The organism is Tahibacter amnicola, assembly GCF_025398735.1.
GTDB lineage: Bacteria > Pseudomonadota > Gammaproteobacteria > Xanthomonadales > Rhodanobacteraceae > Tahibacter > Tahibacter amnicola.
In genome coordinates, this window is the sequence record NZ_CP104694.1 from 1212985 (window position 1) to 1260000 (window position 47016).

Sequence of the window (47016 nt, forward strand, 5' to 3'; positions counted from 1 at the left end):
CATCACGGCGAGCCCGATATCCATACCAAAGTGAGCAAGATCAACGCGTATTCCACCGGCCTGGTGGCGCACAAGCGGCAGCGCCGCCAGCGCTTCCTGGCGCTGCGCCTGACGCTGTATCCGGCGTTCTTCTTCCTGCGCCAGTACATCGGCAAGCGCTGGTTCCTGGACGGCTGGGCCGGGTTCATCAACGCGGTCAGCAGCGCGTATTACGTGTTCCTCAAATACGCGAAGCTGTACGAGGCCACGCGGCAGCCGCCGACGCCGTAATGCTGCCGATGGCGTAGCTTCATTCGCCGGGCGGAGGTTCCGGTTTACGCAGCAGCTGCAGCGCCAGGCCGACCACGACCAGCGTGCCGCCCGCCAGAAGCGCCCAGAGCAGCCAGGATTTCCAGTCGACCGGCCTGGGTGGAGGCGCCGGCGTCACCAGGGCCTGCGAGCCGGCCAGCTGGCGCGCCGTCGCTGGGTACGCGGCCGAGGGCTGCCACTGGCCACCGCGGCGTGCGCGCAGTTCGTTCACCAGGGCCACGATGGGCGCATCCGCGCGGTGCGACTTCACGCTGCCGGCTGCAATGCTGAACGGGCCCGGGCCCTGTGCGAGGAACACGATGACCTCGGGGCGATACCCCAGGCGCAGCTGCGGCTGTCCGCCGCCGGGAACGGCGGCATCGACCCGCCAGTAGCGGTCGCGCGCTGCCGGATCGATAGCGCGTTGTGCCGAGCGCTCCACTGCACCGCCGGCGCTCACTTCGTAGCTCATCCATGGGCCGCCGCGGAAAGTCCAGGTGCCTTCCGTGCGATCCCGGCTGGACAGGCGCCACTCGAACACACTGTTGCCGGTGCCCGGCAGCAGGTCCACCCGCGCCGCCGGAATGCGGCCGGGAAGTTCGTACTCGAAATGCACTCCCTGGGCGTCTTCGACGCGGCGTCCGTCCACCGGCAACCAGCTCCATGTGGGCTCGACGGGCGTCGATTCGAAATCAGCGCTGATCCGGGTGAAGGTCACGGCCTCGTTGTCATTCAGCGGTGTCAGGCGCAGGTACGGGCCGTAGCGTCCGTGCAGCGGGATGAAGTCACGGACGACTTCGGCGCCATTGTTACTGATGCGCACCAGGCTTCCGCGCAGCGGGGTGGCGCGCCAGTGGTTCAGGTCAGCACTTTCCTCGATGACATAGGTGGCGGTCACCGGCACCTTCCGGCTGTCCCACTCGAAGCGCAGCGTGCCGATGGTGTCGTGTATCTGGCTGACATCCAGCAGCACGGCTCGGCTGGGCGGCTTGGGCGCGGTCGGGTCGAGAATCCGGACGTCCACGCGGCTCACGCGGCCGCTGTCGTCCCGCTCGGCATGCAGTTCCCAGGCACCGCCGCGGTTGTCCGCGCTGTCGGCGGCGGGCAGTGGAAACCAGCGCAGGTCCATCGACTGCGGGCCACTGTGCCGGGCCAGCGGCGCCTCGGGACCGAACAGCGCCGCTGGCACGGATTCGCCGTTGGCATTGAAGACTTCGATATCCGTCAGCGCGGGGTTCTGCACCGACGCATAGATGGCCTCGGTCAGCGTGACCCGGTATGCGCCGCCGTCATCGCGGCTCAAGGTCAACGGCCATTCGCGCGCATAGTCGGTGCGCTGGCCGGCATCGGCGGTGCTGCAGAAAACCAGCGCGGCAGCGAGTCCGGCGCGCAAGGTCCACGGTAAGGCGTTCATTGCTCGCCCCCTTCAGGCGTCATACGCGGCGGGTTGGGTGCAAACCAGCCCACGATCATCAACAGGCTGCCCACGGCCAGGACGCCAACGATGGCGGACAGGTCCGACAGGTGGCTGCGGTCGATCACCAGCAGCTTGGCGATGACCAGGCCCACCAGGCCGGCACCGCCCATCCACAGGGGCCGCGACCGCCGCCGCGCGCCGGTGACCATCGCCGTAAAGCCGGCCAGGCACCAGACCACCGACAGGCTGGCCTGCGCCAGCGCTGAACGCGCCATTTCTGCCGTCCAGGGCACGCCGCCGATGAAGTGCACGCAGCGCAGGGTGATGCTGGTGAGCAGGATGAAACCCAGGACGGCCGCGATCTGGGCGCGCGACTGCGGATCAAAAGCCGGTACATCGTCCGCGTGGCGGCGCGACCAGACCAGCAGGAAGAGCACCAGCGCGATCTGCGACAGCTCCAGCGGATTGACCACGGGGATGTAGGTGAGCGGCGTCGGCGCGCCCTCGGCAAGCAGGCCCGCCAGCCAGGCCATGGCCAGGACAACCAGGAGCGAGCCTGCCAGCGGCAGGCGGACGTCTTCCGCCGCTTCTCCGAACGGATAGCGTACCGGTGTGAACCGTGTCAGCACCGCAATAAAGGCAACTGCGACCGGCAGCAATGCGGCGAGCACCTGCCAGAGCGGCTGCAGCTGGAACCGCGTGTGGGTCAGGTAGGCCGCCTCCACGGCCAGCAGCACCACCCAGGTTGCGGTGTGCACGAAGTGGATCAGCGGACGCGCCGGCGCCCGGATCGTCTCGAAGTTCACCTGGGCGCGCAGGCTGACGACGAACCAGCCCAGCCAGGCGGCCAGTCCGACGCCGCCCAGGGGGCCATGATTGACGTGGTGTGTGGGCGCGATGAGCAGCGGTGCCACCAGCACACCGGCAATGGCGGGCCAGGTGCATTCCTGCCAAGCCAGGCGCCGGCGCAGCTCCGCCGCCAGCGTGACCGACAGGCCCAGGAACGCCAGCACCCAGTTGGGCCGCATGTCCGGTATGGCAAACCGGCCGATTTCGTTGGCACCCAGCACGACCCACCACAGGCCAGCCCAGGCGAAGAACAGGCGCGCACCGGCCTGTTCCCCCTCCACCGCGGCGAGCAGGCGGTAGGTGGTCAAGGCGGCGGCAAAGATCAGTGCAAGCGCGAGAAACTCGCCGTTGAAAATCGCCAGTTCCCCTTCGGCAACGCTGCCGCCCAGGCCGGAAACGATGACCGACACCGCTGCGGCCAGCTGCAGGCCGTAGCCGATGAAGCGCGGCAGGCGCCGGTCCTGGCGCAAACCGAGCCACACCAGGGCAACGCCTTCCACGGCCCAGGCGCAGGCCGTGGAGCGCGCGGACAAGGCCAGTGGCACCGCCAGCGTGGCGAAGCCCAGGGCCAGCAGGGCGTGGGTCTGGCCCAGCAAGGTCAGGCGCAGGCGCCGGTACGAGAACAGCGCCACGCCGATATGCACGAAGCCCAGCACCAGCGCCGACAGCGCCAGCAGCTGGCGGTCGCCGTCGAGCAATGCCACCTGCAGCGGAAAGCCCAGCAACGGCGTTCCGATCACCAGGCTGCCGTCGACGAAGCCACGGCGTTCCTCTGGCTGGCGCAGGGCGTAGAGCACCGGGATGATCAGGTAGAACGCGTAGAACAGGATCAGGAACGGCTCGGTACTGCCCAGCATTTCCGGACGGTATTTCAGCGTTCCCCAGGCCGTGCCGATGGCAAAGGTGAAGGCAAAACCCAGGAGATTCAGGACACGCCAGGGCTTGAACCAGGCGATGCCGAAGATCGCTGCGTTCAGCACGGCGTAGTAGGTGAACAGGGCGACGTGGTTGCCGCTGTCGCTGGAGGTCAGGATGGGCGCCAGGAAGCCGCCGACCAGGCCCAGGACGGCCAGCGCGATCGCATCCTGCAGGACCGCCAGCACACCGGCCGAGGCGACGAGCAATACCAGCAGCACAAAGGCGGCAGTCGGGGGTATCAGGCCATAGAGCTTGTAGGCGCCGAACACCACCAGCACCAGCATGCCGATCGCGCCGCCCTGCACGCTGAGCGCGAAGGCACGATGGCTCTCGCGCTTCTTCCACCCGAACAGCAGGCCCGCAATGGCCACGGCGGCGATGCCGGCCAGGCGGACCTCGATCGGCACCGTCAGCCAGCCCTGGTCCGCGGCGTATTTCATCAACGCGCCGACGCCGAGGAACAGCACCAGTACGCCGATCTTCACCGGCACATTGCCTTCGGTGAACCAGCGTTTTACCGCGTTGACCGTGCGCTCGATCGGATCCGGTCCGCGGTTTTCCACGACCACGCGCCGGGCGGCCCCGGCGGCGACCGAGGGACGCGCGGCTGGCCTCGGTGGCGCGGCGGGAGGAATGTCGGCACCGAGGTCGAACACGGCCCGTCCTGGTGGTGTCACCGGCGGTGGCTCGGCGATCTGTTCCAGACCAAAGGCTTCGATATCGATCGGTGCCTGGGCCGGTGGCGGCGGCACGGTGACGGCCGGTGTGGGCGCCGGTTCCGGAACAGCCGCCGCAGGCGGTGGCGCAGGTTCTGCAACGGGGCGCGCCGGGGACGCCTCGGGGCTCCGGCGGGCCACGGCGGCCGGTACCCCCTCCCTTTCGCGCTGGAGCGCCTGGGCGGTGGCGTGCTCCTGGTAAAGATCGTCCACCGACTTTTCCAGGGTGGTCAGGCGCTGCTGGAGGCTGACGAGGCGGCCAAAGAGCGTGCCGATCAGCGCACCGATCAGGGCCGCCAGCCAACCCAGGTCGTGGCGGAAAACCACCCCGCCCAGGAACGCACCGGCAAAAAAGCCGATCAAGCCGAGCAGCCAGCCCATGGTGTCTCCTTCCCCCGCGGCGTATGGATGCACTTTATCCTGACCGGGGACGGCCAGGGTTCGTTCCGGCCTCACGGAAGGTGAGAACACGCCGACAGAATGACTGACGGTCACTGCCGACACGCACCGCAACCCGGCCAGGCGCCGGCGTTGCCCCTGTCTGGCTGCCCCGTCGCGCGAGGGGCTCGCGGCCTAGTAGACCGCCGGCTCGCCGGGAGGTCGTGTCTTGAATCGCTTGTGCAGCCAGAAATACTGGTCGGGCGCCTCGCGCACCATGGCCTCGACGGCCTCGTTCACACGCGCCGTGTCGGCGATGACATCGCCACTCGGGAAGTCGGCGAGCGGCGCTTCCAGGCGCAGGAAATACTGCCCGTGGGTGTCGCGCCGGTGGAAAAAGGGGATCACCAGCGCGCCCGAAAGCCGCGCCAGGTGGTGGGTCGCCGTGATCGTCGCGGCCGGTATGCCGAAGAAGGGCACGAATACCGCGTCCTTGCCGCGCATGTCCTGGTCCGGTGCGTACCAGACCGTGCCGCCGGCCTTGAGATATTTCACCGTCGCGCGCAGTTCGTCCTTGGTGAACATCGCATCGGCATAGCGCAGGCGTGCGGCCAGCACCGCCTGGTCGAAAACCGGGTCGTCCATGGTGCGGTACATGCCGGCGATGCGGATTTGCCGCGACACCAGCCGCGCACACAGTTCCAGATGCGAGAAATGGCCGCCGACCAGCAGCACGCCGCGCCCCTGCGCGCGGGCCCGTTCGAGGTGTTCCAGCCCATCGATCTGGCAGGGGATGCGCGCGATGGCGTCGTCCGATCCGAACCAGGCCAGCGCGAACTCGACCAGCATGCGCCCGGCATCACGCAGGTTGGCGGCGAGCAGCGCACGGCGGTCGGCTTCGCTCCACCCGGGCAGGCACAGCGCCAGGTTCCGTTCTGCCACCCGGCGCCGCATCGACAGCAATGCCTTGGCAAGCGCGCCGAGCACGCGACCAAGCCGGTCCAATGCCGGCAGCGGCAGCCGGGCAACGCCGCGGACCAGCGCCAGCGCCAGGCGTGATGGCCAGTAGCGGGGCGATCGCAGGGAGGGGGATGTATCGGAAGGCGCGGGCATTGGACGCGGGAGTGTAGCGGCGCCGACGCCGTCTGGGCATGCTGGCGAACGCGTCGCGCGACGGTGCCAGGCTCTATACTGCGCCGCCCCCGCTGCCGCGTACGACGTGTTCCCGCGCTCTCTCTACACCCTGGTGATGTACCTGCTGACGCCGGTCATTCTGATGCGGCTGGCACGTCGTGGCCTGCATTACCGCAGCTATCTGGGCCGCTGGCGCGAGCGCTTCGGCTTTTTCCCGCGCCGCGTTTCCGGGAAAGCGTCTGGATCCACGCGGTATCCGTCGGCGAGGCCAACGCCGCGGTCCCCCTGATTGAAGCACTGATGCGGCGCCATCCGGATTGCCCCTTCGTGATCACCACGATCACGCCGACGGGGTCGGAACGGGTGCAGCACCTGTTCGGCGACCGGGTCTTTCATGTCTACCTGCCGTACGACCTGCCGGCCTCGGTGCGGCGGTTCCTGGACCGGGTAAAGCCTAAGCTCGGCGTGATCATGGAGACGGAGATCTGGCCCAATCTCTACCACGAATGTGCGCGACGGCGGATTCCGCTGGTTGTCGCCAACGCGCGGCTGTCGCAGAAGAGTCTGCGCGGATACGGCCCGGTGCGACCGCTCGCGCGGCTGGCGATCCGGTCCGCACGCCACGTGGCGGCGCAGTCGTCCGCCGACGCACAGCGCCTGCTGGAGCTGGGGGCTGATCCGCAGCGATTGTCCGTCCTCGGCAACATCAAGTTTGATATGGCGGTGCCGGAAGACCTGCCCGAGCGCGGTCGTGCCCTGCGTGCCGAGTGGGGTCTGCATCGACCTGTCTGGATCGCCGCGAGCACCCACGAAGGCGAAGAGGTCGCTGTGCTCAAAGCGCACGCGGGCGTGCTGCGGCGTTTTCCCGATGCGCTTCTGCTGATTGCCCCGCGTCACCCCGAGCGTTTCCGTCCGGTTGCCCAGGCATGCAAGAGCTTCGGGTTCGCCACGCGTTGCCGCACGGAAGATGCGAATGCGGATGCCTCGACCCAGTGCTTTGTGGTCGATACCCTGGGCGAATTGCTGCAGTTCTACGCCACCGCCGACGTCGCCTTTGTCGGCGGCAGTCTGGTGGAGATCGGTGGCCACAATGTGCTGGAGCCTGCCGCGCTGTCGGTGCCGGTGATCGTCGGGCCCAATACGTTCAATTTCGCCGAGATCACGGAAAACCTGCTCGAACAGGGCGGCGCGCGCCAGCTGCGCGATGCGGATGCGCTGGGTGCCGAGATCGTGCGCCTGCTGGCGGATGAGCGTTCGCGCCTGGCGATGGGGGATAACGCCCGCCAGGTGTTTGATCGCGAGCGCGGTGCGGTGGAGCGCAACCTGGCGGTGATCGAGCACGTGCTGGCCGAAGCCGGCTGAGGCGGCCGGTTTCAATAGCTCCATAAACAAAAAGCGGACAATGTCCGCTTTTTGTTTTTCTGCGTTGTCGTTGCACGCCTACTGGAGTAGTGCGTTCACTTCCTGCAGGTCCTTCGGCGAGATGCTGCCGGCCGACTGGCGCAGGCGCAGCTGGTTGAGCACGAAGTTGTGGCGGGCCTGCGAGTAGTCACGCTGCGCCTGGTAGAGCTGGCGCTGCGACAGCAGCACGTCGACGATGGTGCGCGTGCCGACCTCGAAGCCGGCCTGGGTGGCTTCCAGCGCGCTGTTGGCCGACACGACAGCCTGCTTGCGCGCTTCCACTTCGCTGATACCGGCAACCACGGCGCGGAAGTTCAGGCGCGTGTTGCGGATCAGTGCGCGCTTCTGCTGTTCGAGGGTGTCTTCGGCGAAATCCCGTTCGTACACAGACTGGCGCACGCGCGACTGCGTATAGCCGCCGGTGAAGATCGGCACGCTCAAGGTCAATGTGACAGCGCGGTCGGTATCCCTCGAATTGGCATGGAGGCTGCCAGATGCACCCGTGGCCGAGGAATCGGACCAATTGGGCGAACGCGAATAGGCGATGCTGCCCGACAGCGTCGGCAAATGGCCCGAGCGTGCGGTATTGATATTTGCCTTGGCGGCAGAAACGGCGTGTTCCTGGGCTTTGAGGGAAGGATTGTCCGCCAGCGCTCGGTCAACCCAGGCCTGCATGTCATTGGGCACCGGTTCCTGCAGCGGAAGATCTTCGCGCAGGCGCGACAGGTTGGCGGGCTCTTTGGCGGTCAGCTCGCGCAGGGCTTCGCGGGCATCATCGAGCGCATTCTGGGCATTGATTGTCGCGGCGCGGGCGGAGTCGTGCTGGGCCTTCGCTTCGTTGACGTCCGTAATTGCCGACAAACCCACTTCGAAGCGCTGCTGTGCCTGGTCGAGCTGGCGGCTGAGCGCTTTCTCCTCGGCCTGAGAGAACGCCAGCGAGTCTTCGGCAGTCAGCACATTGAAGTAGGCCGTGGCCACGCGGATCGACAATTCCTGCTCCGCCTGGGTATAGAGGGCGTCGCCGCGGTTGGCCTGTTCCTGCGCGGCCTTGCGGGCGGTCCACTTGCTCAGGTCGATGATGGACTGCTTCAGCTCTCCGCCGAGGGTGGTGCCCTTGGAATCGACATAGTCCGTGCCGAACTTGAACTCAGGCGGGTTTTCCCGCGGGTCGATGCCCGCCGAATACTTGTCGTGCGACCGGTCCGTGTAGGACAGGCTCGCGCCGATCTGCGGCAGCAACTGGGAGGTTGCCTGGGTCACGCCTTCGTGGGTGGCGAGACGCTGGGCTTCCGCGCCGGCCAGGACGGCGTCGTTCTGGCGCGCCTGGTCGTAGATCTGGATGAGGTCTTCGGCCGATGCGAGCGCGGGCACCAGCGCCAGGGCCAGTGACAGGGGCAACAGCTTGAATGGGTTTTGCTTGGTCATCGTCGCTTCCTGAGAAGAGCCGTCCTGCTTAAAGGCTCGAATTTCGTCAGCGGCGCCCGGCCGAAGTCGTCTTACAGCGTGAAGCGCTTCGGAGGTGCCGCGTTCGCCAGATACGCTAAATCGGTTTCAAAAATGCTTTCTTCTTTGTAGCTGTCGCCCTCGCGCGTCACCAGCACGGCGCGCTGGACAGGTGATTCGCCCACCACGGCGAACATCCGTCCGCCCGGCTTGAGCCAGCGTTTGAAGCGCTCGGGTAGGGTATGCACCGCGCCGGTCACGACGATGACGTCGAACTGAGTGTTCGCCGGCTGATAGCCATTCACCGCCTCGGCGACATCAATGCGCACATTGCCGATTCCCGCCTTCTGCAGGCGTTCGCGGGCGGTCTTGGCCAGGTCTTCATGCAGCTCGACGCTGACGACGTCCTTGGCCAGCTTGCCCAGGCACGCGGCCAGGAAACCCGAGCCGGTACCGATCTGCAGCACCTGTTCGTGGGGCTGGACCAGGATGGCCTGGAGGATGCGGCCTTCGATCACCGGCTTCATCGTGAACTGGCCGTGCCCGAGCGGCAGTTCCAGGTCCGCGAACGCGAGCTGGCGGTGCTCCGGCGCGACGAATTCCTCGCGCGGTACGCGGGTCAGCACGTCGAGAACACGTGCGTCGAGGACCTCCCACGGTCGCACCTGTTGCTCGACCATGTTGAACCTGGCCTTCTCAATGTTCAGGGACATGGTTTGCTCCGACGGAAAAAGGGGCGAAAGCATAGGCGCTGACGCCCCTGGCGGCAATTGAGCATCGCTTTTCCCCGGTTCCGCCCGTAGTGCCGGAAGTCATCGCAAGTATCTGACATTCCTCATCTTAAGCTGTCCGGCGGGGATTTCCGGACAGCACCGGACGTCCGCTGGCCGGCAGCCTGGCGCGGGCGTGCAGGACCCCGGCTGCGAGGCGAAGATCAACCCGTTCGATGCGTCCAAGGGCCTGCGGGTTGCGGGCGTGCGACTGCCAGGCCAGCCAGCGGGTCAGTCGCGCCTGTTCGATCCGGTCTATCGCGGCCAGCGTTCCGCGGGCGGCCAGGGCGAGGGACGGGTCGAACTGGCGCGCGTCCAGCAGTGCGGCGAATGCCCGCTGGGCCAGTTTGAAGGATTGGCTCAGTTGAAGTTCGGGAAACAGGTGCATGGATGGCTTCCTATGCGCTCACTGGTGGCAAGGCCACGGCAGGCCGACGGACCCGGAACCAGGCCGCATACAGTGCAGGCAAAAAGAGCAAGGTCAAGGCGGTTGCGACGAAAAGACCGCCCATGATCGCCACCGCCATCGGGCCGAAGAACGCGCTGCGCGAGAGCGGGATCATGGCAAGGATGGCAGCCAGCGCCGTCAGGACGATCGGCCGGAAGCGCCGCACCGTCGCATCGACGATGGCTTCCCAGGCTTCGTGGCCCTTGGCGATGTCCTGCTCGATCTGGTCGATCAGGATGACCGAGTTGCGCATGATCATGCCGGCCAGGGCGATCGTGCCCAGCATGGCCACGAAGCCGAACGGCACGTTGAACACCAGCAGGAAGAGCGTGACGCCGATCAATCCCAGCGGCGCGGTCAGGAACACCATGATCGTGCGGCTGAAGCTCTTGAGCTGCAGCATCAGCAGGGTAAGCACGACAAAGATGAAGAGCGGCACGCCGGCGTTGACGGACGCCTGGCCCTTGGCCGAGTCCTCCACCGTGCCGCCGGTCTCCAGCAGATAGCCCGCCGGCAATTTCGCGCGCAGGGTCTCCAGCTGGGGAAGGATCTGGCTGGTGATGGTCGGCGGCTGCAGGACCCCGTCGGTATCACCGCGGACGATGATGGTCGGCAGGCGGTTGCGGCGCCAGATGATGCCTTCTTCCATCGCATATTCCAGTTTTGCGATCTGGCTCAGGGGCACCGTTTTCCCGCTGGTCGTGGGAACGGCGAGGTTCTCCAGGAGCGACAGGCGTGCACGCTCTTCGGCCGGGCCACGCAGCGAGATCTGGATGAGCTCGTCCTTCTCGCGGTAATGCGAGATCGGCACGCCCGAGAGGGAGCTCTGCAGGAAGTTGGACAGGTCCTGCGATGACACGCCGAGCACGCGAGCGCGATCCTGGTCGATCTGCAGGCGGATCACCTTGCTGGGTTCGTCCCAGTCGAGGTTCACGTTACGCATGTGCGGATGCTTGCGTACGACCTCGGCGACCTGCCGTGCGTACTGGCGGACGGTGGCGATGTCTTCGCCGGAGACGCGGAACTGCACCGGGAAGCCCACGGGCGGGCCGTTTTCCAGGCGCAACACGCGGCCGCGCAATTCGGGGAAATCCGTTTCGAACAGGCGCAGCAGGGCAGTGCGCAGCTGTTCGCGCTCCTTCGGCCCCTTGGTCAGCAGCACGAACTGGGCGAAGCTGGCCTGGGGCAGCTGCTGGTCCAGCGGCAGGTAGAAGCGCGGCGAGCCGGTGCCGACATAGCTGACGTAGTTCTCCAGCTCCGGTCGCTTGGACAGCCAGTTTTCCAGTTTCTCCACTTGTTCGGCGGTGGCCTGGAGCGACGAGCCTTCGGTCAGCTTCATGTCGACCATCAGTTCCGGCCGGGTTGAATCGGGGAAGAACTGCTGCTGCACGAAGCCGAAGCCGACGATGGAGGCGACAAAGAGGCCGACCGTCGCGCCGATCACCAGCCAGCGACGGTGCACGCACCAGTCGACCAGCTCGCGGAAGCGGCGATAGAACACGCTCGCATAGGGATCGTCGTGATGGCCTGCGGGCTCGGCCTCCAGGCGCTGGCGCAGGCGGCGCGGCAGCAGCTTCACCAGGCCCAGGCGCCACGCGGCGATGCGGGCGGCGAAGGTGCCGGGCTCCGGATCCTTGCGGGCGCCGGCGTGCATGTCCGGCAGCAGCTTGTAACCCAGGTAGGGAATGAAGATGACCGCGGCGATCCAGGAAATCACCAGCGCGATCGTGACGACCTGGAAGATCGAGCGGGTGTACTCGCCGGTGCCGGACTGGGCCGTCGCGATGGGCAGGAACCCGGCAGCAGTGACCAGCGTGCCGGTCAGCATCGGAAAGGCCGTCGAGGTATAGGCGAAGGCGGCGGCCTTCACCCTGTCGTAGCCTTGTTCCATTTTTACGGCCATCATCTCCACGGCGATGATCGCGTCGTCGACGAGCAGGCCCAGTGCCAGTACCAGGGCGCCGAGCGAGATCTTGTGCAGGTCGATGCCGAAGTAGCTCATGGCGGCGAAGGTCATCGCCAGCACGAGCGGGATCGACAGAGCCACGACCAGTCCTGTACGGAAGCCCAGCGAGAAGAAGCTCACCAGCAGCACGATGATCACGGCTTCGCCGAGCGTGCGGACGAATTCGTCGACCGAGCGCTCCACGGCATGCGGCTGGTCCGCCACCCGCGCCAGGTCGAGGCCAACCGGCAGTGTTTCCTGAAGCTTGCGGGTGGTTTTGTCGAGGTCGCGCCCGAGGGCGATGATGTCGCCGCCCTTCTTCATCGACACCGCAATGCCGATCGCATCCTTGCCCATGAAACGCATGCGCGGCTGCGGCGGATCGCTGTAACCGCGGCGCACTTCGGCGACGTCGCCCAGGCGGAACAGCCGGTCGTTGGCGCGGATGGCGATCTCGCGGATCGCCTCGACCGAGTCGAAGGCGCCGGTGGTGCGCAGGTAGATGCGATCCGAACCGGTTTCGAAGCTGCCGGACGGCGTGATCGCGTTCTGTTGCTCCAGGGTGCGCTGGACCTGGTCGAAACCCACGCCCAGCGTCGCGAGCTTGGAGTTGGAGACTTCGATGAAGATCTTTTCGTCCTGCAGACCGATCAGATCCACCTTGGCGACGTTGTTGACGCGCAGCAGCGCCAGTTTCAGCCGGTCGGCGTAGTCCTTGAGCTGGGCGTAGGAATAGCCATCGCCGGTCAGCGCGTAGATGTTGCCGAAGGTGTCGCCGAACTCGTCATTGAAGAACGGTCCCATCGCGCCCGGCGGCAAGGTGTGGCGGATATCGCCGACCTTCTTGCGCACCTGGTACCACAGTTCCGGAATGTACCGGGAATCGAGTGAATCCTTGGCCACGACGATGATCTGTGATTCGCCGGGGCGCGCGTAGCTGCGCAGGAACTCCAGGTCGGGAAGCTCCTGCAGTTTCTTCTCGATTTTCTCGGTGATCTGTTCGTTGATCTCGGTGGCCGTTGCCCCGGGCCACTGGGTGTTGATCACCATTGCCTTGAAGGTGAATGGCGGATCTTCGGACTGGCCCAGCGAGCTGTAGGCGAAGACGCCGATGATCGCCAGCATCACGATGAAATAGCGCACCACGGATTGGTTGCGCAGCGCCCATTCGGAAAGATTGAATCGCGTCATTGTGGATTATGCTGAGAATGCCGACCGGGCGGCATTCTCCCTGATCTGGCCCGGGAAGGAAGACGCCAGGCCTTGCGCCGGGCGTCCGTACGAATCAAAGGAGCCCTGTCCGCTGCCAGGCTGCCGGAGGGAGGGGAGGGAGCAGCGGGCAGCGGACGGGCTTTGGAAAACGCTGGCGTCAGAGCGTTAGGGGCTTGTTCGCCTGGTCGACCGGATTGACCGCCTGGCCTTCGCGCAGCTTGTGCACGCCGGCGATGACGATCCAGTCCTTGGCCTCGACACCTGCCTGCAGCACCACGCCCTGTTCGCGGTAGGCCGCGACGGTGACCGGATTCAGATGCACCTGGCGGGTCGCCGGATCGAGCTTCCATACAGCCGGCTTGCCGTCCTTCTCGTACAGCGCGGAAAGCGGCACGGTATGCGCGTCGCCACCGGTGCTGTCGGCGAAATAGACCCGCGCCGTCTGGCCCAGCTTGACCGAGGCGGAGTCGCCGCCCAGGGCCACGCGGACGCGATAGGTGCGGGTCGTGGCGTCGGCGTCCGGGGCAATCTCGCGCAGGGTGCCGGTGAGGTACTTGCCGCTCTCGGCCCACAGCTCGATCGTGGCGGGTTGGTCCTTCTGGTAGTTTGCGATGCGGCCTTCCGGCACGCTGATCTCGACTTCACGCTCGCCGTTACGGGCGAGGGTGGCGATCGTCTGGCCCGGGCCGACGACCTGGCCGGCTTCGGCGGTGATGGTCGTGATGACGCCGTCCTGGTCTGCCTTGAGGGCGGTGTAGCCGGCCTGGTTCTGGGCGACGTTAAGGGCAGCGCGTGCCTCCGTGGCGCGGGCGGTTGCCGCCTTGAGGCGGTTGTCCACGGCATCGAACTGGGTTTCGCTGACAAAATTCTTGCCACGCAGGGCGTTGTACCGGTCGCGCTCGGCCTTGGCCATGGCCAGGTCCGCTTCGGCCGCCGCCACGCCGGCGCGGGCGCTGGAGGCTTGCAGGTTCAGATCCTGCGGATCCAGCTCGGCGATCAGGTCGCCCGCTTTCACATGTGCGCCGACGTCGACATAGCGACGCTTGATCTTGCCGCCGACGCGGAAGCCCAGTGCACTCTCATAACGGGCCTTTACGTCGCCGGAGTAGATCGTACCGGCCTGGGCGGCCGCGGTGTCAGGCTGGGCGACGATGGCGGGGCGGATCGGATCCTGGACTTCGGCGCGGGTGCTGCAGCCGGCGAGCCAGATCGTCGACGCAATCAGGGCGAATCCCATTCCGAAGCGAGTGAGCGGGGAACGCATTGGTACAATCCTTTCGTACAACGTACGGGGGAGGGAGGGTTTACCTAAACTGCCCGGTACAGTATCATTACTAAACTGAACTGTCTAGTATTCATTCGTCTATGTCATCTGTGTTGAAACAACCCGCCCCAGGGCGACCGAAAGACCTCGAAAAACGGGCCGCCATCCTGGACGCGGGCAAGCGCCTGTTTCCCCGTCAGGGTTTCGAGGGCACCAGCATGGATGCGATCGCCGCGGAAGCCGGCGTATCGAAACTCACCGTGTACAGCCACTTCACGGACAAGGAGACCCTGTTCCGCGAGGTGATCCAGGCCAAGTGCGAGGAGCAGCTGCCCCTGAGCCTGTTCCTGGCGGACCTGGACGGCCCGATCCGCGGCCAGCTGATGACCATCGCGCGCGCGTTCTTCACGCTGATCACCAGCGAGGACGCAATTTCCCTGCACCGCATGATGACGGCGCAGACCCAGCAGTCGATGAAGCTGGCGCAGATGTTCTGGGAGGCCGGTCCCAAGCGCCTGCAGGACTCCTTCGAGATGTTCCTGCGTGCCGAGATCGCAGCGGGACAGCTCGACATCCCTGATCCGCGCCGCGCCACCGGGCAGTTCTTCTGCCTGCTCAAGGGTGAACTGCACGCGCGGATGATGTTCGGCTGTTGCGATCCGATCTCTGACCTGGACGTCGGCGCGCACCTGGAAGCCACGGTCGACCTGTTCTTGCGCGCCTATTCCCCGCGTTGATTGGCGCCGGCCGCCCGCTTCATGGTTGAATGCGCGCCTGAAGCGGGGGTGCCCAGTACGGGCTGAGAGAGTCCCTTCGTACCTGTCCGGATAATGCCGGCGTAGGAAGCTTCCTCGAACGCCCCGCGCGTCCACGGTGCTGCCGCTTCGTCCCTTTTGCTGTCCGAGGACGATGCCGATGAACGCCGTACCCTCCGATCTGGTGCGCCAGACCCAGGAACTTTCCGACCAGGTGACCCGCCCGATTCCGGGGTCGCAGAAGATCCACGTCCAGGGCAGCCGTCCGGATCTGAAAGTGCCGATGCGCGAAGTCGCGCTGTCGGATACGCCGCTGGTCTTCGGCGCCGAGAAGAACGCGCCGGTCAGCGTGTATGACACTTCCGGTCCGTACACCGACGCGAACTACCGCGTGGACCTCACCCGGGGACTGCCGGCGCTGCGCGCCGCGTGGATCGCCGAGCGCGGTGACGTCGAGGCGCTGGCGCAGCTGTCCTCCGAATTTGGCCGCAAGCGTGAAAGCGACCCGCGCCTGGCCGCCGTGCGCTTTCCAAACCTGAGAAAGCCGCTGCGGGCGAAGGCCGGAATGAACGTCACCCAGATGCACTACGCCCGGCGCGGCATCATCACGCCGGAGATGGAGTACATCGCCATCCGCGAAAGCCAGCGCATCGAGGCGATCTGCGAAAAGCACCTGCTCGCGCAGCATCCGGGCGAGAGTTTCGGCGCCGCGTTACCGAATCGGATCACGCCGGAATTCGTGCGTGACGAAGTGGCCCGTGGCCGCGCGATCATTCCGAACAACATCAACCACCCGGAAAGCGAGCCGATGATCATCGGGCGCAATTTCCTGACCAAGATCAACGCCAACATCGGCAATTCGGCGGTGACCTCCTCCATTGCGGAAGAAGTGGAAAAAATGGTGTGGTCGATCCGCTGGGGCGGTGACACGGTGATGGATCTGTCCACCGGCAAGCACATCCACGAAACGCGTGAATGGATCCTGCGCAATTCGCCGGTTCCCATCGGAACGGTGCCGATCTACCAGGCACTGGAGAAGGTCGATGGCCGCGCCGAGGAACTGACCTGGGAAATCTTCCGCGACACCCTGATCGAGCAGGCTGAGCAGGGCGTGGACTATTTCACCATCCACGCCGGCGTGCGCCTGGCGCATATCCCGCTGACCGCGCGCCGCGTGACCGGTATCGTCAGCCGCGGCGGGTCGATCCTGGCCAAGTGGTGCCTGGCGCATCACAAGGAGAATTTCCTCTACACGCACTTCGAGGAAATCTGCGAAATCATGAAGGCCTACGACGTGGCCTTCTCGCTGGGCGACGGACTGCGCCCCGGCTCGATCGCCGACGCCAACGATGCCGCGCAGTTCGCCGAACTCGACACCCTGGGCGAGCTCACCCAGATCGCCTGGAAACACGATGTGCAGACCATGATCGAAGGCCCCGGCCACGTGCCGATGCAGCTGATCAAGGAGAACATGGAGCGCCAGCTCCGCGTCTGCCACGAAGCACCGTTCTACACCCTCGGCCCGCTCACCACCGATATCGCGCCCGGCTACGACCACATCACCAGCGCCATCGGCGCCGCGATGATCGGCTGGTTCGGCACGGCCATGCTCTGCTACGTGACGCCGAAGGAACACCTCGGGCTGCCCAACAAACAGGACGTACGCGACGGCATCATTGCCTACAAGATTGCGGCGCACGCGGCTGACCTGGCCAAGGGCCACCCTGGCGCGCAGGCGCGGGATAACGCGTTGTCGAAGGCGCGCTTTGAATTCCGCTGGCAGGACCAGTTCAACCTGGGCCTGGATCCGGAAAAGGCGCAGGAATTCCACGATGAAACGCTGCCCAAGGACGCGCACAAGGTCGCGCATTTCTGCTCGATGTGCGGTCCGCATTTCTGCTCCATGAAGATCACCCAGGACGTCCGCGACTACGCCGCCGAAAAGGGCGTGACGGACCAGGCGGCGCTGGATGAAGGCATGAAGGAGAAGGCGGAAGAATTCCGTCGCGCGGGCAGCGAGATCTATCGCAACGCCTAGTGGCCGATGGCGCGCGGCAATTCCTGCCGCGCGCCACGTGACGCTCAGTCGATCCAGGGCATTGCCGGCATTCACCCTCATCTGTCTGGCGCTCGGCTGTGCCGATGTCGGTGGTGCCCACATGGCGTGGGAGACGACGTTGATCCCAGTCGTGGTTGTTGTCGTCCGGCCGCCCGGCATTGACCAGGGGGCTGTCCGCCTTCGGCAACGCCACGAGGGTGTCTCCGCGCGATCGGCCAGGACCTCCAGTTTCGGATCCGTGCCAGCGGGCAGGTTGCCCGGGCCGGCATTGACGCTTCCGCCGGACGGATCGTGGATGAGGCTGTACTCGGGCATGAATGCGCCCACGATATCCGAGCCTTGACCGCCAAACAGCACGCTGTTGGTCATCCACCGCCACGGTGGCCAGCACGATTGTCATGGAACTGCACCTGGTGACCGTTCAGCCTGGAATCCACCCGGAAATCCGGTGCGTCCATGGCAGCGATTGCGCCACCCTCCTGCACGGCGCGATTGCCCCTGAACGCCACGCGATCGAGTTCGATCTCCCCTTTACCGGCGTAGAGGGCACCGCCGCGGACTGCCGAATTGCCGAGGAATTCGCAATCCGTGAAAACAACGGCCGCATCCGTTGACCACACGGCACCACCGTCCTCGGATGACCTGCCGCGCATGAACCGTAGAGAGGTCAGTTCTACCCGAAGGTCCACGTCGACCGGAGTCGGACCTTGGATGCGGAAAATCCGCGAACGATTGCCTCCATCCAGCGTCACCGTCTGGCCGGGGCTGGCAGCGATCTGCACGTCGTCGGTGACAAGAATTTCCCCGGAGGTCAGCCGGATCGGTGCCTTGATGGAGGTGGCGAAACGACGCGCGGCGGATCACGCCGCGTGTCGTTCCGAACGATCAGCGCAGGGGGGCGTCAGTCCTCGAAGCGGTCACGAAAGAGAATGTCTTCGAACGCCTGGCGCTCGGCTGCGCCGATATCGGGCCGGGGGCCGACGAGGCGGGGGGCGCCGCGCTGGTCCTTGTCACCGTCGCCGGAGGCGAGGGCGCCCGCAGCGTCGAGCAATACGCTGCCCGGCAAAGGCAGCATGACGAGGGTCCTGCCGCCAAGGTCGGCCAGGGGGCCCAGTTGCGGATCGAGGCCGTCCGGCAGGTTGCCGTCGCCGGCGATGACCGTTGCTCCCGCGGGATTTCCGACAAGGCTGTACTCCGTGGCGAATGTGCCCGCAATGTCCGCGTTCGTCGCGCCGAAGAGCACGCTGTTGCGCACGACAGCGGGATCACTGCCCCGGTGGATGATGGCGGCGCCGGCTTCATCGGTGTTGTAGGCGACGGTCGTTCCGGCCAGCAGCAGGGTTGTATTGGGGCCTGTCACGAGGGCGCCGCCATCCCGGAGCGTCAGGTTCTGATGGAATGTTGAATGCCAGATGCGCAGCTGCCCCACATCCGTGAACGCGATCGCGCCACCGTCGCGCGAAGATTCGTTCTTGTGAAAAAGCGAGCGCACGCTATCGACATTCGCGGTGTTGCCGTAGATCGCGCCACCCGCGCCGTGGGCGACATTGCGCTGGAAGACGGTGTCGCCAATGTGCGCGGTAATGGGAATGTCGGGCTCGTCCACCTTCGGTTCTACCGCCAGCGCGCCGCCGTGGTCTGCCTGGTTGAAATTTCCCGTAAAGCGGCTCTTTTCGACCGTGAGATACGCACCGCGAACCGAAAGGCCGGCGCCGCTGGATTCGATCGGGCCGCGACCCCCGCCGGTCACGCGGTTGTAGGCGAAGACGCTTTCGGAGAAGGTGGTCGTGTTCGCATCGATTGCGGCAGCCCCACCACGGGTCTGGCAGAAATTCTCGCCAAAGGCGAGGCTGGCCCCATTCACCGTGTCAACGTCAGTGACGTGCAATGCGCCACCCGAGACGTCGGCAGCGTTGTCCCAGAACGTCGTGTGACTCAGTTGCAGCGTCTGCGCCTGGGATACGTCGAGCGCGCCGCCAGAATACCCGGCGCGATTGAGCGTGAACGCGCTGCCCCAGAGGGTTAGGTTGGTCTTGCGCGCCACGATGGCTCCGCCGCTTTCGGTGCTGTATCCGTTGATGAATCGAAGGCGCGACAAATTCACCTCCAGCAGATTCGCCGCGTTGACGGGTGGCTCGATCCGGAAAATGCGGTGGTGATCCGCTGAAATCGCGACCTGACTCAGGGTGATGCTGCCGATGAACACCGAGTCCGTGATGACGATTTCGCCCGATCGAAGCGAGATGGGCTCCTGGACGAGGTCGGATATCTGGATGAAGTCCGGTGCCGCGTCAGAATTGGGGTGCGCATTCGCCTGAGTGACCGCCTCGCGCAGGCTGCCCGGGCCGCTATCAGCCGACGTGGTGACGAAGTACGTTGCGGCCTGCGTGTCCGCAACGCAAATCAAAAGGGATATTGCCGCGATGTACCGCGGTGCGCTGCCGCGCCGGGGAAGGTGTCCTGCCATGGTCTGCTCCACGGTGTAACGTCCGCGGCAACAGCGCCGCCTGGGGCAAGACGCATGGCAGGCGCATCGGTTGACTGACCGGGACGACGGGAACAGGTTGCGGCAGGCACCTTCGTAGCGCAGGCAGCGGTGCCGGGTGGGTCAGGTACCCAGTGACTTCCGCGCCGCCCCGTAGCGGGCATGTGAACGGTGCGGCTCGTCAACGAAGGCTGCTTCCCGTTCCTTGGTCAAATCCGTCACGAAAGATCCCGTCGCTGAATGCATGCGTTTCAGCGGCGCCGATATCCGTCCGTGCCCCATTCACGCGGGGCAACCCGCGCTGGTCTTGCGTGTGATCAGGATCGGCAACGGGGTCACCGGCATCGATTAGAGGGCTGCCTGGCAGTGGCATCATGACCCGGGACGAGCCTCCCTGGTCGGAGAAGGCACCCAGCTGGGGATCTGTTCCTGCCGGCAGGTTGCCGGTGCCGCCAATCAGCGTCGCCGCCGACGGGTCAGAAATCAGGCAGTAGCTGGGTGTGAATTTGCCGGCGAGGTCGGTGCCCGAACGACTGAAAACGACCGTATTCCGCAGCTGGGCAGGTGAATCGCCTTCGTAACGGATGGCGAGTCCGTCGCCGGAACCGCCCAGGTGAGTGAGAGTGCCTCCCGTGATTGACAGGTCGACACCCGGCCTGACATGGATGGCGCCGCCTTGCGCAGAGTGACTGTCGTGCAGGGTCGAGTTCCACAGCGTCAGGCTGCCGGCCTCGGAATGGTGGATCACGCCGCCCGTCCGGTCGGCGTTGTTCGACCAGAACAGGGATCGATCGACGACGAGCGTTGCACGCCTGGCGATGATGGCGCCGCCGCGCTCGTATGCCGAATTGTAATCGAAGGTGGATTCATCGATCTGTGCTGTGATGAGGTTGGGCGCCGCACCGCGCGCTTGCAGGGACAACGCCCCGCCGTCCCAGAACGACGTGCTGTTGTAGAGCGTGGATGAGCGAATTTCGACGCGATCCCCTTCGACGTGGAGGGCGCCGCCCGACCCCCTTGGAGGATTGGCGTTGGTCGGGTGAACCTGATTGTTGCCAAACAGACTGTGGTCGACGCGGGTGACGCCGACGATGGCGGAAACGGCGCCGCCGGTTCCTTCACCCACATTGCTTTTCAGCGTGCTGTCGACAATCTGCAATTCGTCCATGTTGACAGCGCGGATCGCGCCGCCGTCTCCCAGGGCGTGATTACCGTAAAATTGTGTTGATCGAATCACGAGGCGGGCGGCATCGCTGGTGTAGATGGCGCCGCCTTCCTGGCCGGTATTGTCGGAGAAGACGCAATGGGAAATGGACACATTGGCACCTTGAGCCAGAAGAGCGCCGCCATTTGCCAGTGGAAGTGAGTCACCGTTCTGGAATGTCAGGTGGCTGAGGCTGACGTCGATCGGGCTGGCGGAGCCCGTAGGTGCTGCGACGGACAAGAGCCTGGAACCGATTGCCCGCAGCGTGATCGGGGCGTCCCTGCTGGCCGTGATGGTCACGCTGTCGGTGATAGCCATCGGCCCTGACGTGACCTGCACGGTGCCCGACAGCCCAGCCTGAAACGTAATCTGGTCGGGTGTCGCAGAAGGCGATGCGTTCGCTTGGGCGATGGCGTCGCGCAAGCTGCCTGGACCGCTGTCGTTCACGTTTGTCACCACGAATTCGCTGGCCTGCGCGGTTCCAACACCGCACAGGAAGGTCAAGGCAACGATCCTGCAGTCGCGAAGGGATCGCCTGCGCGGACGTATCAAAGCGATGGGTGGTGCAGATGCGTGCGAGTTGTTCACAACCATGATCTCCGGTCCTGGGAAATGCGCATCCCGAGAACGCCGGGCCTGGTAGCTGGCGTGCTTGAGTGGCACACCTCTTCACCGAAGCGTCGTGGCAAATGTGATCAGCGGCGCGCGTACTGAATGAGGCCACTGCGCTGGCAGTGGCGCACCAGTACGCTTTGAATCTGCTCGCGGAGTGACTTTTCTGGTGGCTGGCGTTCCGCGGCACGCGCCTGCCGGCGGTCAAGAGCCGGCGTTTGACGCCAGCGCTGATCGCTGCAGCCGCGCACGCCCTCGCAGGGAGGGCATGCGCACCGGTGTGGCGTTCAGGGGCTCTGAAACACGCCCCGGAAAATCACGTCTTCGGGCGATTGCCTTTCCACGGCGCCGATGTCGATGCGCCCACCCGCAATACGCGCGAGGCCGCGCTGGTCGGTCCCGGGCAGTCCGGACGTGGTCGTGTCGCCGGCGTTGAGCACTGGACTGGACGTACCCGGCATCATCGAGAGCGTCGGACCACCGTTGACGGCGAGCGGGCCGAGCAACGGGTCAGTGCCGGCGGGCAGGTTGCCGTTGCCCGCGCTCAGGGTCGCGCCGGAGCCGTTGCGGATCAGGCTCGCATTGGGTGTGAAGGCGCCGGAAAGATCCGGGCCGGACGGGGCATTGTTATTGGCGACGATCGAATTGCGCACCGTCGCGGCAGTGCCTTGGCGCGACACGCCGCCGCCGGTGCTGGCGGTATTGCCGACGACCGTCGCTGCCGTCAGCGCCAGGGTCGTGCCGGAGCCGCTCTGGATGCCGCCGCCGTTGCCGCTGGTGCTGGTGTTGCCGGAGATCGTGGCGTTGGTCAGGGTCAGCCCGCCGCTGATGACGAAGTCGATGCCGCCGCCGGAACCGGTGGCGGTGTTTCCGGCCAGCGTGCTGTTGGTCACCCCCAGCGCAATCGCGTATGCCGAAATCGCACCGCCCGTCAGGCCGGCACTGTTGCCTGTGGCTTGAACCTTGTCGAGCATGGCCGTGCCGACGTTCATCGACAGCGCGCCGCCCGCGCCGTTGGCAGTGGTGTTGTTGCTGAACACGCTGGAGGTGATCGTGGTGACCGCCGTGAGCTTGGCACCGATCAGGCGCACGGCGCCGCCGCCGGCAGAGCCGCCCACACCGCTGGGGCTGGTCGCACCCTGGTTCGTGTCGAAGCGGCTGCCGGCGATCTCCATCGTCACGGCACGCAGATAGGCGGCGCCGCCATGGTGGGCCGCCTGGTTGTTGCTGAAGCGGCTGTTGCTGATGGTGACGCCCTCGACGTCCTGAGCGCCCAGGGCGCCGCCGTCCTCGATGGCGCTGTTGTTGGTGAACACGCATTGGCTGACCGCGATGGTCGTGGCGGCGTCGCTCGGGAACGCGTGCACGGCACCCCCGCGCAGCGCGTTGTTGTTGCGGAATTCGCTGGCGTTGAGGCTGAGGTTGGCGTCCGCGACGAGGATCGCGCCGCCTTCGTCGAGGGATTTGCCATCGACGAACGATAGACCGCTCAGTGACACGGTAATCGCCGTCGCCGCCATCGCGGGCGCATCGATGGCGAACACGCGCGAGGCCTGGTTGCCGCTGAGCGTCAGCCGCGAAGCCCCCGGGCCGGTCACGGTCAGGTCGTCGAAGATGACAATCTCGCCGCTGGTCAGCGTGAGCGTTCCGGTCAGCGCGGACTGGAACGTGATGGTATCGGCGCCCGGACTGCGGTTGGCCTGCTCGACCGCGTCGCGCAGACTGCCAGCGCCGTTGTCGGCCAGCGTGGTGACGGTGTAGGTCGCGGCGGCGGCCGGCAGTGCGATGATGCCGAGACCGGCCAGGATGGCCGCGCGCAAAAGCGCCGCGCCCGCTTCGCGGCGCGTGTTGGACTGGTGCATGATGATCCCTCCGGGCCTGCTGGGCCCCCCGGCCGGGCATGATAGCGGCCTGTGGCGCCGAATCCAGTGCATCCCGTCGCACTTGATCACTCGGAAAAGGCGCTCAAGAATCAGCCCGACCCGACGCAAGGATGATGCCGATGAACACAGTCACACCCCCGTTGCCCGTCGCCGTCTGCCCTGGCTGCGCGCCCTCGCCACCGTGGCGACGGTGCTGCTGGTGGTCCTGCTGGCGCTGATGTGGTGGTGGGATCACGAGCCGCGGTCGCTGGATGTCCAGCACGAGGCCGAAGCGCGCGCCAAGGCCAACAGCCAGCCGGTGGTCATCGGCAGCGTCACGACCGCCACCCTGATCGCCACCGTGGAAACCCTGCTCGACAAGCGCGGCGGCTACATCAGCAACGACATCATGCCGCCCGGCGTGCTGATGGATAACATGCCGAACTGGGAGTTCGGTGCCCTGGTTGCCAGCCGCGACCTGGCCCGCGCGCTGCGCAACGATTTCAGCCGCTCGCAGACCCAGAGCATCGAGGACAAGGATCTGCAGGAGGTCGACACCCTGCTGGCGACCCCCAACGATCGCTGGGTTTTCCGCAGCACCGAAAGCCAGTATCGCCGCGCCACCACTCACCTCTACGGTTACCTGGCGCGCCTGGCGGATGCCGACCAGACCAACGCCCAGTTTTTTGCCCGTGCCGACAACCTGTCGGACTACCTGCAGACGGTGTCCGCGCGGCTGGGATCCCTGTCGCAGCGCCTGTCGGCGAGTGTCGGCCAGTTGCGTCTGGATACGAACCTGGCGGGTGATCCCAGCGCGGAGCAATCTACGCCGGCGCCGGGCGCATCCGTCGTGAAAACACCCTGGACCCAGATCGACAACGTCTTCTACGAGGCCCGCGGCTACAGCTGGGCCATGCTGCAGCAGCTACGGGCGATGGAGCGCGATTTTGGCAGCGTGCTGCGTGACAAGAACGCGTTGATCAGCCTGCGCCAGGTGACGCGCGAGCTGGAGGAATCACTGCGCGACCTGGACAGCCCCGTCGTGCTCAATGGCCGGCCCTTCGGGTTTTTCGCCAACCATTCGCTGGTGATGGCCAACTACATCTCGCGGGCGAATGCCGCGATCATCGACCTGCGCAAGCTGCTCGATCGCGGTTGAGGAAGACTGAGGCGGCGGCGTACTTCGTGAAACAACCCCTGCGAAGTCCGCCGTCGTCGCCGAAAATGGCATGGAGCCCGTGATCGACCGGTAGCCGACAGGACCTGCCGCGCACGACGCCGCCAGCGGCCGCCATTCATCCCGGAAATCCGCCGCTCATCGCTGGCTCCCGCCGGTTGATAAACAATGCTGTAGCCGCCGCACACTGCGCGGCTAGCTTGGTGCGCAACGAAGCCCATCCGCGGACGTTGCGCATCATGTTGATCCTGAAGAATCTGCATAAAACCTATCCCAATGGCGTGCACGCCATTAACGATGTGACTCTGGCAATTCCGAACGGCGTGTTCGGGCTGCTCGGCCCGAACGGTGCCGGCAAGTCCTCGCTGATGCGCACCATCGCGACGCTGCAGGAGCCGGACAGTGGCTCGATTCACTTCGATGGCGTCGACGTCGTCAAGGACAAGGCCTGCCTGCGTCGTCAGCTCGGCTATCTGCCGCAGGATTTCGGGGTCTATCCCAAGGTCAGTGCGCTTGAACTGCTCAACCACTTCGCGGTGTTGAAGGGGCTGACGCACAAGGGCGAACGCCGGGAAATGGTCGAGGGCCTGTTGCACCAGACCAATCTCTGGGAAGCACGCAAACGTGCCATTGCCAGCTATTCCGGCGGCATGCGCCAGCGCTTCGGCATCGCCCAGGCGCTGCTCGGTGCGCCGCGGCTGGTGATCGTCGACGAACCGACCGCTGGCCTGGATCCGGACGAGCGCAACCGTTTCCTCAACCTCCTGGCACGCATTGGCGAACACGTCGTGGTGATCCTGTCCACGCATATCGTGGAGGATGTCACTGACCTGTGTCCGCGCATGGCGATGATCGGCCGTGGCCGCGTGCTCCTGCAGGGACGACCGCAAACGGCGATCGACACGCTGCGCAATTGCGTCTGGCAGTGCGCAGTCAGCGATGCGGCGCTGGCTACATACCAGCAACGCTTCACCGTGCTGTCGACGCGTCTGGTGGGAGGTAAGCCGCGCATCAACGTGTACGCGCAAACCCAGCCCGACGACGGCTTCGTGAACGTCGAACCCGCCCTCGAGGACGTGTACTTCCTGCAGCTGCGCCAGCAGCCGGCCGTCGCGGCGGCAGCCTGAGGGCATGGCTATGTGGACTGAATTCTTTCGCTTCGACCTGCGTTACCACCTGCGCCAGCCGTTGCTGTGGGTCATGGCCATCGCCCTGATGGCGATCGCCTTCACCAGTGCCGGCAGCGACGCGATGCGTGTGGGCGGTGCCATTGGCAACGTGCTGTTGAACGCGCCGGTGGTGATCGCCCGGCAACTGAGCGTGCTCAGCATCATCTCGATGTTTCTGGTGGTCGTGTTCATCGCCGGCGCGGTTTTGCGCGACAGCGAAGTCGGCATCGCGGATCTGTTGTTCGCCACACCGATCGGCAAGCGCGACTATCTGCTCGGTCGCTTCCTGGCCGGCTTCAGTGTCTGCCTGCTGATCTTTGCGTTGATCACACTCGCAATGATGCTGGGCGCGCAGCTGCCTTCGATCGATCCCGAACGGCTCGGGCCGTTCTCACTCACGTCGTATGCCTGGGCCTTCGGCGTGTTCGTCGTGCCGAATCTGCTATTCATTGCCGCGCTGCTGCTGCTGCTGGCGGCTGTGACGCGCTCGCTGATCATTGTGCATGTCGGCGTGCTGGCCTTCATGGTGCTCTGGGCCATGGCTGGCAGCTTGCGCGATGGCGCTGGCAGCGAGTCAATCGCCGTGCTGCTCGATCCGTTCGGCATCCGCGCCTTGACCCAGGCGACGCGCTATTTTTCCGCCGCCCAGTCGAACAGTGAGCTGCCTGCGCTGAGCGGTCTGCTGCTGATCAATCGCCTGATGTGGACGGGCATCGCGCTGGGCTTGTTCGCGGCGACCGCAGGCTTCTTCAAGCTGCAGCAGCCGGGTCGCGGACGGCGCCGGTGGCGGGCAGCCAACCCCGTCGATGCGCCGACGTCACCCACGCAGCAGGCCAGTCCGCGCCGCATCCTGCCACAGTTCAGCGCCGGTACGACCCTGCCGCAGCTGTGGTCCCTGCTGCGCTTCGACGCCAGGTCAGTGCTCAAGAGTCTGCCATTCCTGATCATGCTGCTCCTGGCCCTGGCCAATTTCGTCACCAACTACAGCATCGGCGGCCTGCGCTTCGACAGCACGCCGTACCCTCTCACGCGCTTGCTGCTGGAAGAGCTCGACGGCGGCATCGGCTTCGTCCTGGTTATCGTCGTGTTGTTCTATAGCGGCGAACTGGTATTCCGTGATCGCCAGGTGCGAATCGCCGATGTGACAGATGCATTGCCGGTGCCGGTCGGCGCGCAGCTGCTCGCGAAGGTAGGAGCGCTGTGCGCGGTGATCCTGGCATTCCTGTGCAGCGGGGTAGTTGTCGCGATCGGGATCCAGTCGATCAAGGGCGGCGCGCCGATCGAAATCGGCCTGTACGCGCAGTCGACGCTGCTCAGCGCCGCGTATTACGCCGTACTGGCAGCGAGTTTTGTCGCAATCCACGCCTGCGTTCCCCACAAGTTCGTGGGCCACCTGCTGGCGCTGGCCCTGCTCGCATCCGGCGCGATGCTGAGCAGCATCGGCGTGAGTCACCCGCTATGGCGATTCAACGCACTGCCGGCACTGACGTATTCCGATATCAATGGCTATGGCCATCTGCTGCAGGGCTGGCGCTGGTACGCACTGTACTGGGGCTGCTTCGCTGCTGTGCTGTTGCTGCTGGCGCTGGTGTTCTCGTCCCATGGCCGGGCCGCGGGACTGCGGGCACGCTTGGCCGTCGCGCGCCAGCGCTTGCACGGGCGGATGGGGGTTAGCCTGGCCGTGGCACTGACCGGCTTCTTCTCGGTTGGCGCGTGGATCTACTACAACACGAGCATCCTCAACCAGTACGAGAGCAGTGCCACGCAATTGGACCATCAGGCCGAGTACGAACGGCGCTATCGCAAATACCTGGCGGTGCCGAGCCCGAGCCTGACCCGCGTCGAGACCGACGTGGCGATCTTTCCGGCGGAACGGCGGGCCACTATCCGTGGACGCTACGAGCTGCAGAACAGGACCAATGCGGCGGTCGATACGTTGGTAATCCAAACCGACCGGCAGGCGGTCACGACGTTTGAACAACTGCCTGCGCACCGGGTGGATGTCGACGACGCTGAATTCGGCTTTCGCGTCCTCACGCTGGAACGACCGCTGGCACCAGGTGAGCGTTTCAGTCTGGGGTTCCGGGTCGAGGCGAGCAAGTCGGGCTTTGACAGCGATGCGTCGCCGGGCCTTATCCATGGCAATGGCACGATGCTCACATCGGAGAACTACTTTCCGAAATTTGGTTATGTGCAGGCGTACGAGCTGGAAGATCGCAATGAGCGCCGTGAACGCGGCCTTGGCGAACCGCAGCGCATGCCGAAGCTGGAGGATCTGGCCGCGCGCCAAAGCAACTACTGGAAGCTGTGGGGGTTTGACGCCGACTTCATCGCGTTCGACGCGACCATCTCGACCAGCGCCGATCAATCCGCGGTGGCGCCGGGACGCCTGGTAAAGACCTGGGAACAGGACGGTCGTCGCTACTTCCATTACGTCATGGACCGCCCGATCCTGCCGTTTTTCTCGTTCCAGTCCGGACGTTGGCAGGTGGCGAGCAGCGATTGGCACGGTCTTCCGATCGAGGTCTACCACGACCCCAAACATGGCTACAACACCGGCAGCATGATCCGCGGCACCCAGCAGGCACTCGACTATTTCACCGAGCACTTCGGCCCATATCCGCATGCGTCGGTTCGCATCGTCGAGTTTCCGCTGTATCAGGGCTACGCGCGCAGCTTGCCCGGCGTCATCCCGTTCTCCGAGTCACTTGGCTTCATCAATGATGTGCGTGACCCTGACGGCGTCGATCACGTCTTCTATATCACCGCACACGAACTGGCCCACCAGTGGTGGGGCGACCAGGCCATCGCCGCAAATGTTCAGGGCGGCGGCATGATCACGGAGTCGCTGGCCGAGTACTCTGCACTGATGGTCATGGAAAAGGTCTTCGGCGCCGAGAAGGTGCGCCGTATCCTGCGCTACGACCTCGACCAGTATCTCGCCGGCCGCGGCCAGGAACGGGTGGAAGAGCTGCCGCTGTACCGGAGCGAGAATCAGGTCTACGTCCAGTACCGCAAGGGCAGTATGGCGTTCTATCGACTGCGCGAGGTAATCGGCGAGGCCGCGCTCAACCGCGCGTTGCGGCGCTTCCTGGACGAACATCGCTATCGCACCCGGCCTTATGTGACGAGCGAAGATCTGCTTGCTGCAATCCGCGCCGAAGCCCCCGCCGACGCGCAGACGCTGATCACCGATCTGTTCCAGCGGATCGTCGTGTACGACAACCGCGTCGTGTCAGCAGACGCGAAACCGTTGGCCGATGGGCAATGGCGGGTGACGTTCAAACTGCGGCTGTCCAAGTCGGAAGCCGACGGTAAGGGCAAGGAGACGCCGCGCGACTACGACGAGCCGGTCGACCTCGCCATCTTTGCGCGGGGGAGCGATGCGCAGCCAGGCAGCGAGCGCGTGTTGTGGCGTCAGCAGCGCAGTCTGCCGGCGGGTGAATCGACGATCGAAGTGACGGTCGGGGAAGCGCCGTTCGAAGTCGGCGTCGATCCGTACAATCTGTTGATCGATCGTGCGGCCGACGACAACCGCAAGCGGGTCAGTGTGGCGGAGTAGGCGACCGGGCGGCGGAAGTGTTCCGTGCGAATGGCCGCCAGGCAACCGCTTCCGCCGCTCTCCCGGTTCGATTCCACGCCATGAATGGCAGGCCTGATTTCAACGCGCGGCGTTCACCACGTTGCTGTCAGAGCTGGTTTTGCTGCCGGAACCGCGCCGCGCGCCGGCGCGACATGGGTACGCGCAAGCCATCTTTGAGGATCAGCACCATGCCGCCGGTAGCAGTCGGTTTGAGGTCGACCACGCACTTCAGATTGACGATCTGCCGCCGGCTCACCCGCAGAAAGCGCTGTGGATCCAGGCGCGCTTCCAGCTGGTTGAGCGAGCGCAGCATCAGGGGACGGTTCTGATCGAAATGCACGCGGGTGTAGTTGCCTTCGGATTCGAACAGCACGATCTCGTCGAGCGTGACGAACCAGCAGCGTTCGCCATCCTTGATGAACACCTTGCCATTGGTCGGCGCCAGCGGACGCTCCGTTGGCGCGTCCGAGCGGGACTGCATCTTGCCGATGGCCTGGGCAAGCCGCTGAGGTTCAATCGGTTTGAGCAGGTAGTCGAGCGCGCTGACCTCGAAGGCGCGGATCGCATAGTGATCGTAGGCGCTCGTGAAGATCACCGCAGGGGTACTCTCCAGTGCGGCCAACAGGTCGAAACCGCTGCCGTCGGGCATCTGGATGTCGAGGAAGATCACGTCCGGTGCCGCTGCCTCGATCAGTCGCAGGCCTTCGGCGACGTTGCTCGCCTCAGCCACGATCTCGATTTCGGAATGGGCGGCCAGCAGGCGCCGCAATTCGACACGCGCCAGGCGTTCGTCATCGATCAATACGGCTTTCACGCGCACGCCTGCGGCAGTTCGATGCTGGCGACCACCCAGCCGTCGCGCTCCAGCAGGCTGCACGCGGCATCGGTTCCGAACAGCAGGTTCAGCCGTTTGGCGGTATTGGCGAGGCCCAGCCGGGTGGACTCGCTCGACTCGCTCAACCGGCCTTGATTAGCGACACTGAGCAGCACCCGGTCGCCGTGGCGCTGCGCACTGACCCTGAGTTCGCACGCGCCGGTGCTGCGCTCGACGCCGTGCTTGACCGCGTTTTCCACCAGGGTCTGCAAGGCCATTGGGGGCAGTTTGACCTCCTCCAGGCCAGGCTCGATCTGCAGTCGCAACTGCAGGCGATCGTCGAAGCGCAAGTGCTCGATGCTGAGGTAGGCATCGATCGCGGCCAGTTCCTCGGCCAGGCGCGCCGTCGGCGAGGCGCCGGCCTGCAGGCTGTGCCGCATCATGCTGGCCAGGCGCGTCACCGCCTGCGCAGCGGCATCACGATCCTGGTAGATCAACGAGCGGATGCTGTTGAGACTGTTGAAGAAGAAATGCGGGTTGACCTGGGACTGCAAGGCGCGCAGCTCCGTGTCCTTGGCATTGACTTCGAGTTTGAGCAGATCGAGTTCCATGCGCAGGGCGCGGCGCCGCGACAGCGCGGCGGAATAGCACACCGTCCACATCGCGAAGACGGCAAACCAGCCAAGCAGGATGAAGGCGATGAGCACCGGTACTTCCGCCGGCTCTGCCAGCAATGCGCCGTTGCGGATAATCAGGTCGACCAGCACCAGGGCCGCGGTGGCCAGTGCAGCCAACGCGAGCAGACCGATAAAGATCGGCCTGAATGGCACTGCCGCATTGCCATGCAACCAGCCGCGGCGGCGCAGATAGCCGCGCCACTGATGTGAAAGGGCGAGGCCGGCGCCCATGCACAGCGTCTTGGCCAACGCGAAGCGCCAGACGCTTTCCCAGGGGCCGAACGACGTCGAAAGCACGCTGAGCGCCGTCAGTGCGCACCAGCCGCCGAGTTGGCAGGCCCAATAGTCGTGGTCCGATCGTGTACTACGCGCTTGAGCCATCGCCTTCTTCGTGGGAATGTCCGATCCGGTTCCGGCGAGTGTGCTGAGATTGTCGTTGTCCCGGCAAGGGCCGGTCGTTGGATGCGATGTGCTTTGGCGGGCATTGACCCGGCCATCCGTGGCGGAGAACCAGCACCGCAAAAAAAGCGCGGCCGGTTGCCGGCCGCGCTTTGCAATCACCGCGTGATCCGCGAGCAGGGGATCAGAAGTTCGGCTTTTCCGGGGCGTCCTTGTACGCCGCGACGCCCGCGAGGATTTCCTGCTTGGCGTCCTGGGCATTGCCCCAGCCCTGCACCTTGACCCACTTGCCCTTCTCCAGATCCTTGTAGTGCTCGAAAAAGTGGCCGATGCGATCGCGCCAGTGCTGCGGCACGTCGTCGATGTCGTTGATATGGGCGTAACCGCCGAACACCTTGGTCACCGGCACGGCGATCAGCTTGGTGTCTTCGCCGGCTTCGTCCTGCATGCGCAGCATGCCCACCGGACGGCAGCGGATGACCGAGCCCGGGATCAGCGGCAGCGGCATCACGACCAGCACATCGACCGGATCGCCGTCGCCGCACAGCGTGTGCGGCACGTAGCCGTAGTTGCAGGGATAACGCATCGGGGTGGAGAGCACGCGGTCGACGAAGATCGCGCCGGTGGTCTTGTCCACTTCGTACTTCACCGGCTCCGCGTCCTTCGGAATCTCGATGATGACGTTGATTTCGTTCGGCACGTCCTTGCCGGTCGGTACGAGGTCGAGGCCCATGACTGCTCCTGGAACTGGCCCCGAGGCGGGGCGAAGGGCGCGAAGGATACGGCAAACGCTGCTGCGTCGCAGCATGCGGCGCCGGCGGTCCGGGCGTCCCCGGGCAGGGCAGGAGTGGCCGATATGGCGGGCGGTGCGCCCGGCAGCCAGGGGCGAGGGCAGGGCGCACGGCCGGGGATGTAACGATTCGCTACATCACCAGGCCCGGAAACGGGGGATGCCGGGGCCGCGTGGGCCCCGGCGGGTCTGTGTCAGCGCAGCAGTGGAATCAGCAGCAGCGCGACGATGTTGATGATCTTGATCAGGGGGTTGACGGCCGGGCCGGCCGTGTCCTTATACGGATCACCCACGGTGTCGCCGGTGACGGCCGCCTTGTGGGCGTCCGAACCCTTGCCACCGTGGTTGCCGTCCTCGATGTACTTCTTGGCGTTGTCCCAGGCGCCGCCGCCGGTTGTCATGGAAATGGCCACGAACAGGCCCGTGACGATAGTGCCGATCAGCATTCCGCCCAGGGCCTGGGCGCCCAGCAGGAAGCCGACCGCCACGGGTACGGCGACAGGCAGCAGGGACGGCCACATCATTTCCTTGATGGCCGCCTGGGTGAGCATGTCGACTGCGCGGGAGTAGTCCGGCTTGGCCTTGCCTTCCATGATGCCGGGAATCTCCCGGAACTGCCGCCGCACCTCTTCCACCACGGATCCGGCGGAGCGGCCCACCGCCTCCATCGCCATGGCGCCGAACAGGTAGGGAATCAGGCCGCCTATGAACAAGCCGATGATCACCATGTGATTGGAAAGGTCGAACGTTGTCGCCTTGCCCACCACGGCGAGGTTGTGGGTGTAGTCGGCGAACAGCACCAGCGCGGCGAGACCAGCGGACCCGATGGCGTAGCCTTTGGTCACGGCCTTGGTGGTGTTGCCGACGGCGTCCAGCGGGTCAGTCACAGCGCGCACTTCCGGCGGCAGTTCGCTCATTTCCGCGATGCCGCCGGCGTTGTCGGTGATCGGGCCGTAGGCATCCAGCGCGACGATCATGCCGGCCATCGACAGCATGGCCGTGGCCGCAATCGCAATGCCATACAGCTCGCCCAGCGAGTAGGCGCCCCAGATTGACGCACACACCGCAAGCACCGGGTAGGCGGTGGACTTCATCGAAATGCCGATGCCGGCAATGATGTTGGTTGCATGGCCGGTGGTGGACGCCTTGGCGACATGCCGCACCGGGCTATATTCCGTGGCGGTGTAGTACTCGGTGATCACCACCATGGCGGCGGTCAATGCCAGGCCGATCAGGGCGCAGCCGTAGAGTTTCAGCGGTCCGGCCGTCGCGCCGGCGAGCAGCATGGTCGTGATCGGATAGAACGCGATGGCCGCCAGCACGCCCGAGACAATCACGCCGGCGTACAGCGCGTTCATGATCTTTGCGCCGGGCTTGGCTTTCACGAAGAACGTGCCGACGATCGAGGCGATGATCGACACGGCGCCCAGGAGCAGCGGATACAACGCTGCCGTCGAAGGATCGACGCCGATTTTCGTCGCCATGATGCCGCCCAGCAGCATCGTCGCGATGACGGTGACCGCATAGGTTTCAAACAGGTCCGCGGCCATGCCGGCGCAGTCGCCGACGTTGTCACCCACGTTGTCGGCGATCACCGCCGGGTTGCGCGGGTCATCTTCGGGAATGCCGGCTTCCACCTTGCCGACCAGGTCGGCGCCCACGTCAGCGCCCTTGGTGAAGATGCCGCCGCCCAGGCGCGCGAAAATCGAGATCAGCGACGAGCCGAAGGCCAGGCCGACCAGGGAATGGAGCGCATCGTTGGTGGACTGGCCCATCTTGAGCAGGATGAAGAAGTACCCGGCGACGCCCAGCAGGCCAAGGCCCACCACCAGCATGCCGGTGATGGCGCCGCCGCGGAAGGCGACATCCAGTGCGGCCGAAAGGCCGGACCGTGCTGCCTCTGCCGTGCGCACATTGGCACGAACGGAAATGTACATGCCGGTGTAGCCGGCAAGCCCTGAAAGGACGGCACCGAGCGCGAATCCGATCGCGCTTCCCCAATTGAGCGCGAACCCCATCACGGCGAACAGCACGACGCCGACGACGGCGATGGTCGTGTACTGCCGGTTCAAGTAGGCACTGGCGCCGACCTGGATCGCCGCGGCGATTTCCTGCATCCGTTCGTTGCCGGCTGGCTTCGCCAGGATCCAGCGAATCGACCAACCTCCATAAAGAATCGCCAGAACCGCACAGCCCAGGACGATCCACCAGCCGTTCTCTTGCAGCATCGAACTCTCCCGTCGTTCACGCACGCATCAAAAGGCAACCCGAGGTGCCGGCAGCGTAAGGACGTGTTCGGTGCTTCTTCCAGACGCGAACACGCCGGTGTTCGCGAGCCCGTGGTCCGGGCTTGCGAACCTGACGACACTCTCAAGCGGAAGTACAGCAGACCAACGGGCCGAGTATAGCCAGCGTTTTGCGTTTGTGGCTTCTTGCAACGCAAAAGGTGTCGCCTGCGCTACGCGGAAGGGCGATCGGCACCCCAGTGCAGGGGCGCAGGGTGGGATTTGCTACGGCTTTGGCGGCGCCGCGGCGCCGCGGGAACGACCGGCGTCGGTGCCGGTCGTCCGCGTGTCACGCAAAAATGGCGAAACCGGTAGCGATCACTTGTCGGCGATGCGGTATTCCGGCAGCTTTTTCGCTACCAGCACCTTCTTCAGCCGCGCGTACTTGGGCAGGCCGTCCTTCCCGTAGGGCGGGTAGGCTTCGCCGCGGATCAACGGTTCCAGGTAGCGGCGGGCCGCCTCGGTGATGCCGTAGCCGTCGCGGCTGATGTAGTTCTTCGGCAGCTTTTTCTCGTGATTGGCCACCTTGGCCAGCGGTGCAGCCTCGATTTTCCAGCGGTACGGCGCATCGGACACGCGCTTGATCACCGGCATGACCGCATTCTTGCCGGCCAGCGCCAGTTCCACCGCGGCCTTGCCGACCGCGCTGGCCTGTTCGAAATCGGTCTGCGAAGCGATGTGGCGGGCGGAGCGCTGGAGATAGTCCGGAAGCGCCCAATGGTATTTGTATCCAAGCTTGCTCTTTACCAGTTGCGCCAGTACCGGCGCGAGTCCGCCCAGCTGGCTGTGGCCGAAGGCGTCGCGCGTGCCCGCTTCGGCCAGGAACTGGCCTTCGGCATTGCGCAGCCCTTCGGAGGCGACCACGGTGCAGTACCCCACGCGCTCGACCGTCGCCTTGACCTTCGCAAGGAACGCTTCTTCGTCGAAGGCGATCTCCGGGAACAGGATGATGTGCGGCGGCTCGTCGGCGTTCTTGCCGGCAAGGCCGGCGGCCGCGGCGATCCAGCCGGCATGACGGCCCATCACTTCCATGATGAAGACCTTGGTCGAGGACTCGGCCATCGACTCGACGTCGTAGCCGGCTTCCAGGATCGACAGCGCGGTGTATTTGGCCACGGAGCCGAAGCCGGGGCAGCAGTCCGTGACCGCCAGGTCGTTGTCGACGGTCTTGGGCACGCCCACGCAGGTGACCGGATAGCCCAGTGCCTTGCCGATCTGCGAGACCTTGTGCGCCGTGTCGGCGGAATCATTGCCGCCGTTGTAGAGGAAATAGCGGATGTCGTGCGCGCGCAGCACGTCGATCAGGCGTTCGTACTGGGCACGGTTGTCTTCCAGGGACTTGAGCTTGAACCGGCAGGAACCGAATGCGCCGCCCGGGGTGTGGCGCAGGGCGGCGATCGCCGCAGCGCTTTCCTTGCGGGTGTCGATCAGTTCTTCGCGCAGCACGCCGATGATGCCGTTGCGTCCGGCCAGGACGGGAACGCCATTGGCGCGCGCCGTCTCTATCACGGCGGCGGCGGTGGCGTTGATGACAGCGGTAACGCCGCCGGACTGGGCATACAAGAGCTTGCCTTGGCTCATGGGGAACTCCTTCGGACAGCCGGTCGGGCCGGCTTTTATGCAGTGGGGGAATGCTCGGACGAACAGCGACGGCACCGCCGCGCAGCCGGCAACACGAAGGCCTTCGTGGGGGCCGTGTGCGTTGCAATTGTTTGACTAACCGGGTTGCTGCCGCTAGCGTTCGCGGGAGAGTCTAACCTAGGCCCCGGCATGCCGAGGGCCCTTCCCCAGGAACCATTTACCCATGCGTATCGTGCTACTCGGGGCGCCCGGCTCAGGCAAGGGCACCCAGGCGAGCCAGTTGAAGGCCGAACTGAACATTCCGCACATTTCCACCGGCGACCTGCTGCGCGCGGCGGTCAAGGCCGGCACGCCGCTGGGCCTGAAAGCCAAATCCGTGATGGACGCCGGCCAGCTGGTGTCTGACGAGATCGTCCTGGGCATGCTCGAGGAGCGCCTGGAACAGCCCGACGCACGCGCAGGCTTCATCCTCGACGGCTATCCGCGCAACCTGGCCCAGTGCGAGGCGCTGGACGCCCTGCTCGCGCGCCTGCGCCAGCCGGTGGATATCGCCCTGCAACTGGTGGTTCCGAACGAGCTGATCGTCGATCGCCTGGCGGGCCGGGCTGCGGCAGAAGGTCGCAAGGACGACACCCCCGAGACCGTGCGCGAGCGCCTGCGCGTGTATGCCGAACAGACCGCCCCGGTGGCGGGCTATTACGAAAAACGCGGCAAGCTCACCGTGCTGGACGGCGTGGGCGAACTGCGTGAGGTCTACCAGCGCATTCTTTCGGCGTTGCCGCGCGTCGCGGCCTGAGCCGCACGACATTCCGGATTCGCGCGGAGGCCGGCGTGCCTCCGCGCTGCGCATGTCCCGAGGTTTCCGCAGCGCCCGTTTCTAGCCCTGCGGCTCCTCGCGCTTGCGGATCAGGAGTCGAAGCACGCCCTCGTCCGCCGATTCGTCCAGCAGCACATGGCCGACCCGCGTGCAGTGCACCTGCACATCGATCAGGGCGTGCGGGTCGTCCGCGACGAGGCAGATCACCTGGGACGGCAGGGCATCGCGCAACGCCGCGCGCAGGCGGCGCAACGGCTGGGGGCAGACCAGGCCGCGCGCATCCACCAGAATGTCGTAGTCTTGCGCGCGCGTTGGCATGGCCAGTACGGAACGATGGATGCGTGAACTGTTTTTGATCGTACGCGATATCCTGCGCTTCAAGCGGGGTCCGCAGGATCTCCCCTACGCGCCAAACCTGGTGGCGATCGTGGTGATCGTGGCATCGGCCCTGGGCGTGCTGGAGGGGCAGGTTCCACGCAAGGCGGAAGTTTCCGTCTACGCCATCGTGTTCGGCGATCTCTATTGGCTGCTGGTCACCTACCTGCTGCTCCAGGTGCGCCAGGTGCCCGAGCGATTTGTCCAGACCACGCTCGCCTTCTTCATCACCGACGCGCTGTTCGTCCTGGCGCGTATCCCGGCGGACCTGATCCTTGCCGGCGTCGCGCCGAACGCAACGGAACTGGCGCCCGGCCAGGCCTGGGCTGCCCTGCTGATGCTGGGTCTCGTGATCTGGCAGCTGTGCGTCAAGGCGCATGTCTTCCGCCATGCCCTGAACATTCCCCTGGCCGGCGGATTCCTGGTGGCGCTCTCGTGCGTGGCCGCCCAGATCATCCTGATCACGGCGCTCTTTGCTAACCCCAAGGTCTGATCGATGCATCTGCATATTCTGGGAATCTGCGGCACCTTCATGGGCGGCGTGGCCGCGCTGGCGCGCGAACTGGGCCACCGGGTCGATGGATCGGACGCGAATGTGTATCCGCCCATGAGCACGCAGCTGGAGGCGCTGGGCATCGGGCTGATGACGGGCTACCACGCGGCGCACCTGGAACCGGCGCCGGACCTCGTCGTCGTGGGCAATGCCCTGTCCCGCGGCAATCCGGCGATCGAGCACGTGCTGTCGCGGCGCCTGGCCTATGTCTCCGGCCCGCAGTGGCTGGGCGAGACGCTGCTGCGGCAGCGCCGTGTCTTCGCCGTGGCGGGTACGCACGGCAAGACCACCACGACCGCCATGCTGGCCTGGATCCTGGAATCCTGCGGTGCCTCGCCGGGTTTCCTCGTGGGAGGCGTTCCCGGCAATTTCGGGGTGTCGGCGCGCCTGGGCCGGGGCGAGGCATTCGTGATCGAGGCCGATGAATACGACACGGCGTTCTACGACAAGCGCTCGAAATTCGTGCACTACCGCCCGTCTGTGGCCATTCTCAACAATCTGGAATTTGATCACGCGGACATTTTTCCCGATGTGGCCGCGATCCAGCGCCAGTTTCATCATCTGGTGCGCACGGTGCCCGGCAACGGACGCCTGATCGTCAACGCCGAGGACCGGCGTCTGGCAGAGGTTCTCGCCCAGGGGTGCTGGACGCCCGTTACCCGGTTCGGCATGGACAGTGGCGACTGGCAGGCGCGCCTGCATGCAGCCGACGGCTCCGTGTTCACCGTCGTTGTCGAGGGCACAGAGCGCGGAACGGTTCGCTGGGACTTGATCGGTCGCCACAACGTGATGAACGCCCTCGCTGCGCTGGCAGCCGCAGACCAGGCCGGCGTCGACACGAGCGAGGCGATTGCCGCCCTTGCGCAGTTCCAGAGCGCGCGGCGGCGTCTGGAAACCGTCGGCGAGCACGGCGGCGTGCGGGTGTATGACGACTTCGCCCACCATCCGACTGCCATTGCCACGACGCTGGCGGGCCTGCGCGCACGCGTGGGCGATGCCCGAATCCTGGTGGGCATGGAGCCGCGGTCCAATTCGATGCGCCTGGGTGCCCACGCGGACGAGCTTGCTCCGTCGTTGGCCGATGCGGACGCGGTCGTGTTTCTGCAGCGCGCGGAACTGCCCTGGGACGCCGCCAGGGTCACCGGTGCGCTGAGCGGCCGCGGCCGCGCCGTGCCGACGGTCGACGCGCTGCTCGACGCCCTGCGCGACCAGGCGCGGGGCGGTGACCACGTCGTGTTCATGTCCAATGGCGGGTTCGAGGACGCGCCGCGCCGGTTCGTGCGGCTGCTCGCCGGCGGCTGACGGCCCCCAGCCGCGACCGCGGTGTCGCGCTAGACTGCTCGCGTGAACCTCGACGACATTCCACTGTTTCCGTTGAGCACGGTGCTGTTTCCCGGCAGCTACATCACGCTGCGGATCTTCGAGCCGCGCTATGTCGACCTGGTGCGCCATTGCACGCGCACCGGCAGCGGGTTCGGGATCAGCCTGATCCTCGAAGGCCGCGAGGCCGGCGAGCCGGCCCTGCCGGCTGCCGTGGGCACCCTGGGGATGATCGAGGATTTCTTCACGCTGTCTGACGGACTCCTGGGCATCCGGGTCCGCGGCAGCAGGCGCTTCAAGGCGAAATCGACCCGGATCCGCGATAACGGCCTGATTCATGCGCAGGTGCGCTGGTGGGCCGAGGAGGCGCGTATTCCCGTGCCGCCTGAGTACAGCCTGCTGTGCATCGTGCTCGAACGCCTGCTCGAGCAGGTCGGTGGCGATCACGCCAAGGCCGAGCGCAGCGCCTTCGACGATGCCAGCTGGGTGAGCTTCCGCCTGGCGCAGCTGTTGCCGGTGGAGGACACGGAGCGCCAACGCTGGCTGGAGCTCACCGATCCGATCGCCCGTCTGGACGAACTCCTGCACTGCATCCCGCGGTTCCAGAGCGCCTGACTCCCGCCGCTTGCCGCCGCGGCGCGCCTGCACCATGCTCGGTGGTCCCTGAGCGCGCGAAATGGAACCACGCATGAGTCATCTCACCGGCCGTACCCTGTTCATCACCGGCGCATCGCGCGGTATTGGCCTGGCGATCGCCCGGCGCGCCGCCCGCGACGGCGCCAACATCGTGATCGCGGCCAAGTCCGACGTGCCCAATCCCAAATTGCCGGGAACGATCCACTCCGCCGCGGCGGAGATCGAGGCGGCGGGCGGCAAGGCCCTGGCGCTGAAGGTGGACGTGCGCGAGGAAGACCAGGTGCAGGCCGCGGTGGCCCAGGCGGTGGCGACGTTCGGCGGCATCGACATCCTGGTCAACAATGCCAGCGCGATCTGGCTGGCCGGTGTCACCGGCACGCCGATGAAGCGCTACGACCTGATGCACCAGGTGAACGTGCGTGGCAGCTACTTGTGCACGCAGGCCTGCTTGCCGCACCTCAAGCGCGCGCTCAATCCACACGTGCTGATGCTCGCGCCGCCCATCAACCTGTCACAGAAGTGGTTCCAGCATCACACGGCGTACACGATGTCCAAGTACGGTATGGCGATGGCGGCCTACGGCCTGGCGGCGGAACTGGCCAAGGACGGCGTCAGCGTCAACGCGCTGTGGCCGCGCACGGTGATCGACACGGCCGCCCTGGCCATGCTCGGCGGCATGGCGCGTCCGGAGAACTGCCGCAAGCCCGAGATCATGGCGGACGCTGCGCATTGGATCTTCACCCAGCCCCCGCGCAGCCTCAGTGGACAGTTCCTGCTCGATGAGGATGTCCTGCGCAAGGCGGGCGTGACGGATTTCGACGGTTACGCCGTCCAGCCGGGCGCGCCGCTCTTGCCCGACCTGTTCCTGGATTGATCCCCCGTCGCGGCGGAAAAGGAGATTTCATGCGCTACCTGCACACGATGGTTCGCGTGCGCGACCTGGATGCCTCGCTGCGGTTCTTCTGCGATGCGCTGGGACTCCACGAGACGCGTCGCAAGGAATACCCGCAGGGCCGTTTCACGCTGGTGTTCCTGGCGGCGTCGGAAAGTCCCGAGGCGGAAGTGGAGCTGACCTACAACTGGGATCCGGAAGACTACGGCACCGCGCGCAATTTCGGTCATCTCGCCTTCGCGGTGGATGACATCTACGCCGCCTGCGAGCGGTTGCAGGCGCAGGGCGTCACGATCAATCGTCCGCCGCGGGATGGTCGCATGGCCTTCGTGCGATCGCCTGACCTGATTTCGATCGAGCTGCTGCAGAAGGGGGATGCATTGCCGCCACGCGAGCCCTGGACGTCGATGCCCAATACGGGCACCTGGTAGTCGCGCTGCCGGGAGCGTAGCGCGGCCGCGGTGGCGGCCGCGCCGGTCAGGCCTGCGAATCCAGTGCCTGGCGCAGGTCGGCAATCAGATCCTCTGCGTGCTCCAGTCCGATGGACAGGCGCAACAGGTCCGGCGGTGAGACGGGATGCGCGCCCTCCACTGAAGCGCGATGCTCGATCGTCGACTCGCAGCCGCCGAGGCTGGTGGCGTTGGTGATCAGCTGCAAACGTGCGGCGACCGCCAGGGCGCCGTCGCGACCACCGCGTGGGCGCAGGCTCATCATGGCGCCGAAGTCGCGCATCTGCGCGCGCGCGGTGGCGTGGCCCGGGTGCGTGGCCAGTCCCGGGTAATGCACGGCGGCGATCGCCGGATGTCCCGCGAGGAATTCGGCTACCGCACGGGCCGTGGTGCAGTTCCAGGCCATGCGCGCCGGCAGCGAGCGCAGCCCGCGCAGCGTCAGCCAGGCATTGAACGGCGACAGCACGCCGCCGGTGATGTGGCGGCGGTGCGCGACGCGGTCGTAGCGCGCGCCTTGCTCCGCGAACACCAGCGCACCGCCCATGACGTCGCTGTGGCCGCCGAGGTATTTGGTGGTCGAGTGCAGCACCACGTCGGCACCCAGGGCGAGTGGATTCTGCAGCGCAGGCGTTGCGAAGGTGTTGTCGCAGGCAACCAGCGCGTCGGCGGCCCTGGCCGCCTTGGCGACAGCGGCGATGTCGGTCACTTCCAGCCCGGGATTTGAGGGGGTTTCCAGCCAGACCAGGGCGACATCCGGGCCCAGTGCGCGTTCGACCGCTGCGGTGTCGGTCATGTCGACGGCCCGGGTACGGATGCCCCGCTCCGGCAAGAATTCCGTGGCCAGGATGCGCAGCCCGGCGTAGCAGTCACGCGGGATCAGCAACTCGCTGCCGGACGGCAGGGTTTCCAGCAGGGCGGTCGCCGCGGCCATGCCCGAGCCGAAGGCCAGTGCGGCCGGTCCGCCCTCGAGGGCGGCCAGCGCCGTCTCCAGCCGCGTCTGGGTCGGATTTCCCTCGCGGACGTACTCGTAGCCCGCCTGCCGCTCGCCCGCGGGGCCGTGGCGGAAGGTGGTGGCCAGATGAATCGGCGGCGATAGCGCGCCGGTTTCCGGATCCGGCGCTCCGCCGGCGTGCACGGCCAGTGTTTCCAGGCGCATCGATCTCTCCCGCGGTGGTGAACGGTTCGAGTGTGGCCGTTACGACGCGGCCGACCAAGAGCCATCCGCGCGCCGGGCGCGGCGCAGTGGCCCTCGACAGTGCCGATGGACGGGATCGTCATATCCCCCGGCCGTCCGTCGTGGCGGTGCGTCGCGCATAATCGCCGGCCACCCAGTCCCTGCGAGACGACCGTGAACGCGCCAGATACCACCGCTGACCTCCTCGCCTATGCCGACCGCTACTACGTGCCCGTGTACCGGCCGCGACGGATCGTGCTGGAGCGCGGCGCCGGCTCGCGCGTGTGGGACAAGGACGGTCGCGACTACCTCGATTTCGGCGCCGGCATTGCCGTCAATGCGCTCGGCCACGCCAATCCGGAGCTGATCGGCGCACTGGCGGCGCAGGCCGCGCGGCTGTGGCACACGAGCAACGTCTTCGTCAGCGAGCCGCCGCTGCGCCTGGCCGAGGATCTGGTGCAGTCGTCGGGATTCGCCGAGCGCGTGTTCCTGTGCAATTCCGGCACGGAGGCCAACGAGGCGGCGATCAAGATGGTCCGCCGCTGGGCAGCGGCCCAGGGGCGCAGCCCGGACCGCCGCGTGATCCTGACGTTCCAGGGGTCCTTCCACGGACGCACCCTGGCCGCCGTCACCGCGACGGCGCAGCCGAAATACCAGGAGGGCTACGAACCGCTTCCCGGTGGCTTCCGCTATTGCGCGTTCAACGACCTGGCTGCCGTCGAGGCGGCAATGGACAGCGGCGACGTCGCCGCGGTGATGGTCGAGCCGGTCCAGGGCGAAGGCGGTGTCGTGCCGGCGGAGCCCGGCTTCCTCAAAGCCCTGCGCGGGCTGTGCGATCGCCATGACGCCCTGCTGGTGTTCGACGAGATCCAGTGCGGGATGGGCCGCACCGGCAAGCTGTGGGCCTGGCAGTGGGACGGCGTTGCGCCCGACATCCTGACTGTCGCCAAGGCCCTGGGCGGAGGCTTCCCGATTGGCGCGTTGCTCGCCGGTCCGCGCGTTGCCCACACTCTGCAATTCGGCAGTCACGGAACCACGTTTGGCGGCAATCCGCTGGCGGCGGCCGTGGCCCGCGTCGCGCTGGCCCGGCTGCGGTCGCCGGAACTGCTGGCCAACGTGGAACAGCAATCGCAGGCGTTGCGGAAGGGGCTGGAGGAAATCGACCGGGATCTCGGTCTTTTCCATGAGATCCGCGGCCGCGGCCTGATGCTGGGTGCGGCGCTGGCCGAGCCCCTGCGCGGCAAGGCCGGCGACATGCTCGACCGGGCGGCCGAGCACGGGTTGCTCATTCTGCAGGCGGGGCCTGACGTGCTGCGTTTCGTGCCGGCGCTGAATATCACGACGGCGGAGCTGGCTGACGGACTGGCCCGCCTGCGATTGGGCCTGGCGGGCTTTGCTTCCCGTGTCGGCAACGGATAGTGCGGGGACGTAGCCCGGGACCGTTGCGGCCCCGGGCTCGCGGCGTCTAGCCCTTGAGTGCCGCGCGCAGGGCGTCGCGGGCGGTATCCAGGGTCTGGGCGATCACGGCATCGTCGTGGGCGCTGCTCAGGAAGCCGGCCTCGAAGGCCGACGGAGCCAGGTAAACGCCGCGTTCGAGCATGCCGTGGAAGAAGCGGTTGAACAGCGCGGTATCGCAGGCAGTCGCCTGGGCAAAGGTTTCCACTTTTTCCGACGTGAAGAAGAGGCCGAACATGCCGCAGATGGCGTTCGTCGTCATCGGCACGCCGCACTCGGCGGCGATCGTCGCGAAACCGTCGCTGAGGGTGTTTGTCCTGCGGGCGATATCGGCATAGAAGCCGGGCGCCTGGATCAGTTCCAGCATTGCAAGACCGGCGGCCATCGCGACCGGATTCCCCGACAGCGTTCCGGCCTGGTAGATCGGTCCGCTCGGGGCGATCTGGCTCATGACGTCGCGGCGTCCGCCGTAGGCACCCACCGGCATGCCGCCGCCGATGATCTTGCCGAAGGTCGACAGGTCCGGCGTGATGCCGTAGTGCTGCTGCGCGCCGCCCAGGGCAACGCGGAATCCGGTCATCACCTCGTCGAAGATCAGCAGCGCGCCGTGGCGCGTGCACAGATCGCGCAGGGCTTTCAGATAGCCCTCGCGCGGCAGGATGCAATTCATGTTGCCGGCGACCGGTTCGATGATCAGGCCGGCGATGTCGCTTCCTGCTTCCTCGAACAGGCGCTCGGCGGCAGCCAGGTCGTTGTAGGGCAGGGTGAGGGTGAGGTCGGCAAGGCCCGCCGGAACGCCCGGGGACGTCGGCACGCCAAAGGTCAGCGCGCCGGAACCGGCTTTCACCAGGAAGGCATCGCCGTGGCCGTGGTAGCAGCCCTCGAATTTCACGATCTTGTTGCGCCCGGTGAACCCGCGGGCCAGGCGGATCGCCGCCATGGTCGCCTCGGTGCCGGAATTGACCATGCGGACCATTTCCAGCGACGGCACCAGGCGCGTCACCGTTTCCGCCATGGTGACTTCTGCCGGGCAGGGTGTGCCGAAAGAAAGTCCGTCGTCGATGGCGCGCGCCACCGCCGCGCGAACGTGCGGGTGGTTGTGGCCGACGATCATCGGCCCCCAGGAGCCGACGTAGTCAATGTAGCGCTTGCCCTCGACATCCCAGAGATAAGGACCGTCGGCGCGTGCGGTGAAGAACGGCTCGCCGCCGACGGACTTGAACGCCCGTACGGGCGAGTTCACGCCGCCCGGCAGTTTCAGGCGGGCGCGTTCGAAGAGTTCGTGATTGGTGGTCATGGCAGGTTCGATCATGGGGATGGGAAGAGCGAGGCAAACCGGCTCGCCGCGCGGGTGATGTCGCCGGTTCCGAACACGGCGCTGATCACTGCGACAAAATCCGCGCCGGCTTCGATGAGAGGGCCGGCATTTTCCGGGGTTATGCCGCCGATCGCCACCCGTGGGACGTCAAGCGCGGCCGCGCGCCGCAGCAGTTCCGGGGTGGCGCGCCGGGCTGCCGGCTTCGTGGAGGAGGGGTAGAACGCCCCGAATGCCACGTAGTCGGCGCCCCGCGCGGCCAGGGACCGGGCGCGATCGAAGTCGTCGTAGCACGACACGCCGATCACGGCGGAGTCGCCCAGTCGGGTGCGTGCGGCGGCGATGTCCGCGTCGTCTTCACCCAGATGGACACCCGCCGCCACCTGCGCCGCCAGCTCGACGTCGTCGTTGACGATGAAGCCCGCGTCGTGGCGCGCACACAGTGCCGCGAGGGCGCGCGCCTCTTCAGCGCGCCGCGCGGCATCCTGCGTTTTGTCGCGGTACTGCACGAGCCGGGCACCGCCCGCCAGCGCGGCGGTGACGGCGGCCACCAGGTCGGCGCGTGGCCCATCCGTGATCACGTAAAGGCCGGGGCGGGCGAGCAGGGGGTGGCGCATGGGCGGCTCCGCAACAAAGCCCGGCAGTCTACCGGTGTTTGGGGCCCTGGCTATTTGAATGCGGCAATGGCCGCTGCGACAATCCGCGTCCCCTATTCCAGCCGATCCAGCCCCATGTCCGAAGCTATCGCCCCGGCCGCCACCGACGCTCCCTATCGCACCTTCATGTGCGTGGTCTGCGGATACATCTACAACGAAGCGGAGGGCTGGCCTGCCGATGGCATCGCCGCCGGTACGCGATGGGAGGATGTTCCGGAAACCTGGACCTGCCCGGATTGCGGCGTGACCAAGTCCGATTTCGAGATGGTGCAGGTCTGAACCACATTGGTTCGGTCCGTTTGGCCTGCCGGCCCGGACCGAACCGCCGGATTGCCCGCCCTCAGTTGATCCGGGGAGAGGGTCCGGAGCAGGCGATGAGCTGGTTGAGGACCGCCTCGGCATCATCCGCCTGGGGGGCGAGCGCCAGATAGCGCCGAAAATCCTCGCGCGCGGCGCGCAGGTGTCCGAGCTTCACGTAGAGGTTGCCGCGCTCGCGCAATTCCGCCAGGGACAGCGGGTCGAGCGTCACGAGCCGGTCGGCGCAGCGGACAGCCTTGTCCCAGGCGCCGCGTTCCTCGTAGCCCGCCTTCAGATTGCGCAGCATGCGCGCGATGATCGCCCGGTGGCTGGCCGGTTCGAGCAGGTGTGCGAGCCGCTGATCATCGACCTCGCGGGCGGACAGCTCGCTCCTGGCGCGACGGCGCAGCTCATTGAGGTCGAGCGTGCGGCCACGATGGAACGGATCGAGCACCACGATGCCTTCCTCGACCGGCAGCCGCACCAGGAAATGCCCGGGGAAGGAAACCCCCTCCAGCGCCAGTCCCAGCTTCTGGGCGACGCTGATCTGGATCACGGCCAGTGAAATGGGGTTGCCCAGGCGTCGGTCCAGCACGTCATTCAGATAGCTGTTGCGCGGATCGAAATAGTTGCGTTCGTCGCCGGCGAAGCCCAGTTCCCCGAAAAGAAAGCCATTGAGGCGGGACAACTGCGCCGTTTCGGACCCGGCGCTGGAAAAGTCGGCGGAGAGCTGCGCAGCGTAGGAAGCGATCCGCTCCTCGTAGGCCGCGGGTTGGAGATCGGGGTATTCGTCTTTGGCGATGAGAAGGGCTGCCGAGAGCAGCGAGATATCGCGGTCTGCCGCGTGTTGCAGGCCTAGCCAAGGATCGTTCATTCGATTCCTCCGATGGCGCTGGACCCATGGTAGCGGAATGGGGTGTCGAATCCAGTGTTGGATGCCACGGCTTGGTCATTCCCGCGACACGCACAGGGCACGTGACGGTGGTGGTATCAGCGTGCAAGCGATTGCCGCCCGCTGGGGCGGTCGTGCGGGAGGATCCATGAAAGCGTTTGTGCCAGCCCGCGATGAAGATTGGCGGGAAGCGTCGCAGGAATCCTGGCTGCTGGTGCCTTACCGGCCGGGTTTGCCATGCCACCACGCCTTGCGCGTGGCGGCTGATGGGGCAACGGAAAGCGATGGCCTGCCGGTCAGCGGTGAAACTCCAGCTTGTCCCCGGGCTTGACCCCGATCTTGGCGGCGGTACCGGCGTTGAGCTCAAGCACGTACTGGGCGGGGCCTTCCGACGGGTAGGCCGGGCACGGATCAGCCTTGCACGGCTGGACATCGTGCTGAACGTTGACGAGCTTGTAGTTCTTGTCGAAGTAGAGGATGTCCAGTGGAATCAGGGTGTTCTTCATCCAGAACGCCTGCATGGCTTCTTCCGGGAACAGGAAAAACATGC

The 47016-nt window shown here is 65.9% G+C and carries 39 protein-coding genes and 1 riboswitch (2 of these 40 cut by a window edge); of the genes, 16 read left to right on the forward strand and 23 right to left on the reverse strand.

Going from position 1 to position 47016, the window contains the following annotated elements:
* A protein-coding gene (locus N4264_RS05010) for a glycosyltransferase family 2 protein (protein ID WP_261695976.1) crosses the window boundary here: on the forward strand, positions 1–270 show its 3' portion. 489 nt of this gene lie to the left of the window's left edge; 270 of the gene's 759 nt are visible here — the last part of the coding sequence; its start codon lies beyond the left edge, outside the window; its stop codon occupies positions 268–270.
* A 19-nt stretch (positions 271–289) separates the two neighbouring features.
* On the opposite strand, the gene N4264_RS05015 is transcribed toward N4264_RS05010, so the two are convergent.
* From N4264_RS05015 to lpxL, 3 genes are all read right to left on the reverse strand, one after another.
* Positions 290–1702, reverse strand: coding sequence for a DUF3999 domain-containing protein (locus N4264_RS05015; RefSeq protein WP_261695977.1), 1413 nt, complete (start codon positions 1700–1702; stop codon positions 290–292).
* Positions 1699–4569, reverse strand: coding sequence for a DUF2339 domain-containing protein (locus N4264_RS05020; RefSeq protein ID WP_261695978.1), 2871 nt, complete (start codon positions 4567–4569; stop codon positions 1699–1701). Before N4264_RS05020 ends, N4264_RS05015 begins: the two co-directional genes overlap by 4 nt.
* Before the next feature lie 192 nt (positions 4570–4761).
* On the reverse strand, positions 4762–5679 hold the full coding sequence (lpxL, locus tag N4264_RS05025) for an LpxL/LpxP family Kdo(2)-lipid IV(A) lauroyl/palmitoleoyl acyltransferase (protein WP_261695979.1): 918 nt from the start codon (positions 5677–5679) through the stop codon (positions 4762–4764).
* A 106-nt stretch (positions 5680–5785) separates the two neighbouring features.
* On the opposite strand from lpxL, the gene N4264_RS25685 reads away from it, so the two are divergent.
* Positions 5786–5989 carry a hypothetical protein gene (locus tag N4264_RS25685; RefSeq protein ID WP_343232014.1) on the forward strand — a complete coding sequence of 68 codons (204 nt, stop codon included), beginning with the start codon at positions 5786–5788 and terminating at the stop codon, positions 5987–5989.
* The gene (waaA, locus tag N4264_RS05030; RefSeq protein WP_343232002.1) at positions 5989–7062 is read left to right on the forward strand and encodes a lipid IV(A) 3-deoxy-D-manno-octulosonic acid transferase; all 1074 of its coding nucleotides are present in this window, start codon (positions 5989–5991) and stop codon (positions 7060–7062) included. Before N4264_RS25685 ends, waaA begins: the two co-directional genes overlap by 1 nt.
* A gap of 78 nt (positions 7063–7140) precedes the next feature.
* Here waaA and N4264_RS05035 read toward each other — a convergent pair whose 3' ends face one another.
* From N4264_RS05035 to N4264_RS05055, 5 genes are all read right to left on the reverse strand, one after another.
* Positions 7141–8526: a TolC family outer membrane protein gene (locus tag N4264_RS05035; RefSeq protein WP_261695980.1), complete on the reverse strand. Its 1386-nt coding sequence runs from the start codon at positions 8524–8526 to the stop codon at positions 7141–7143.
* Positions 8527–8597: 71 nt separating this feature from the next.
* Complete coding sequence (locus N4264_RS05040) at positions 8598–9257, reverse strand: protein-L-isoaspartate O-methyltransferase family protein (RefSeq protein ID WP_261695981.1); 660 nt, start codon at positions 9255–9257, stop codon at positions 8598–8600.
* Positions 9258–9384: 127 nt separating this feature from the next.
* A complete protein-coding gene (locus N4264_RS05045) occupies positions 9385–9702 on the reverse strand; it encodes a hypothetical protein (RefSeq protein WP_261695982.1) in 318 nt (105 codons plus the stop codon).
* Positions 9703–9712: 10 nt separating this feature from the next.
* Positions 9713–12898, reverse strand: a complete 3186-nt coding sequence (locus tag N4264_RS05050; RefSeq protein WP_261695983.1) for an efflux RND transporter permease subunit — start codon at positions 12896–12898, stop codon at positions 9713–9715.
* Positions 12899–13076: 178 nt separating this feature from the next.
* On the reverse strand, positions 13077–14183 hold the full coding sequence (locus N4264_RS05055; RefSeq protein WP_261695984.1) for an efflux RND transporter periplasmic adaptor subunit: 1107 nt from the start codon (positions 14181–14183) through the stop codon (positions 13077–13079).
* 101 nt (positions 14184–14284) lie between these two features.
* Here N4264_RS05055 and N4264_RS05060 point away from each other — a divergent pair, with 101 nt between their 5' ends.
* Together N4264_RS05060 and thiC are read left to right on the forward strand one after the other, a co-directional pair.
* Entirely contained in the window at positions 14285–14920 is a 636-nt protein-coding gene (locus N4264_RS05060; protein WP_261695985.1) for a TetR/AcrR family transcriptional regulator, read from the forward strand.
* A 34-nt stretch (positions 14921–14954) separates the two neighbouring features.
* Positions 14955–15045, forward strand: a riboswitch (TPP riboswitch).
* 53 nt (positions 15046–15098) lie between these two features.
* Positions 15099–16976: a phosphomethylpyrimidine synthase ThiC gene (thiC, locus tag N4264_RS05065; RefSeq protein ID WP_261695986.1), complete on the forward strand. Its 1878-nt coding sequence runs from the start codon at positions 15099–15101 to the stop codon at positions 16974–16976.
* A 386-nt stretch (positions 16977–17362) separates the two neighbouring features.
* On the opposite strand, the gene N4264_RS25775 is transcribed toward thiC, so the two are convergent.
* From N4264_RS25775 to N4264_RS05085, 4 genes are all read right to left on the reverse strand, one after another.
* Complete coding sequence (locus tag N4264_RS25775; protein ID WP_425508333.1) at positions 17363–17650, reverse strand: hypothetical protein; 288 nt, start codon at positions 17648–17650, stop codon at positions 17363–17365.
* Positions 17651–17898: 248 nt separating this feature from the next.
* Positions 17899–19464 (reverse strand): choice-of-anchor Q domain-containing protein, encoded by a 1566-nt coding sequence (locus N4264_RS05075; RefSeq protein WP_261695988.1) that lies wholly within the window; start codon positions 19462–19464, stop codon positions 17899–17901.
* 199 nt (positions 19465–19663) lie between these two features.
* Positions 19664–21190, reverse strand: coding sequence for a choice-of-anchor Q domain-containing protein (locus tag N4264_RS05080; RefSeq protein WP_261695989.1), 1527 nt, complete (start codon positions 21188–21190; stop codon positions 19664–19666).
* A 395-nt stretch (positions 21191–21585) separates the two neighbouring features.
* A complete protein-coding gene (locus tag N4264_RS05085; RefSeq protein WP_261695990.1) occupies positions 21586–23160 on the reverse strand; it encodes a choice-of-anchor Q domain-containing protein in 1575 nt (524 codons plus the stop codon).
* Positions 23161–23335: 175 nt separating this feature from the next.
* Between N4264_RS05085 and N4264_RS05090 the strand changes: the two genes are divergently transcribed.
* The 3 genes from N4264_RS05090 (at position 23336) to N4264_RS05100 (ending at position 29068) form a co-directional block, all read left to right on the forward strand.
* Positions 23336–24319 (forward strand): DUF2333 family protein, encoded by a 984-nt coding sequence (locus N4264_RS05090; protein WP_425508334.1) that lies wholly within the window; start codon positions 23336–23338, stop codon positions 24317–24319.
* Between the two features lie 257 nt (positions 24320–24576).
* Positions 24577–25464, forward strand: a complete 888-nt coding sequence (locus N4264_RS05095) for an ABC transporter ATP-binding protein (RefSeq protein WP_261695992.1) — start codon at positions 24577–24579, stop codon at positions 25462–25464.
* A gap of 10 nt (positions 25465–25474) precedes the next feature.
* Positions 25475–29068 carry an ABC transporter permease/M1 family aminopeptidase gene (locus tag N4264_RS05100; RefSeq protein WP_261695993.1) on the forward strand — a complete coding sequence of 1198 codons (3594 nt, stop codon included), beginning with the start codon at positions 25475–25477 and terminating at the stop codon, positions 29066–29068.
* A 127-nt stretch (positions 29069–29195) separates the two neighbouring features.
* On the opposite strand, the gene N4264_RS05105 is transcribed toward N4264_RS05100, so the two are convergent.
* The 5 genes from N4264_RS05105 to N4264_RS05125 all read right to left on the reverse strand — a co-directional run bounded on the left by N4264_RS05105 (position 29196) and on the right by N4264_RS05125 (position 35635).
* On the reverse strand, positions 29196–29903 hold the full coding sequence (locus N4264_RS05105) for a LytR/AlgR family response regulator transcription factor (protein WP_261695994.1): 708 nt from the start codon (positions 29901–29903) through the stop codon (positions 29196–29198).
* A complete protein-coding gene (locus N4264_RS05110; RefSeq protein ID WP_261695995.1) occupies positions 29900–30961 on the reverse strand; it encodes a sensor histidine kinase in 1062 nt (353 codons plus the stop codon). Before N4264_RS05110 ends, N4264_RS05105 begins: the two co-directional genes overlap by 4 nt.
* 202 nt (positions 30962–31163) lie before the next feature.
* Complete coding sequence (ppa, locus tag N4264_RS05115; protein ID WP_261695996.1) at positions 31164–31712, reverse strand: inorganic diphosphatase; 549 nt, start codon at positions 31710–31712, stop codon at positions 31164–31166.
* A gap of 251 nt (positions 31713–31963) precedes the next feature.
* The gene (locus tag N4264_RS05120) at positions 31964–33997 is read right to left on the reverse strand and encodes a sodium-translocating pyrophosphatase (protein WP_261695997.1); all 2034 of its coding nucleotides are present in this window, start codon (positions 33995–33997) and stop codon (positions 31964–31966) included.
* Positions 33998–34372: 375 nt separating this feature from the next.
* Complete coding sequence (locus tag N4264_RS05125; protein WP_261695998.1) at positions 34373–35635, reverse strand: 6-phosphofructokinase; 1263 nt, start codon at positions 35633–35635, stop codon at positions 34373–34375.
* A gap of 223 nt (positions 35636–35858) precedes the next feature.
* On the opposite strand from N4264_RS05125, the gene N4264_RS05130 reads away from it, so the two are divergent.
* Complete coding sequence (locus N4264_RS05130) at positions 35859–36431, forward strand: adenylate kinase (RefSeq protein ID WP_261695999.1); 573 nt, start codon at positions 35859–35861, stop codon at positions 36429–36431.
* 81 nt (positions 36432–36512) lie between these two features.
* Here N4264_RS05130 and N4264_RS05135 read toward each other — a convergent pair whose 3' ends face one another.
* On the reverse strand, positions 36513–36770 hold the full coding sequence (locus N4264_RS05135; protein ID WP_261696000.1) for a sulfurtransferase TusA family protein: 258 nt from the start codon (positions 36768–36770) through the stop codon (positions 36513–36515).
* A gap of 19 nt (positions 36771–36789) precedes the next feature.
* Between N4264_RS05135 and N4264_RS05140 the strand changes: the two genes are divergently transcribed.
* The 5 genes from N4264_RS05140 (at position 36790) to N4264_RS05160 (ending at position 40659) form a co-directional block, all read left to right on the forward strand.
* Positions 36790–37320 (forward strand): hypothetical protein, encoded by a 531-nt coding sequence (locus N4264_RS05140; RefSeq protein WP_261696001.1) that lies wholly within the window; start codon positions 36790–36792, stop codon positions 37318–37320.
* Between the two features lie 3 nt (positions 37321–37323).
* Complete coding sequence (mpl, locus tag N4264_RS05145) at positions 37324–38682, forward strand: UDP-N-acetylmuramate:L-alanyl-gamma-D-glutamyl-meso-diaminopimelate ligase (RefSeq protein WP_261696002.1); 1359 nt, start codon at positions 37324–37326, stop codon at positions 38680–38682.
* 42 nt (positions 38683–38724) lie between these two features.
* On the forward strand, positions 38725–39315 hold the full coding sequence (locus tag N4264_RS05150) for an LON peptidase substrate-binding domain-containing protein (RefSeq protein ID WP_261696003.1): 591 nt from the start codon (positions 38725–38727) through the stop codon (positions 39313–39315).
* A gap of 73 nt (positions 39316–39388) precedes the next feature.
* On the forward strand, positions 39389–40210 hold the full coding sequence (locus N4264_RS05155; protein WP_261696004.1) for an SDR family oxidoreductase: 822 nt from the start codon (positions 39389–39391) through the stop codon (positions 40208–40210).
* 29 nt (positions 40211–40239) lie between these two features.
* Entirely contained in the window at positions 40240–40659 is a 420-nt protein-coding gene (locus tag N4264_RS05160; RefSeq protein ID WP_261696005.1) for a VOC family protein, read from the forward strand.
* 46 nt (positions 40660–40705) lie between these two features.
* Here N4264_RS05160 and N4264_RS05165 read toward each other — a convergent pair whose 3' ends face one another.
* Positions 40706–41833, reverse strand: a complete 1128-nt coding sequence (locus N4264_RS05165; protein ID WP_261696006.1) for a trans-sulfuration enzyme family protein — start codon at positions 41831–41833, stop codon at positions 40706–40708.
* 192 nt (positions 41834–42025) lie between these two features.
* Here N4264_RS05165 and N4264_RS05170 point away from each other — a divergent pair, with 192 nt between their 5' ends.
* On the forward strand, positions 42026–43270 hold the full coding sequence (locus tag N4264_RS05170; protein WP_261696007.1) for an acetylornithine/succinylornithine family transaminase: 1245 nt from the start codon (positions 42026–42028) through the stop codon (positions 43268–43270).
* Between the two features lie 46 nt (positions 43271–43316).
* Here N4264_RS05170 and hemL read toward each other — a convergent pair whose 3' ends face one another.
* On the reverse strand, positions 43317–44603 hold the full coding sequence (gene hemL / locus N4264_RS05175) for a glutamate-1-semialdehyde 2,1-aminomutase (protein ID WP_261696008.1): 1287 nt from the start codon (positions 44601–44603) through the stop codon (positions 43317–43319).
* A gap of 11 nt (positions 44604–44614) precedes the next feature.
* Entirely contained in the window at positions 44615–45238 is a 624-nt protein-coding gene (thiE, locus tag N4264_RS05180) for a thiamine phosphate synthase (protein ID WP_261696009.1), read from the reverse strand.
* A gap of 66 nt (positions 45239–45304) precedes the next feature.
* On the opposite strand from thiE, the gene N4264_RS05185 reads away from it, so the two are divergent.
* Entirely contained in the window at positions 45305–45556 is a 252-nt protein-coding gene (locus N4264_RS05185) for a rubredoxin (RefSeq protein WP_425508310.1), read from the forward strand.
* 61 nt (positions 45557–45617) lie between these two features.
* On the opposite strand, the gene N4264_RS05190 is transcribed toward N4264_RS05185, so the two are convergent.
* Both N4264_RS05190 and N4264_RS05195 read right to left on the reverse strand, forming a co-directional pair.
* Positions 45618–46448: a SirB1 family protein gene (locus N4264_RS05190; protein WP_261696011.1), complete on the reverse strand. Its 831-nt coding sequence runs from the start codon at positions 46446–46448 to the stop codon at positions 45618–45620.
* Between the two features lie 314 nt (positions 46449–46762).
* Positions 46763–47016, reverse strand: partial view of a DUF192 domain-containing protein gene (locus tag N4264_RS05195; protein ID WP_261696012.1) — the 3' portion only. Its footprint extends 178 nt past the window's final position; the window shows 254 of its 432 coding nt (coding positions 179–432); the start codon falls outside the window, past its right edge; it ends in the stop codon at positions 46763–46765.

Excerpts from the sequence above, each read along its gene's own strand:
- N4264_RS05085 (WP_261695990.1), bottom strand. The coding sequence starts at position 23,160 with ATGCACCAGTCCAACACGCGCCGCGAAGCGGGCGCGGCGCTTTTGCGC.
- hemL (WP_261696008.1), bottom strand. The coding sequence starts at position 44,603 with ATGACCACCAATCACGAACTCTTCGAACGCGCCCGCCTGAAACTGCCG.
- N4264_RS05160 (WP_261696005.1), top strand. The coding sequence starts at position 40,240 with ATGCGCTACCTGCACACGATGGTTCGCGTGCGCGACCTGGATGCCTCG.
- N4264_RS05190 (WP_261696011.1), bottom strand. The coding sequence starts at position 46,448 with ATGAACGATCCTTGGCTAGGCCTGCAACACGCGGCAGACCGCGATATC.
- N4264_RS05075 (WP_261695988.1), bottom strand. The coding sequence starts at position 19,464 with ATGGCAGGACACCTTCCCCGGCGCGGCAGCGCACCGCGGTACATCGCG.
- N4264_RS05110 (WP_261695995.1), bottom strand. The coding sequence starts at position 30,961 with ATGGCTCAAGCGCGTAGTACACGATCGGACCACGACTATTGGGCCTGC.
- N4264_RS05035 (WP_261695980.1), bottom strand. The coding sequence starts at position 8,526 with ATGACCAAGCAAAACCCATTCAAGCTGTTGCCCCTGTCACTGGCCCTG.
- N4264_RS05050 (WP_261695983.1), bottom strand. The coding sequence starts at position 12,898 with ATGACGCGATTCAATCTTTCCGAATGGGCGCTGCGCAACCAATCCGTG.
- N4264_RS05015 (WP_261695977.1), bottom strand. The coding sequence starts at position 1,702 with ATGAACGCCTTACCGTGGACCTTGCGCGCCGGACTCGCTGCCGCGCTG.
- lpxL (WP_261695979.1), bottom strand. The coding sequence starts at position 5,679 with ATGCCCGCGCCTTCCGATACATCCCCCTCCCTGCGATCGCCCCGCTAC.
- N4264_RS05040 (WP_261695981.1), bottom strand. The coding sequence starts at position 9,257 with ATGTCCCTGAACATTGAGAAGGCCAGGTTCAACATGGTCGAGCAACAG.
- thiC (WP_261695986.1), top strand. The coding sequence starts at position 15,099 with ATGAACGCCGTACCCTCCGATCTGGTGCGCCAGACCCAGGAACTTTCC.
- N4264_RS05130 (WP_261695999.1), top strand. The coding sequence starts at position 35,859 with ATGCGTATCGTGCTACTCGGGGCGCCCGGCTCAGGCAAGGGCACCCAG.
- N4264_RS05100 (WP_261695993.1), top strand. The coding sequence starts at position 25,475 with ATGTGGACTGAATTCTTTCGCTTCGACCTGCGTTACCACCTGCGCCAG.
- N4264_RS05165 (WP_261696006.1), bottom strand. The coding sequence starts at position 41,833 with ATGCGCCTGGAAACACTGGCCGTGCACGCCGGCGGAGCGCCGGATCCG.
- N4264_RS05060 (WP_261695985.1), top strand. The coding sequence starts at position 14,285 with ATGTCATCTGTGTTGAAACAACCCGCCCCAGGGCGACCGAAAGACCTC.
- N4264_RS05055 (WP_261695984.1), bottom strand. The coding sequence starts at position 14,183 with ATGCGTTCCCCGCTCACTCGCTTCGGAATGGGATTCGCCCTGATTGCG.
- N4264_RS05185 (WP_425508310.1), top strand. The coding sequence starts at position 45,305 with ATGGCCGCTGCGACAATCCGCGTCCCCTATTCCAGCCGATCCAGCCCC.
- N4264_RS05125 (WP_261695998.1), bottom strand. The coding sequence starts at position 35,635 with ATGAGCCAAGGCAAGCTCTTGTATGCCCAGTCCGGCGGCGTTACCGCT.
- N4264_RS25775 (WP_425508333.1), bottom strand. The coding sequence starts at position 17,650 with ATGCGCGGCAGGTCATCCGAGGACGGTGGTGCCGTGTGGTCAACGGAT.
- N4264_RS05020 (WP_261695978.1), bottom strand. The coding sequence starts at position 4,569 with ATGGGCTGGCTGCTCGGCTTGATCGGCTTTTTTGCCGGTGCGTTCCTG.
- N4264_RS05095 (WP_261695992.1), top strand. The coding sequence starts at position 24,577 with ATGTTGATCCTGAAGAATCTGCATAAAACCTATCCCAATGGCGTGCAC.
- N4264_RS05135 (WP_261696000.1), bottom strand. The coding sequence starts at position 36,770 with ATGCCAACGCGCGCGCAAGACTACGACATTCTGGTGGATGCGCGCGGC.
- N4264_RS05120 (WP_261695997.1), bottom strand. The coding sequence starts at position 33,997 with ATGCTGCAAGAGAACGGCTGGTGGATCGTCCTGGGCTGTGCGGTTCTG.
- ppa (WP_261695996.1), bottom strand. The coding sequence starts at position 31,712 with ATGGGCCTCGACCTCGTACCGACCGGCAAGGACGTGCCGAACGAAATC.
- N4264_RS05155 (WP_261696004.1), top strand. The coding sequence starts at position 39,389 with ATGAGTCATCTCACCGGCCGTACCCTGTTCATCACCGGCGCATCGCGC.
- mpl (WP_261696002.1), top strand. The coding sequence starts at position 37,324 with ATGCATCTGCATATTCTGGGAATCTGCGGCACCTTCATGGGCGGCGTG.
- N4264_RS05140 (WP_261696001.1), top strand. The coding sequence starts at position 36,790 with ATGCGTGAACTGTTTTTGATCGTACGCGATATCCTGCGCTTCAAGCGG.
- N4264_RS05045 (WP_261695982.1), bottom strand. The coding sequence starts at position 9,702 with ATGCACCTGTTTCCCGAACTTCAACTGAGCCAATCCTTCAAACTGGCC.
- thiE (WP_261696009.1), bottom strand. The coding sequence starts at position 45,238 with ATGCGCCACCCCCTGCTCGCCCGCCCCGGCCTTTACGTGATCACGGAT.